Annotated in this window: 32 protein-coding genes and 1 pseudogene; 17 read left to right on the forward strand and 16 right to left on the reverse strand. The window is 42.1% G+C overall.

Features of this window, described 5'->3' with window-relative positions; translation table 11 throughout:
* Positions 1 to 482: 482 nt before the first annotated feature.
* The 3 genes from IEW93_RS18500 to IEW93_RS18510 form a co-directional block, all read right to left on the reverse strand.
* Complete coding sequence (locus IEW93_RS18500; RefSeq protein ID WP_011496716.1) at positions 483 to 692, reverse strand: cold-shock protein; 210 nt, start codon at positions 690 to 692, stop codon at positions 483 to 485.
* Between the two features lie 248 nt (positions 693 to 940).
* Entirely contained in the window at positions 941 to 1774 is an 834-nt protein-coding gene (rlmA, locus tag IEW93_RS18505; protein WP_188740719.1) for a 23S rRNA (guanine(745)-N(1))-methyltransferase, read from the reverse strand.
* A gap of 25 nt (positions 1775 to 1799) precedes the next feature.
* On the reverse strand, positions 1800 to 2606 hold the full coding sequence (locus tag IEW93_RS18510) for a hypothetical protein (protein ID WP_188740720.1): 807 nt from the start codon (positions 2604 to 2606) through the stop codon (positions 1800 to 1802).
* A gap of 190 nt (positions 2607 to 2796) precedes the next feature.
* Here IEW93_RS18510 and sbcB point away from each other — a divergent pair, with 190 nt between their 5' ends.
* The 5 genes from sbcB (at position 2797) to IEW93_RS18535 (ending at position 9027) form a co-directional block, all read left to right on the forward strand.
* Positions 2797 to 4212: an exodeoxyribonuclease I gene (gene sbcB, locus IEW93_RS18515; protein WP_188740721.1), complete on the forward strand. Its 1416-nt coding sequence runs from the start codon at positions 2797 to 2799 to the stop codon at positions 4210 to 4212.
* A gap of 45 nt (positions 4213 to 4257) precedes the next feature.
* Complete coding sequence (cdd, locus tag IEW93_RS18520; protein WP_188740722.1) at positions 4258 to 5154, forward strand: cytidine deaminase; 897 nt, start codon at positions 4258 to 4260, stop codon at positions 5152 to 5154.
* A 207-nt stretch (positions 5155 to 5361) separates the two neighbouring features.
* Positions 5362 to 8442: an intermembrane phospholipid transport YdbH family protein gene (locus IEW93_RS18525; RefSeq protein ID WP_444544631.1), complete on the forward strand. Its 3081-nt coding sequence runs from the start codon at positions 5362 to 5364 to the stop codon at positions 8440 to 8442.
* A 77-nt stretch (positions 8443 to 8519) separates the two neighbouring features.
* Entirely contained in the window at positions 8520 to 8684 is a 165-nt protein-coding gene (locus tag IEW93_RS18530; protein WP_188740747.1) for a YnbE family lipoprotein, read from the forward strand.
* A gap of 10 nt (positions 8685 to 8694) precedes the next feature.
* On the forward strand, positions 8695 to 9027 hold the full coding sequence (locus tag IEW93_RS18535; RefSeq protein ID WP_308419234.1) for a YdbL family probable chaperone protein: 333 nt from the start codon (positions 8695 to 8697) through the stop codon (positions 9025 to 9027).
* A 92-nt stretch (positions 9028 to 9119) separates the two neighbouring features.
* Here the strand turns inward: IEW93_RS18535 and IEW93_RS18540 are convergent, their stop codons facing one another.
* The 4 genes and pseudogenes from IEW93_RS18540 to IEW93_RS18555 all read right to left on the reverse strand — a co-directional run bounded on the left by IEW93_RS18540 (position 9120) and on the right by IEW93_RS18555 (position 14553).
* Positions 9120 to 9524 carry a hypothetical protein gene (locus tag IEW93_RS18540; RefSeq protein WP_188740724.1) on the reverse strand — a complete coding sequence of 135 codons (405 nt, stop codon included), beginning with the start codon at positions 9522 to 9524 and terminating at the stop codon, positions 9120 to 9122.
* 352 nt (positions 9525 to 9876) lie between these two features.
* Positions 9877 to 10500 carry a 2OG-Fe(II) oxygenase gene (locus tag IEW93_RS18545; protein WP_188740725.1) on the reverse strand — a complete coding sequence of 208 codons (624 nt, stop codon included), beginning with the start codon at positions 10498 to 10500 and terminating at the stop codon, positions 9877 to 9879.
* Between the two features lie 202 nt (positions 10501 to 10702).
* Complete coding sequence (locus IEW93_RS18550; protein WP_188740749.1) at positions 10703 to 12442, reverse strand: SulP family inorganic anion transporter; 1740 nt, start codon at positions 12440 to 12442, stop codon at positions 10703 to 10705.
* A 185-nt stretch (positions 12443 to 12627) separates the two neighbouring features.
* Positions 12628 to 14553, reverse strand: a pseudogene (locus IEW93_RS18555) (choice-of-anchor I family protein).
* A gap of 281 nt (positions 14554 to 14834) precedes the next feature.
* On the opposite strand from IEW93_RS18555, the gene IEW93_RS18560 reads away from it, so the two are divergent.
* The 3 genes from IEW93_RS18560 to ilvN all read left to right on the forward strand — a co-directional run bounded on the left by IEW93_RS18560 (position 14835) and on the right by ilvN (position 18664).
* A complete protein-coding gene (locus IEW93_RS18560) occupies positions 14835 to 16010 on the forward strand; it encodes a multidrug effflux MFS transporter (protein ID WP_373284945.1) in 1176 nt (391 codons plus the stop codon).
* A 441-nt stretch (positions 16011 to 16451) separates the two neighbouring features.
* Entirely contained in the window at positions 16452 to 18170 is a 1719-nt protein-coding gene (locus tag IEW93_RS18565) for an acetolactate synthase 3 large subunit (RefSeq protein ID WP_188740727.1), read from the forward strand.
* A complete protein-coding gene (ilvN, locus tag IEW93_RS18570; protein ID WP_188740728.1) occupies positions 18170 to 18664 on the forward strand; it encodes an acetolactate synthase small subunit in 495 nt (164 codons plus the stop codon). The genes IEW93_RS18565 and ilvN overlap by 1 nt, the downstream gene beginning before the upstream one ends.
* 68 nt (positions 18665 to 18732) lie before the next feature.
* On the opposite strand, the gene IEW93_RS18575 is transcribed toward ilvN, so the two are convergent.
* The 5 genes from IEW93_RS18575 to IEW93_RS18595 all read right to left on the reverse strand — a co-directional run bounded on the left by IEW93_RS18575 (position 18733) and on the right by IEW93_RS18595 (position 23308).
* Positions 18733 to 20586, reverse strand: coding sequence for a monovalent cation:proton antiporter-2 (CPA2) family protein (locus tag IEW93_RS18575; RefSeq protein WP_188740729.1), 1854 nt, complete (start codon positions 20584 to 20586; stop codon positions 18733 to 18735).
* Between the two features lie 3 nt (positions 20587 to 20589).
* A complete protein-coding gene (locus tag IEW93_RS18580; RefSeq protein ID WP_188740730.1) occupies positions 20590 to 21198 on the reverse strand; it encodes an NAD(P)H-dependent oxidoreductase in 609 nt (202 codons plus the stop codon).
* A 115-nt stretch (positions 21199 to 21313) separates the two neighbouring features.
* On the reverse strand, positions 21314 to 21556 hold the full coding sequence (locus tag IEW93_RS18585; protein ID WP_188740731.1) for an HP1242/YdcH family protein: 243 nt from the start codon (positions 21554 to 21556) through the stop codon (positions 21314 to 21316).
* A gap of 10 nt (positions 21557 to 21566) precedes the next feature.
* Complete coding sequence (locus tag IEW93_RS18590; protein ID WP_188740732.1) at positions 21567 to 22382, reverse strand: SDR family NAD(P)-dependent oxidoreductase; 816 nt, start codon at positions 22380 to 22382, stop codon at positions 21567 to 21569.
* Positions 22383 to 22462: 80 nt separating this feature from the next.
* A complete protein-coding gene (locus IEW93_RS18595) occupies positions 22463 to 23308 on the reverse strand; it encodes an enoyl-CoA hydratase/isomerase family protein (RefSeq protein WP_188740733.1) in 846 nt (281 codons plus the stop codon).
* A gap of 335 nt (positions 23309 to 23643) precedes the next feature.
* Between IEW93_RS18595 and IEW93_RS18600 the strand changes: the two genes are divergently transcribed.
* The 3 genes from IEW93_RS18600 to IEW93_RS18610 all read left to right on the forward strand — a co-directional run bounded on the left by IEW93_RS18600 (position 23644) and on the right by IEW93_RS18610 (position 27059).
* Positions 23644 to 24633 carry a zinc-dependent alcohol dehydrogenase family protein gene (locus IEW93_RS18600; protein WP_188740734.1) on the forward strand — a complete coding sequence of 330 codons (990 nt, stop codon included), beginning with the start codon at positions 23644 to 23646 and terminating at the stop codon, positions 24631 to 24633.
* 140 nt (positions 24634 to 24773) lie between these two features.
* Positions 24774 to 26129: an MATE family efflux transporter gene (locus IEW93_RS18605; RefSeq protein WP_188740735.1), complete on the forward strand. Its 1356-nt coding sequence runs from the start codon at positions 24774 to 24776 to the stop codon at positions 26127 to 26129.
* Positions 26130 to 26165: 36 nt separating this feature from the next.
* Entirely contained in the window at positions 26166 to 27059 is an 894-nt protein-coding gene (locus IEW93_RS18610; protein WP_188740736.1) for a LysR family transcriptional regulator, read from the forward strand.
* A 52-nt stretch (positions 27060 to 27111) separates the two neighbouring features.
* On the opposite strand, the gene IEW93_RS18615 is transcribed toward IEW93_RS18610, so the two are convergent.
* Positions 27112 to 30033, reverse strand: coding sequence for a TonB-dependent receptor domain-containing protein (locus IEW93_RS18615; RefSeq protein ID WP_188740737.1), 2922 nt, complete (start codon positions 30031 to 30033; stop codon positions 27112 to 27114).
* A gap of 402 nt (positions 30034 to 30435) precedes the next feature.
* On the opposite strand from IEW93_RS18615, the gene IEW93_RS18620 reads away from it, so the two are divergent.
* Entirely contained in the window at positions 30436 to 32625 is a 2190-nt protein-coding gene (locus IEW93_RS18620; protein WP_188740738.1) for a winged helix-turn-helix domain-containing protein, read from the forward strand.
* 54 nt (positions 32626 to 32679) lie between these two features.
* Here IEW93_RS18620 and IEW93_RS18625 read toward each other — a convergent pair whose 3' ends face one another.
* From IEW93_RS18625 to pdsO, 3 genes are all read right to left on the reverse strand, one after another.
* Complete coding sequence (locus tag IEW93_RS18625; protein WP_188740739.1) at positions 32680 to 33288, reverse strand: class GN sortase; 609 nt, start codon at positions 33286 to 33288, stop codon at positions 32680 to 32682.
* 11 nt (positions 33289 to 33299) lie between these two features.
* On the reverse strand, positions 33300 to 35459 hold the full coding sequence (locus IEW93_RS18630) for a marine proteobacterial sortase target protein (RefSeq protein WP_188740740.1): 2160 nt from the start codon (positions 35457 to 35459) through the stop codon (positions 33300 to 33302).
* Between the two features lie 83 nt (positions 35460 to 35542).
* The gene (gene pdsO, locus IEW93_RS18635; protein ID WP_188740741.1) at positions 35543 to 36304 is read right to left on the reverse strand and encodes a sortase-associated OmpA-like protein PdsO; all 762 of its coding nucleotides are present in this window, start codon (positions 36302 to 36304) and stop codon (positions 35543 to 35545) included.
* Between the two features lie 237 nt (positions 36305 to 36541).
* Here pdsO and pdsR point away from each other — a divergent pair, with 237 nt between their 5' ends.
* From pdsR to IEW93_RS18660, 5 genes are all read left to right on the forward strand, one after another.
* Entirely contained in the window at positions 36542 to 37231 is a 690-nt protein-coding gene (pdsR, locus tag IEW93_RS18640; RefSeq protein ID WP_188740742.1) for a proteobacterial dedicated sortase system response regulator, read from the forward strand.
* A gap of 3 nt (positions 37232 to 37234) precedes the next feature.
* Complete coding sequence (pdsS, locus tag IEW93_RS18645; RefSeq protein ID WP_188740743.1) at positions 37235 to 39406, forward strand: proteobacterial dedicated sortase system histidine kinase; 2172 nt, start codon at positions 37235 to 37237, stop codon at positions 39404 to 39406.
* A 153-nt stretch (positions 39407 to 39559) separates the two neighbouring features.
* The gene (locus IEW93_RS18650) at positions 39560 to 40756 is read left to right on the forward strand and encodes a cystathionine beta-lyase (RefSeq protein ID WP_188740744.1); all 1197 of its coding nucleotides are present in this window, start codon (positions 39560 to 39562) and stop codon (positions 40754 to 40756) included.
* A gap of 107 nt (positions 40757 to 40863) precedes the next feature.
* Positions 40864 to 41595 (forward strand): SIMPL domain-containing protein, encoded by a 732-nt coding sequence (locus IEW93_RS18655; RefSeq protein ID WP_188740745.1) that lies wholly within the window; start codon positions 40864 to 40866, stop codon positions 41593 to 41595.
* Positions 41596 to 41639: 44 nt separating this feature from the next.
* Complete coding sequence (locus IEW93_RS18660; RefSeq protein WP_188740746.1) at positions 41640 to 42065, forward strand: hypothetical protein; 426 nt, start codon at positions 41640 to 41642, stop codon at positions 42063 to 42065.
* Positions 42066 to 42187: the final 122 nt, after the last annotated feature.

Below are 42187 nucleotides of genomic sequence, written 5' to 3' on the forward strand. Positions count from 1 at the left end.
AACGCATTCGGGCATCTGCTGTTTGCTTGGATAGCCTGATTAATTCGAAACTGGTGTGTTGTTTCATTGCTAAAAAAGATGAGTAACGGATATAGCAATTAGATCACATTTTTTCGCGGAATGGTATAACCATTATTTCAACAATGCGCCTCAAACTGAACAGTCTGAGCGACTCTGATTGGTCACATAATTAATGGAAATGGTATTAAATGGAATGTCGAAGTGAAGTACTTTGCCAAATAGAGCATTAAAGTACCTGTGCTGGAATATATCTCTAGGAAAATAAGACCGCTGAATAGTAACAATGTCGACGAGGAAGAAATCGAAACATAAGTAGAAGCTGGAGTATAAGCTGTTTAACTCGTTTAGACGTTGGCATTAAACATAGCGTTCGTATTAGGTCTGTTAAATTTGCAAAAAAAAACTGCAGCATAAATGCTACAGTCTTATTATTAATATCTAGTCGAAACTAGATAGAAATATTAGCCAACTACTGAAACGTTTTCAGCTTGAGGACCTTTCTGACCTTGAGTCACAGTGAAAGATACTTTTTGGCCTTCGTCTAGAGTTTTGAAACCGTCAGAGTTGATAGCACGGAAGTGAACGAATACGTCTGGACCAGACTCTTGCTCGATAAATCCGAAACCTTTGTCAGAGTTGAACCACTTAACAACACCAGTAACTTGAGACATGATATAAATCCTGTAAAATATATAATTAAAGCCTTAACGGCGGTAAAGCTGGAAAATGCCGGTATTACTTATGTTCACAGGACGAAACTGGTCGTATTGAAACACATAAATATAAGCCCAACCTTCAAGCTAAGTAGACTATAAACCATTCTCAGAATAAGTCAACAAACATCAAGCAAAGGTCAATATTTTTTTGATGTTTAAACCGAACGGTTTATCTTTGAGCATCAACTAGTTATTTGTCTGATTTAATCAACACTTGATTGTTCGCGCTGGTGAATTTCGATTTTAAAATCGATCTCACATTCGAGTCCTTGCTCTATTATTTGCCGTTTTTGCATATCACTTAACTTCCATGCATAAGGTGTCATATTCAGGAAGTGTTCAATATCATTGGCTTGGGTTAACGTTAACTGATAAGTAAGCGATTCATGGGCAAGATAGTTAAACCCCTCAAGCATGAGCGAGTCTTGTGGATGCAATCTAGGTTGGCTATAAATCTTTTGTTTCAGTGCAAAATGATGCATTGGGCCGGGCGAAACAGTAATCAATGTACTGCCTGGTTTCATTACTCGCTGTAATTCTTCCACTTTAGATGGCGCATATATTCGAATTGCCAAATCGATACTCTTGTCTGCAAATGGCATTTCAAACACACTTGCAACACAAAATTGTAATTCAGGGTAGCGTTTCGCAGCTGAACGTATCGCTGATTTAGAAATATCTAAACCATAAAGTTTGCATTGCTCACCTGAAGATTGTTGTATTGTTTCAAATAAACGATGGCTGTAATAACCTTCCCCACAACCGATATCCAAAAGAGTTTCAGCGTTTGGATGATATTGCGCTGCAAGTAAATTCACCTGGTCGCTTAAGGGTTGATAAAAGCCTCGACTAAGAAACTCTCTTCTTGCGATCATCATGTCTTTATTGTCGCCAGGATCTTTGGTTTTTTTCTTTTGAACTGGCAATAAATTAACGTAACCTTCTTTTGCACAATCAAATTGGTGCCGCTGAACACATGCCCAACTTTTATCGCTTAACGTTAATGGCGCAGAACATATAGGACAAATATACGGCATGGGTAGGCTCTAGAATGGTAAAAAATTAATTTTCGTCATCAGACAGCTTTTTAACCATGTCTGACACATCTTTTGGGGCTAATAGCTCAAAACAGTCTAGCTTACGCTGTAATTGTTCAATATTGCACAGCTGCTCATTTGATGAACGACCAAAATTTGGACGTTCTAAAGATTGATGATAGGTTCTCAATAGCCACTGGTGCTTATTTTGCAACAAATGATCAAGCTTTAACAGCTCAGTTGACACGCCCGGATGAATTTTGCCCGATTCACCTTTAAGGTATTCTCGTAAATCACGTCTAACTTGCTCAAGCTCACTGATGTGCACCGCCAAAACAGAAGAAGGCTCACTGTGATCGAATTTGCGTCCTAAAATGGCTTTTGCCATCACCAAAGCTTGAGGCTCACTTAAAATACGCAAGTCTTGCTCAAGAGAAATTAACTCAAAACGCGCCAGAGGCGCCAAACTAAAATACACATTATCATCGGCTTGGATATCGACAACAACACCGGCCCTCAATTGTTCAATACATACCCTTGGTGCAGTCCCCATTTTGGAATATAAACGAGCCCCTTGTCCAAGCGTTCTGATTTGATCATATTGACTCACCACCTGTTGAGTATGATGATAAATCAATTCAACAAAAGGTTGATGACGCACAATCAATGTCGCATTGGTTCCATTTACTTGACTGACCACGAATTCAGCTATCGGATTTGTCATCGCAGATAACACCAACAAATCACTCACCGATTCAGACAAGCGAAGCGTTAACAGCGTAGGCTGTTTAATTTCGCTGACAATTGGTTGAGTAAAAATATGTTGATGCATTCAATATCCTTTTTAAATTGAGATCACCTACATTCGGTGTATCGCATATTATATAATTTATCTTACTTATTGATTAGAAACTAGCAAACCTATGCTGATGCGGTATAAATTTGCAATATTAACGCTATTATCAATTTAAGGCTCATCAATGTTAATATGCCTGTAATCGAGAAAGGACCTTATTTTTATTATGGCTAATGCAATTCAACCCACCCTATTTTGGCACGATTATGAAACGTTTGGTGCTAACCCAGCCAAAGATCGTCCGTCGCAATTTGCAGGGATTAGAACCGATCTCGAGTTAAACATTATTAGTGAGCCAGAAACTTTTTACTGTAAACAATCACCAGATTACTTACCGTCACCAGAAGCAATCCTCATTACAGGTATCACCCCACAACTGGCAAATTTAAAAGGCATTCCTGAAGCTGAGTTTATGCGCCGTATCAATAGCTTATTTAGTCAACCTAATACCTGTGTTGTAGGTTACAACTCATTGCGCTTTGATGATGAGGTCAGCCGTTATGGTTTTTACCGGAACTTTATCGACCCCTACGGTCGTGAATGGCAAAATGGTAACTCTCGCTGGGATATTATCGATTTAGTCAGAGCCTGTTACGCATTTAGGCCCGATGGAATTAATTGGCCGTTAAAAGAAGATGGAACTCCTAGTTTTAAGTTAGAGTTGTTAACGCAAGCAAATGGGTTAAGCCATGAAAAAGCCCATGATGCAATGAGTGATGTTTACGCCACCATAGCCATGGCAAAACTTATCAAAGAAAAACAGCCTAAATTATACGACTATTATTTTAATTTACGTCGTAAACAAGCCGTTGCTGAGCATATCGATGTATTAAAAATGCAGCCTTTAGTGCATGTCAGTTCAAAAATCAGTTCGCTGCATGGTTGTACAACATTAATCGCTCCCGTGGCATACCATCCAACCAATAAAAACGCGGTGATCTGTGTCAATTTAGCCATGGATATTTCACCATTGCTCGAGTTATCTGCACAAGAAATTAGCGACAGAATGTACACTTCGCGACATGATCTAAGTGAAACAGAGCTGCCAATACCGATAAAACAAATTCATTTAAACAAGTGCCCATTTATTGGATCGCCAAAATTACTTGACGATGAGGTAGCTGCAAAACTACAGTTTGACAAAGCTTTTGCTCGTGAACAGTATAAGCGTTTAAAAAATAACCCTGAAATCCGAGAAAAACTCAACCAGGTGTTTGATTTAGAGTCTGATCGTCAACCAATTACCGACCCAGACCTGATGTTATATAGCGGTGGTTTTTTCAGCCATGCAGATAAAACTAAAATGGAGATCATTTGCCATACCGAGCCGCATAATTTAGCCGCTTTGGAATTGCAATTTGATGATCCACGCATAAATGAAATGTTATTTCGTTTTAGGGCGCGCAATTACCCTGAAACGTTATCCGACAATGAAGCTCGCCGGTGGCGTGATTTTTGCCAGCAGCGCTTATCGGATGCAGATTATGTGATTAAACTCGAAAACCTGGTCGAAGAAACCAGCGAAAATGAACACAAACAAAAGTTACTTAAAGCCCTATATCAATACTTACAGTCATTATAGTGAATTATCACTTAGCCCGATTTATTTCATTTAAGGATTAAGGGAATGCAAAATCGATTTTTAGACAGCATTACTCAGTTAGACAAACCATTAGCAACCGCATTGGCACCATTATTACATGATCAATTTTGTGGCCACATTGATGCAAACCAGTTTGCCATGCTTGTTAAAGCAAGCGGTAAAAAAGAGCAACAAGTATTAATGGACTTATTACCCATTGCAGCAGCACTTGCCAACCCACCTATAAGTGAGTTTTATGTTGGAGCGATTGCCAAGGGTGCCAGTGGCGATTTGTACATGGGCGCAAACTTAGAGTTGCCAGGTGAAGCATTGTTTCACAGCGTTCACGCTGAACAAAGCGCCATTAGCCACGCATGGTTAAGCGGCGAAACTGAAATTGTTGATATTATCGTCAACTTTAGCCCTTGCGGCCATTGTCGTCAGTTTATCAATGAGTTAGTTAACAGTAGTAAAATTAACATTCATTTACCTGAGCAAGAAACTAAGCCTTTATCTCATTACCTTCCTTATGCATTTGGTCCAGCTGATTTAAATGTAACTCAGCCATTACTGTGTAAACGTGAAAAAGAATTTAGCTTAAATTCAGACGACCCAATGATAATTGAAGCACTTGACCAAGCAGGTTTAAGTTACGCCCCTTATACAAACAGTAACGCTGCTGTAGTGCTTGAAACCACCGACGGGGCGACTTTCTGTGGTCGATATGCCGAAAACGCAGCATTTAACCCCTCAATGCAACCGATGCAAATGGCATTGTCTAACCTCATTAGGCATAACCGTCAATACTCTGAAATTAAACGAGCGGTATTGGTAGAATCGTCAGAAGGCAAAATCAGTTTAGTAGGCGCCGCGATGGATGCGTTACATGCTATCGCAGCTGTTGAACTAGAGCACATTGTTGTTGAACCTGTTCCAGCTTAATAGGTTAATCGAATCTGCAAAAGGCGCTTAAATGCGCCTTTTTTATTGCCATATTGGCGCACTAAAGGGATTAATTATCTTTTATAGGCTAATTCAATCAAACTGTTAACATGCTAATCTTAAGTTAAATCGAAATTGATTTAACGACATGATTGAGCTGTAACAACGCTAAAGCACAGCAAAACAGAAGCAACGAGTGAGTCACTATTGCGCATATTCACCATAAAACGGATTTTAATTTTTATACTGTTATGTACAGTAGGATTTGTGTGGGCAATTATCGAACACGCTAAACCCCTTACAGTCAAACTTGTTAACAACTTGCTGGCCGATTATCACATTGAAGTACTCAACTTTGATGCCGAATACGTTTCATTAAATCATCTTTATATTCCTAGACTTATCCTCAAAATAGAAGACAGCCATATTGCAATTCAAGAGTTTAACCTTGAGCTGCGCGACAGTATTCAAATACTGAAAAACCAGCAACTGAATGCAGATGACATCGTCAGTATTGACACCCAAAGCGTGTATGTTGACCTTGGTGAACGCTTTTTTATTAGGCAATCTCAACAAACTGAAGACTCGCCCGCCACATTACAATTAAACCTCACTCAACTGCCTACCATTAACCTGGGCAATATCACAATCACATTACCCGAATTAGAGCCCACACAGGTAAAACAACACAGTTTTGCCATGGATAATCTCACCTTATCAAAAACCGGGCAGTTAAAAACCCTGTGGCGATTTGATGATTTCCCGCTTTTTGAAGTTGATGCCACCTTAGGAAAACGCCATTGGGAATTTAACACACAGGTCGATTTAGGTTTAAGTTATCATGGGCTTGAGTCATTACAGCAATACTTAGATTTGTTACACGAAAAACAATTTACGACCCATGCTAATAATAACCTTTTGAGTAACCTACAAAAGCAACTCAAACGTGTTCTAGACCCAATTGAAGAACACCAAGTCGCGATTAAAGGCCAATGGACTAGCCACAACCAATTAAATTTACTGACAGGAGAGCTTGTAAGCCAACAATCTTTAAGTGAGTTTTCGCTATCCTCTGCACGTTGGCCAAGTGTTTTTTTTACCCCTGAACAACCGATACACTTTACTATGGGGTTAGGTGTTTACCCTGTAATCGATGCATTTACATCAGCAAAGGCAAGCAAACCACTTGAAACATATGCAGTAAAACTCAATGTCGCACCAATAAATTATCAGATTAGTCCCAGCGTTTCGGACACCGAACAACTACTGAATTTACTGATCACCGATACAGAAACCAGAAAACGGATACAGCAGCAGCTCCAACAGCTGACTGCGCCAGGTGAGCAAGCCCATTTGGCTATCCAAATGACAAAGCCCATCGACGCTTTCATTCCACTGCAAGACAGCACCTTAGCCGCTCAAATAGCAATACCCGACCTTACATTACGTCTTATGGGACTAGGATTAAATACTGAATTGTCAATGAATCACATCAAGGCAAATAGCCAACAACAATGGCACAGTGAATTTGATTGGAATATTCAATTACCCCATCACGAAACAACAGCTGAAAATAAACAACGTATTAATTTAAAAACAGTATTACCCAATCTCGACATTGAACAATTAACCTTTGAAAGCGCAGCAATCAATCTTTCAGGTGAAGTCAGCTCTCACCAAAAAAACGATATCAAACTCAGTTTGCTCCCAAGCTCTAGTATCACGCTTAACCAGTTGGATTTTGCACAGCAAGAAGGAGATACCACAACCCATGCCATTCAAAAAAACACCACGGCAAACATTGCAAAGGTACTAGTGAGTGTTAAGCAATCCTCAACCTTTCATTACAATAAAAATCTCGACATTACGCTGTCCCCTTTCAGCATTGCAGTAAACAAATTAAGTGGCCAACATGTCGTTCGTCAAAAAGGCAGTAAAACGATCACCTCCTTTGCATCGGCAAATTTGGCGAGTATGGACGTTGAGCAAAAAATCTCTTTGGCCATTAATGCTGATGAATCAATAGAACAAGCCATTGAGCGTTGGATACAAACGCCTATGGCAAACCAAATAGTCTGGAATATTAAGCAGCTCGATGCGACAAAGCAGACAGGGAAAAGTCGTCGCCAACCACTATTAGCTCTCGATAACGTTAACTTACGCCAACAACTTAACTTATCTAAAGGGTTATTAGTGGGCAGCGAGCAATGGCAACTCGATTCACTGACATTGAGTAGTTACCATTTGCTAAAATTTGCCGATCCAAAGAGCCCATTATCATTAGCAGGACAATGGACTTTTGATACCGATATAAACACCGCACTTAATATGCTAAAAAAAGTTCAACCATTACCCAGTAACGTTTCCCTGCACGGCCATAGTCGTTTAGTTGCTGGGTTTGCTTTAAGTGAACTCAATAATAGCAGCCAATTTGAAATGAAAATTCAGCAGAAACTGTCGTCATTATCTGGCAATGTTGCTGGCAATGCCTTTGTGGGTGGCGATGTATTTGCCCAATGTCAATTTAACTGGCAACAGCAACACGACAAACCAAATACTCCATTGGAGGCTCAGCATTTTGCCCAAAGTCAATTGGTGTGCCCCCAAACTGCTATTAGCATAGAAAAAGCCAACATCGGCTTATTGATGACTAACCTCAACATCAATGCCAATATCGAACTAACAAAAGATGGCAACAAGCAGCCAGAAAACTGGTTACAGCAAATCACTGGCTTAAGTGAAACTAATGTCAGTTTAACCGCCAGTGGTGACATGCTTGACGGGCGCTTTTTACTGCCAGAATTTGTGCTAAAACTGCATGAAAAATCTCATGGCTACCTTTTACTGCAGGGATTAAGTTTGGCCCATTTTTTAGAAGAACAGCCTCAAGTAGGTGTAAAAGCCAGTGGCATATTTGATGGTGTGTTACCCGCAGAATTGGTTGACGGTAAAGTGACCATAGCAGGCGGTAAACTCGCAGCTCGTTCACCTGGCGGTTTAATTGAAGTTGCGGGAAATCCTGCAATGGATCAACTTGAATTATCTCAACCTTATTTAGAAATAGTATTTACAGCACTTGAGCACCTTAACTACACTGAATTAGCCAGCACCTTTGATATGAACCCTAATGGCGATGCATTTATTCATGTCGCAGTAAAAGGGAAAAGCCGTGATATTGAGCGTCCAGTACACCTAAATTACGATCACCAAGAAAATCTTATTCAATTATACAAAAGCACACAAATTGGCAATCAACTGCAAAACAAAATAGAAACCAAAGTTCAATAACAAAAGCAACTGAAGATCATTGGTCTAAAAAGGAAATCCACGTGAAATATTGGTCGATATACAAGAGTAGCCTCAGCATGCTAATTGCTGCATTCGCCTTGTCTGCGTGCACACCAACCGTAAAGATTGATCCGCCAGACAAACCCATAGTCATTAATCTCAATGTTAAAATAGAACATGAAATTAAAATCAAAGTCGATAAAGAATTAGACTCTTTGATTGAAAATGATGAATTATTTTAGGCCCAGAAACATGATGAAATCTTCATTGGTTATCGTGACCCTGCTTGCCACCAGTATTCTGTGGTGCTCAAATGCTTGGGCAGTGACATTACAACAAGCCAAATCGTCTGGCTGGGTTGGGGAACAAACAAACGGCTATTTAGGTGTAATAGTTGATAATGCTGAAGTACAGCAGCTGGTATTAACAATCAATGCCAAACGCAAACAATATTATCAAGTTATTGCGACGCGTAATCATATTTCTCTTGATACTGTAGCTAAACTTGCAGCGCAAAAGGCCATACAAGCCGCTGAGTCTGGTCATAAAATACAAACGCCGCAAGGAGAATGGTTAACTAAATGAGCGTTAATTAACTGTTCCGCTTACGACGCTATCGACATTGATCGCGATACCATCAACATTTGAGGCAAAATCAACACTATATTGGTGCAATATTACATTGTCGCCATAATCCAATAGTCTAAGCGCTTTTGAGGCTCTGCAACTAAGCTCTTACAAGAGTCTTTATATTGCGTCATTAACGCGCCTAAGTTGTTCGAACCTGCCAGCTTTTCAATTTGCTTCTGTTTTGCCGTAACCACATCCTTATCGACCTGCTCAGGGCTACGATACTTACCAGCAAGAGTTATTGCATCAGTTGCAGAAGTCTTTAAACGCTCGCCTACCGCCATCATTTGCGGCGCATTCATCGCGCTTATCGCTTCAGAGCTAATTTGATAATAGGCAGCGCATTCCACTAATTCATCGGTAAAGGCTTTTTCAGCTGCATCTTCTGCAAATGAAGCCGTACTGAAACACACAAATGATGCAGCCAAAATCCACTTTGCTGGTTTGAACATTCTATTGTCTTCCTTATGTAAAATAATTTGATTTTCTAGTCGCCAGACCCTAAACAATCACACTCGTTAGGTCTTTGCTACGGTTAATAAAATTTGAACTCCCGCAGCACAAACCTATGATAAACACGACACATATCACATTATCGTATATCAATAACGTGTGAATTGAAAAGCCTCACTGAAGATAGGTTAGATCATTTATTGTAAGCGAACATACCAAGCAATACGCTTTACACACTGATGTGGGAGTAATTGAAATTAAAAAAGGTGTGATAAAACACAGATAACCGTTAGCTAAAACATTACCTGTGTTGAATATCATAATTATTTATTGTAAATCATGGGTTTAAGGTTAAAAACCGTGGTTGGAGTTACTCACTCTAAACCAACCTGCAATACTCTTACGGGTTTTAAACGTTGGACGCACTTCGTGAGGAAAACGCTCACTTAAAAACAGCACCAGAGTACCAATTTTAGGGCTGACCACATCTAAAGCTTGGTCAAGTTCGTCATAAATAACCAGCTCGCCACCATCACATTCTTGCCAATCTGGATTTAAGAAAAACACTGTCGATAAAATTCGGTTTTGGCTTCCATGCAGAGCATCAACGTGTTTTTTATAAAACGCGCCAGGTTCATACACAGCGTAATGGCTTTCAAAATCAAACAAGCCCATAAATAGTCGACGATTTAAACCATCTTTTAACTGGTTCATAATAGAGAGATATTCGCGATCGGTATGATCTTGATTGTCTAACCAACTAATTTTATCCGAGCGGATCTCAGTATTGACCTGTTGCTCAATACCTCTACCAATGGCTGCTTTTTTAAAATCAATATCTTGCTCAGCTTGCATTTTTTCAAGCAAGGCTAAGCTTACATAATCAGGAATGATGTCAGATAAAAGAATGTATCCTTTATCGACTAACGCATCTGCGATCACATCCAGCATTGCTTCACTTACTTGCGAAACCATACATGCTACATCCAACAGAAAGACTACGCTTTTTACTTTACTTAAGGACTCTAAAAAGAAGTTAAGAGCCTGATTTTCGAGGGGGCGTCGATACAAGGTATGATTGCCATACCTCAGTTATTTTGTGCGATTTTATAGAATAAAATCGCACATAACAACAGTTATTAAAACACCATAAAATCAGTAGCTTAAAGCAGATTCATTAAATTTGACTGTGTGATAGTATCGATTGATTAGCTGCAGTCGTTTCTGCACTTTCTGACGTTGGCTCAGTCGTTGCTGCTAAATGGCTTTGATGTAACTTGAGCGCTAAATATAAATCTGAGCGAATGATAATCCCCTCTTCGCCTACCACCATATCCGTTTGCTCAAACCAACTGATTAGCTGACGTTTTCTGCCAGCTAACACTAGGCTTACACCGCGTTTACGCAGCAATGCCTCTATGTCGATTAACATCGCCATCACACTCAAATCTAAATGTGTAAAACATGGCACGGCGTCAATCATGACACAATCAACAGGTTCAAGCTGATTTTGCCTAGCAAACCGTTCAAGTAACCTGCGTTTAAAGTAGGTTGAATTAAAGTAAGTTAACGGTGAATTAAAGCGGTAAATAAATACTCCCGGAACCGCCACAGCCTTGTCACTGCCGTCAATACTGCGAATAATCCCTTTAGCGTCAAGCCCTAACACTTGATCGGTTGGACGCATCACCGTTCGTAAAAATTGAAATAAACCAAGCAATACCGCGAGCGTAATACCAGGGATCACCCCAATAAATAGCACCGCAAATAAGGTTGTCAGGGCTAAATAAAATGCTTGGCGATCTCGAAGGCGTAGCACCCAAATTGCTTTAAAATCGATAAGGTGAACTGAAGCAATCACCAATACCACACCTAAAGCGGCACTGGGAATGTATTCAAGTGGCGCGGTTAAAAACACCGCCACTATGGCTATCAATACCGCAGCAATAATAGACACTAACTGGGTTTTACCGCCATTAGCATCGTTAACCGCGGTGCGAGAATCGGCGCCACTCACGGCAAAGCCTTGCGATAACGCCGAGGCGATATTGGCTAATCCTAACGCTTTAAACTCTTTATCGGCATCGATATCATAACCGTTTTTTGCAGCAAAACTGCGGGCAGTCAACATCATACTCACAAAGCTGACCATGGCTAAGTTAAGGGCAGGCATCACGAGCTCACGCGCAATACCAATATTAAACACAGGTGTTTGAAACGAAGGTAAACCGCCAGCAACAGAGCCAATGACTGCAATATCGTATTGATTGAGATTGAATAACCACACCAATAAGGCGCCCACGGCAATGGCAAACATTGACGCTGGCCAAGTAGGTTTAAGCCGTTTCATCACAAAGTAAATAATCACAGTAAGTACTGCCATTAAAAATGTAGGTACGTGGGTTTGCGATAAATAACTCGGGGCGCCACTTAAGCGCTCAAGAAGGTATTTTTCATCAAAGGTAAAACCAAATATTTTGGAGAATTGCCCTACAATAATGGTAATCGCAACCCCGTTTAACAGCCCCATTAAAATGGGTTTAGACAAAAAATCAGCCAGTACGCCTAATTTAAATCGACTGGCAATTAAGCACCAAAAACCCGTCATCACCGTCATGGTCATCACTAACTGCCAATGCATTAAGCTATCACCAGCAGCTAATGGCGTAACAACCGCAGCAATCACCGCACAGGTGGCAGCATCTGGGCCAACAATAAGTTGTCTTGAGGTGCCAAACAAGGCGTAAACCAACATGGGGAGCACACAAGAGTACAAGCCAACAGCGGCGTTTACGCCGGTGAGCTGCGCATAAGCAATCGCAACAGGTAATGCCACTGCCGCAACAGATAACGCTGCGGTCACATCATCTTTAAGCCAACTTTTTTCATATCGAGCAAAGGTCTCTAAACCAGGCATAAACTCAAACAATCGATTTAAAATCACAACAACTCCAATGTAATCCCCTTGGTAGCTATCATAGTTTTATTTCAATTTGATTACGACACATTCAATTGTGACCTTTAAAAAAATTTTCTACCCAACATAAAAACGCCAAGGAAGTGAACCTTGGCGCTGTGTAAACTATGCTTTTGCGGCATCAATTACTTAAACGATAATTGATACACCGCCGTTGTACCGCTAACTTCATTACCAATAATCAATAAAGGCAATCCAGTTGGGCTATTGTTTGCGGCAATAAACTTCATCCCTTCTGGCCCTAAGTCGCCAGCCTGGGTCACCTGTCCCTCAATGTCGCCACCATCAATAGCAAAGTCGGCAGTAAAGTCACGGTTATGTACGTAATCTACAAACGATACTGCAAAAGGATTACTAATATCATAAATCATAAAGCCTGAAGTGCGCTCTAAACCGATAAATGCATAAGTACTGTCACCAAGTTGCCCAATGGCTAACGCCTCAGGCTCTGGCCCTTTGTCATCGCTGCGACTATCACCCTTGTTTTCATCGTTATTGTTATTAAAATTCATCCCTAATAACGCACTGGTGATCTGCTCAAAATCACTGCCACTGTCATATACTTGTTGGCCTTGTGCGGTCCAAATCGAAAATGAACGTCCACCGTAGGCCATAATGCGATCAACTCAGCCATCGTTATTGTCATCACCTATGCTTGTTGTCACTTTTAAACGCGCCAGTTGAGTATCATCTTGAATAGATGCAAATTGCGGATGGTTTGTATCAAGGGTTAAGTCTTCGGCACGCGCTTCTTCAGAAAAACCATCATAATCACGAGCATCACCTTCATTGGCACTCACAATAAAGTCAGTGTTATTCCAACGGTAACTCACGATAGTGTCGGGTTGATACATTCCATAAACACCAGCGTAAGATTTCAGGTTTACCATATCGTCTTTATCACTGGCATCGATTTTGTTGTCTGCCAATCCAAAGTCTTTAGCCCCCAAGGCATTAATACGAGTGACCGTTTTTGCTTGTATATCTATGACGGCAATGGCGTTATTTTCTTGCAGGCTGACATAAGCAAACTGGCTGTCTGGTGACACCGCTATGTATTCGGGCTCTAAATCTTGGGCGACTGTAGCACCGGGGCCAGTAATGTTAATGTCGGCACTTAACTCACTAGCTCGCGCCGCCCCGACGTTAAAATCACTAAACCCCACCAGCGTTGCAACGTTTGCTGGCGAATTATTGATGATATCGATAATGGCAACAGAACCTTCTGGATCAACTGAATAATCGCTATTAGGCTCTCCCTCATTAGCCACTAACAACACGCTGCCATCTGGGCTAAATGTGACATTATCGGGTAGCGCTCCCACATCTACAGATAATAAATACTGTGGCAAAGACGATGCAGATAAACGATAAAATGCCACAATGCCATTACCTTGCGTAGCATTACCATTCGCATCTGCACGCTCAACCGCTGCCGCGAGTAAATCACCCGACACACTAACACTATTAACTGCGCCAAGCAGGGCAAGTCCGGTGTCGGCATTAAGGTCAAGTTCGGCTAATTTGGTGATATTGTTTAACGTGTAACCCGCCTCCCCCACAACAGGTGTTTGAGAGAGTGTTGATAAGTCGAGCAAATCCACTTTGCCACTTTGGGCATTAACCACAAATGCAGTTTGGCTAGCCGCATGATAATCGACAATTTCAGCAGCACTTAATCCATACACATCTGACTGATAGCGCCCAACAAGTTCAACACTCAATTGCCGCTGTGACACATTACAAATCACCTGCGTTTGCGAAGCATCGACTTCTGCAACATCGAGCACATTGTTATTGTTAGCGTCTAATCCCGTCTCAATTTGCTGACCGCCAAATGGACATTGTGCATTACCAGCCAACAGTTCAGTAATATTAACTAATGCAGAAACACCATTAGATCCATCCGTGCCATTTGTTCCATCTATCCCATTTGTACCATCAATGCCATTGATGCCGTCGTGACCATCATCGCCATCACAACCAGAAAGTAACGCAGTAGAAAGGAGTGCTGAAATTAATAGCGGGGCTTTACATTTTGCAAACTTCATCATTTTGAATGGTCCATTTCATCAGATTTAAAACCCATAAACTAATGTGCGAGTGTTAATATTTGATGATAAAAATGTTGCATAAAATATGAACGAGTTTGCGTTGCTTATTGTTGTAAAATCCGCTGTCAATTTTGACAATCTTTCCATTAATGCATGCTAAACTATGCCCTCTTTTAGGCAAATAGCCGCTCAGGTCTAATGACGCAGTCGAGGTTTATGTGGGATCGCCAGTAAAATCAACTCCACCCCAAGCTATATCCAGCATACCTAATTTGGCCATGCTCATTCCCATGTTAGCTGCCATTGTGGCCATTACACCTTTAGCTATCGATATGTATTTACCGGCAATGTCGGTACTGGCACTGGGTTTTGACGCCGACATTACCACTGTGCAGCAATCATTAAGTATTTATTTGGCAGGTTATGCCGTTGGCATGCTGACGTTTGGGCCGTTAGCCGACAAAATTGGCCGCCGGCCCTTAGTCATTTTTGGACTTTCAGGTTTTACTCTCATCAGTTTACTTATTGCTTTAAGTGGCAGTATTGAACAGTTTTTGCTATTACGATTTGCCCAAGCCTTTATCGGCGCAGCGGCAACAGTTGTTGTGCCTGGCTATATCAAAGAAGTCTATGGTGATAACACTGCCAAAGGTATGTCTTATGTCAGCTTAATTATGATGCTAGCCCCATTGCTTGCCCCCACTTTAGGCAGCTTAATTATGGAGCTAGGCGACTGGCACTTGATCTTTTTAAGCCAAAGTTGCTACGCCATCACCTTATTAGTTTTAGTGCTGTTTAAATTAAAAATGCCAAGCGATAAAAACCCCGACAATCGCAGCCAAAAGTCATTTTTACGTGCCTATTACACCGTATTTTCACGCAGTGGAGTCAAACTCAACCTCACAAGTGGGGTGTTAACCTCTTTCGCTTTTTTCTGTTATTTAACTGCTTCGCCGTTTATTTATATGGAAGTGTTTAACTTAGACAAATCATTATTTGCCATTTTATTTAGTACCAATGTGGGTGCGCTGATGCTGGCCAATATCGTGAACTCACGAATTGTTAGTCGTTACGGCTCAAAGCGCATGCTGCATGTGTCGACACTGTTTGGCGTGTTGTCAGCTATCGCGTTATTGATGGTAAATCTCCTAGATTTTAGTTATCACTACACTGTGCTCACATTAATCCCATTAATGGGATCACTTGGGGTTATGTCGGTTAATGCTGATGCCATAGTATTGCTGAAATTCAAACAAGAAACCGGTACAGCCACCGCAGTAATTGGTACGCTCCGCTTTGGTTTCGGCGCCACAGCAGGGCCATTTCTCGCCTATTTTTATGATGGCAGTGCAGTGCCTTTTTCAGCACTCATGCTAAGTGCTATCGTGCTTGTGGGCATTTGTCAGATTTTACAAAGCCGCCTGCCTAAAAACCAACTGCAAGCACCAATTTGACATACTGTGGTAATCCGCAAAGTACACAGTTAACACATGTAAATTGAAATCCTTTGACACGCAACAATGATTGAACAATAAGGCCATCACATCGATGGCCTTTATTGTTTCTTGAGGCGAACCTTGCCAAACTCAATTCAACAATGACAATTTAAACGCTCACGTACCTCGCCATAATCAACTAGCCTTAGCTCACAACCATGAAATAAATTCAAGCTTTAAAAAATATTAAACAAAAGGCTTGCAGTAAAATTAAATTTACATACTATGGAGTTCAGTGATTCAGTAGAGTCACTAAATGAACCAAGTCATTGAATTTAGCTACTGTTAAATTCAATCGTCGAGTTTGAATTACCATTCAGACTTATTTTTTAAAGCGATTACCGTCGTTGTATAACAAGATACTGTTTACCATACGGTAACTTAAAAAGGACTCATTTCATGGAAAAGCTTTCTGGCGCGAGTATGATCGTGCGCTCTTTAATCGATGAAGGCGTAAGCCATATTTTCGGTTACCCCGGTGGTTCTGTTTTAGACATCTATGATTCTCTTCATAAAATAGCTGGCGTAGAGCACATTCTTGTTCGCCATGAGCAAGCTGCCGTTCATATGGCCGACGGTTATGCTCGAGCAACGGGTAAAGTTGGTGTTGTGCTTGTTACCTCTGGACCTGGCGCAACTAACGCCATTACTGGTATTGCCACCGCTTACATGGATTCAATCCCGCTAGTTGTTTTATCAGGTCAGGTACCGAGTAATCTTATTGGTAATGACGCATTTCAAGAATGCGATATGATTGGTATTTCTCGTCCTGTTGTTAAACACAGCTTTTTAGTGAAAGATGCCAAAGACATTCCTGAAATTGTCAAAAAAGCCTTTTTCATCGCGTCAACTGGCCGCCCAGGCCCTGTGGTAATCGACATTCCAAAAGATTGTTTAAGCCCAGACATACTCCATGATTATGTGTACCCAGAAAGCGTAAAATTGCGCTCGTATAACCCAACCACTACGGGCCATAAAGGCCAAATTCGTCGTGGGTTACAAGCCCTTCTTGCAGCCAAAAAGCCCGTACTATATGTTGGTGGAGGTGCGGTAATATCGGGTTGTGATGCACAAATCCTTAAACTTGCAGAACGATTAAACATTCCTGTTATTAGCACTCTCATGGGATTAGGCGCATTTCCTGGTACCCATAAGCAAAGTTTAGGCATGCTAGGTATGCACGGTTGTTACGAAGCCAACATGGCAATGCATAACACCGACTTAATTTTTGGTATTGGGGTACGTTTTGACGACCGTACAACCAACAATGTTGAAAAATACTGCCCTAATGCAACCATTTTACACATTGATATTGATCCATCATCTATCTCAAAAACAGTGCGCGTTGACATACCCATTGTTGGCTCAGCAGACAATATTTTAGACAGCATGTTAGAACTGCTAGCAGAAACTAACGAGATAAATGATGCCGATGCGTTATCGACCTGGTGGCGTGAAATTGACATTTGGCGTTCACGTAAAAGCCTCGAGTTTTATCGCACTAGCGACCGCATAAAACCACAGCAAGTTATTGAAACATTACACAAATTGACTAATGGCGATGCCTATGTTGCCTCCGATGTGGGTCAACACCAAATGTTTGCCGCCTTGTACTATCCATTTGATAAGCCACGCCGCTGGATTAACTCGGGTGGTCTAGGCACCATGGGCTTTGGTTTACCAGCAGCCATGGGCGTTAAGATGGCGTTTCCTGATGCAACCGTGGTCTGCGTAACGGGTGACGGTTCGATTCAGATGAATATTCAAGAGCTATCAACTGCACTGCAATACGATACTCCGGTAAAAATCATTAACTTAAACAACCGTTTCCTTGGCATGGTTAAACAATGGCAAGACATGATTTACTCGGGTCGCCATTCACAATCTTATATGGATTCGGTGCCTAACTTTGCCAAAATTGCTGAAGCATACGGCCATGTAGGCATGAACATCACTCACCCAGATGAGCTAGAGTCTAAATTGGCAGAAGCGTTAGCCATGAAAGACAAACTGGTATTTGTGGATATTAGCGTAGATGAAACCGAACACGTTTACCCTATGCTTATCCGCGGCGGTGCAATGAACGAAATGTGGTTAAGCAAAACGGAGAAAAGCTAATGCGTCGTATTATTTCTGTATTACTTGAAAACCAACCCGGCGCATTGTCACGAGTTGTTGGACTATTTTCACAGCGCGGTTATAACATTGAAAGTTTAACGGTTGCCCCAACCGAAGACACCACGCTTTCAAGGCTTAACATTACGGTTATCGCAGACGAGTCGGTCTTAGAGCAAATTGAAAAACAGTTGCACAAACTCATCGACATTTTAAAAGTAGCCAACATTACTGAGTCGGCTCACATTGAACGAGAAATTGCGTTGGTTAAAGTCAAGGCACAAGGTGATCAACGTGAGGAAGTAAAGCGTACTGCGGATATTTTTAGAGGGCAAATTGTCGATGTAACGGCGAATCTTTACACCATTCAAATGGTCGGCACGAGTGACAAAATTGACGCCTTTATTCACTCGCTAGGTGACAGTACTAAGGTTATAGAGATCTCTCGCTCTGGCGTAGTTGGACTAGCACGCGGTGAAAAATCAATGCGCGCATAAACGCTAAACTCAAACCATTAAAAACCGCTAGGTCACTTAATACTAGCGGTTTTTTATGGCATTTCCCTTTATAATTCAGGGTTTTTAGCCGTCCAGGCTTTGTCTAGCTCATCATCATCGGCATGTAAATCGCGCGTCATTAAGGCTTCTAACTCAGCATGCTTTTGTTGATAGTGAGAAATATAATGCTCTTCTTCACAATGCCACTTGTAGAGTTCTGGCATCATTTCTTCATCTTTCTTACGGAAAATACGCGCTAAACGGTAAGCCTCATACGGGTCGATACCTAATTGCTGCAAAGCATCTTGGCCTAATGCCAGTGCACTGCCAAAGGTTTCACGGCGTATATGCTCAATATTTAATTCCATCAATTTAAAGCTTGCCTGACGGTCATCGGCATTCACCACAATGTTGAGGTGTGGATAATGCTTTCTTACCAGCTCAATTAAGGTCGTTGATTTTTCAATGTCACCAATGGTTATCACTAATAATTTCGCTTCTTTAGCGCCAGCAGCTTCAAGCAAATCTAAGCGGGTAATGTCGCCATAATACACCTCATAACCCAGTTTACGCAGTACATCAACGTTAGTTGAGTCATGGTCAATAATCACTGGCTTAACCCCTGCAGAGATTAAAAAACGCCCTAAATCTGTACCTAAACGGCCAAAGCCAGCTAAAATCACCTCATGACCACTGTGCTCTATGTTGTCATCTTCTCGAGTATTTAATTGAGTATCGTCTTTTGATATCGCGAGTTTTTCATAGGCCATAAACATCAATGGGGTTAAAAACATTGAAATTGCTACCGCAGAGATTAACGGCTCTACTGTCTCAGCGCCCAGCACGCCATTGACCTTGGCAAATTGAAATAACACAAACGCAAATTCGCCGCCTTGTGCTAATGCAACAGCAAATAACACTCTGTCTTTTTTTGCCACCTTAAAGACCTTGCCTGTAATGACTAATATTAGCCACTTAATCACAATTAAGCCCGCGGTTAAGCCTGCAATAAGCGCCACATTATCGCCAATTAAACTGAAGTTAAGGCTGGCACCAATTGAAATAAAGAACACCCCAAGTAATAAGCCTTTAAAGGGTTCAATATCACTTTCAAGTTCATGGCGGTATTCACTGTCTGCTAACACCACACCGGCTAAAAATGTCCCTAACGCAGGCGACAGGCCCACTACGGTCATTAATAATGAAATTCCCACCACCAGCGCTAATGCCGCCGCGACAAAAATTTCTCGAACGCCTGTGGCTGCAATAGCTCTAAATATGGGGCGACTAGCATAACGGCCTAAGACTAAAATCCCCACAACCGCAAGCAGGGTCGCAATCACTTGTAAATACGTTGGTAAGGTATTGATATCAAATAACACCGAACCATGATGTCCATCATCGCCTAAAGTTAACGTGGCCAGTAGTGGCATAAACGCTAACATGGGGATCACGGCTAAATCTTGAAATAACAACACTGAAAACACCGAGCGACCAAGCGCAGTATTCATTAAAGCTTTTTCTTTGAGGGTTTGTAGCACAATCGCCGTTGAGGATAATGACAAAATTAACCCGACCGCCAACGCTTGTTGCCAAGGCAAAGCCCATAGCGCAATAGCCGCCATGACAAGACTCGATAACACCACTTGCATACCGCCCATGCCTAAAATGGGGGTACGCATTTGCCATAACATAGAAGGCCTTAACTCTAAGCCCACTAAAAATAGCATCATCACAACGCCAAACTCAGTCAAATGCATCACGACTTCAACATCGCCAATCAGTGAAATCCCAAACGGACCAATGATCATCCCGGCAATCAGGTAACCGAGCACCGAACCTAGGCCTAAACGTTTGGCTATCGGCACGGCAATGGCTGACGCGGCTAAGAAAATAAATAACTGCAGTAAAAAATATTCCATTGTTTATGCCCTTAACATGATGTCGTCAAGATTTGCGTTTAAAAACTCAGCTTGTTGGGCTTTGTCTTTATCTAATACGCCATCACGAATAGCGATAATAAGGCGTCGATACGCTTGTGCGTGGCCTGTAACTTGCGCTAACGGCAAGCCACGGTGCACGCCCATCACCGCAAATGGCGGTAGCCACTCCATTAAGCATAAATTGGCGGTGGCACGCATTGGCGAGGTTAATTCGGCAATGGTAAATTGATTGGCGCCATCAAGTCGGTAAGTTGTCGCATCGCCCCCCGCGCTAATAGCTTGAAAGCACCATTTATCTTTTAACGCCGAGCCCGTTTTACCATAAGCCCAGCCGTGCTCTAGCACTAAATCTAGCCATTCTTTAACAATTGCAGGCGTTGAATACCAGTAAAATGGATGCTGAAATATAATCACATCGTGGCTTTCACACAGCTGTTGCTCGCGAGCGACATCAATTAAAAAGTCAGGGTAATTGGCGTACAAATCATTAATAGTCACGCCTTCAATGTTTTCTACCGCGGCCCTCAACTGGGCATTAATGTTCGATCGCCCTTTCGCTGGATGGGCAAAATTTATCAATATTTTTTTCATTGCGATCCCTAACGAAATCAATAATGGCTGTTTAACGCAGACAGTACAGCTCTACTTTAGGCTGGAGTAATAACTGCTCATTGCCTGAACACAATAAGCAGTAAACATAGTGATGTTATTGGCTCTGATGAAGACGCTGATATAAAGAATCTTTTAATAATGAACGACGATGCTTTAACTGGTGCATATCTTCATCATTAATTGGCGAACCACCTAACTCTAGGGTGCGAATTTCTAGATCAAGTTCATGATACTGATTGGCATCTGCAGCAAATTGACTGTCGGCTGCATTTAGCTCAGTAATACGCTGGGTAAATTCTGGGAAATCAAGAACTAAAAAATGGTTTTCACCTAACATAATAACCTCTTTATCCTACATTGACTTGGGCAATAATTGATTCAATCGCTGCCACTAACTGTTGATTTTTAACTGTGTTTAACGCATCTGCATGTGGCGAGGTAAATCGGCGCTGATCGTTATCGTAATAACGCCCACTTGCTTGAGCAAACTCATCAGACAATGCCGCGCGGCAAAGAATATCTGCACCAATATTTAAATCAGCACCGGCCATTCCGTAGGCTTCTTTAACTAATTTACTGCCCAAAAATGACGCTGGATTAACGGCAATAAAAGCCGGTCCACTATGTTGTAATGTCGTGGCTAAATGCACTGACCACATAGTGATTGCCAGTTTACTTTGCGCATATACCGCTCCATCAGCAGGCCCTGCATTGGCGCTGGCTAATGCAGCTAAATTAACACTAGCTTGAGCCGCAGAAGATAAGTTAACCACGCGGCCAGTGCTGTCTAGCAAGGGCAATAAGCGCTGCGTTAATAAATAAGGCGCAATAGTATTAACCACAAAACGTACATCTAAATTATCTACACTGGTAATTTGAGGCACTTTGTACACACCGGCATTATTAATGATCACATCAAGCTTATTGTGCTGAGCACTAATGGCATCAGCCAATGCAGCAACATCACCTAGGCTCGATAAATCAGCGCGGTAGCTTTGTATTTCGCCGGCACCCGGTATGGCTTTGAGCTCGGCCTCAACCTGGCTTAGCTTTTGTGCATTACGCCCGTGAATAAGGACTTGATGCCCTTGTGCAACCAACATTTTGGCTGTGGCTAAACCAATACCGTCGGTAGCACCTGTGACTAAAATAATTTTTTTCATAATAATATTGTCTCGTTTAATTGAGTGGGTCATTCACGCTGACAAACTGCATCAGCGTTGATGATGGCACGCGATTAAGGTTAGTTGATTTCTTGTACCTTCATCACTAACTCATTCCAGTTTCGTTGATTAACGATGTCGTGCTCAAGCCCTTGCTCATCGGCAATGGTAAAACGTTTAATGGCTGGGGTTTTGCTGGTTGCTTGATATAACCAATAGGCTTCTGCTTTTAATGCTTCTTCAATCGGTTTGTCGATCGACTCATAAACGGCTTGTTTACAGGCATTAATTGATTCAGCAGGAAATTGAGCAATGCGCTGTGCTAATGCATCGACATAAGGGCCAATTTCGTCAGGATCTAATGCTTTATTGATGGTGCCGTACGCTTCTGCTTCATCGGCGCTAAAGTCACGAGCACTTAAAATAATTTCTAATGCACGGCCTAAACCGGTTTGACGTGCCATTCGTGAAGCTCCGCCACCACAAGGTAAGATGCCCATGCCCACTTCCATTTGCATAAACTTATATTTACCGCGAGCAGCAAAACGCATGTCGCACGCTAAAGCAAACTCATGCCCACCGCCACGCGCAAAACCTTCTAATTTAGCGATGGTCGCTTGCGGTAACTTGCTAATTCGTTCAAGGATAACTTGTAAATCAAGTAGCTTTACATCATCACGAGACACGGCTTCTGTTGACATGTCTTTTAACAGGTTTGTGTCGTAGTGCGATACCCAAATTTCTGGATTGGCAGATTGAAACACCACCACTTTAACGTCGCGGTCACGCTCAAGTCGCATTGCTAGACCATTTAAATCCGCTAACATCTCTTGGCCTTGTACATTCACTGTACCAAAATCGAATGTGACCGTTAAAATCGCGCCATCTTGGCTTGCTTTAAATGTTGTATAACCTTGATATTTCATTGGATTGTCCTTGTTATTCGTATTTCGTTATTCGTATTTTTTTGTGGATTGCTATTAACATAATGTGTCAATTTCGATAAACAGATTAACAAGCAAGCCTACCTTTGATAATTGCCGGTACAATATAAATAGTTTTAATTAATCATTAATAATTACCGTTAAAATTAATTATTATCGATTTTATATTAATAGTTGCATTGGTTTTTGGATGCTTTTTACACAACAAAAACGTGATTATTAATGAAAACTTAAAACACATTGTTGTTTACTGGCCATTATCATTAACACTCAAGCGCCTATACTAGCTTCACACAAACACAACGAGGTTTTACACAATGAAAGCTATGATAATTCGCGAATTTGGTGCAGCTGATGTTTTCGAGTCGGCAGACATTCTTAAACCAACAGTAAGTGCGGGTAATGTATTAGTCCGTTTAGCAGCAACAAGTGTTAATACCATTGACATGATGATCCGTGAAATGGGCGAAGCATTGCCTTTCTCACCTAAAGCCCCTGCAGTATTAGGAATGGACTTTGCCGGTACCATTGAAGCTGTCGGTGAAGGCGTCACTGAATTTAACGTTGGCGATGAAATTTATGGCTGCGCTGGCGGTTTAGGTGACTTACCAGGCACGCTTGCTCAATACATATTGGCTGACGCTAAGCTTATTGCTCGTAAACCTAAAAACCTTTCTATGCGTGAAGCGGCTGCATTGCCTTTGGTGGGGATTACCGCATACGAAGGCTTAACACGTGCAGGTATTGCAGCAGGTAAAAGTGTACTGGTCCATGGTGGCGCAGGTGGTGTGGGGCACGTTGCTGTACAACTTGCAAAACATTTTGGAGCCAACGTTTTTGCAACTGGCGCTGAAGGCACTCAAGCTGAGCTCATTGAAAAGTTAGGCGCTAAAGCCATTAACTTTAAGACAGAAACAGTTGCCGATTACGTTGCTAAACACACTGACGGTGCTGGCTTTGATGTTATTTTAGATACGGTTGGCGGTGCAAACCTCACCAACTCGATTGAAGCCGCTAAATTAAACGGACAAATTGCCACAACCTTATCGTTCATTGAATTAGATTTATCAATGGTACATATGAAAGGGTTGTCATTGCATGTGGTCTTTATGTTAATCCCTATGATGCACAACATAGGTCGTGAAGTTCATGGCAATATTCTAGCTGAACTGGCTAACATTGTTGAAGCTGGCGCATTAGTACCTGTTGTTGATGAACAACGCTTTAGCCTAGAGCAAGTGACTGCTGCACATCAGCATTTAGCTAGCGGCAAAGCCATTGGTAAAGTGGTGATTGATATTAACTAAATCACTTTAGGGTTCACATTGGTTATGTGAGCCCTAACCTTTCACCATGATGTTGTCACATTAATCCAATTGCTCTGACAACATCATGCATTTTGCTTTGGCTTAATTATCGCCCCGCCCTCATATAGTTCGGAAAGATTATGTTGACTGTATCTTCAACCCTTCGCATCCTTATTAATAAAACATTGCCATTATGCATTGGTTTGTTGGCCATTATGTCGGTGCAATTAGTTGACTCGGTATTTATCGGCTTATTAGGCGTTAATGAACTTGCCGCACATGGTATGACGCTACCATTTCAAACGCTGTTAATTGGCATTCAGGTGGGTATTGGCGTTGGCGCCACGGCAATTATCTCTCAAGCAATTGGTGAAAAACAACACTATAAAGCGGGTGCTATTGCCACGTTATCTGTCTGTGGTGGCATTATATTTATGTCATTAATTTGCTTACTTTTATGGCAATTAGACACGCTTGTATTACGTGTATTTATCAGCCTCAACACCTATAACCCGCAATCTATTATTTTGGTTAATTTATTTACCCCTTATTGGCCTTACTGGTTATTTAGCGCCCTAAGTGTGGCAGTGCTGTACTTGCTTACTAGTGTTTACCGCGCCCATGGCAATACCAAAACCACTGGTGCGATGTTTGTTACTGCCAGCATTATCAACCTCATTTTAGATCCATTGTTGATGTTCTATTTTGATCTCGGCATCATAGGTGCCGCTATTGCTTCAAGTTTAGGGTATGCTTTTGCCACTTTGTATGTACTGTTTGATGTAATACCAAGACCATGGTTTATTGTGCTACAGCCCCACATCGGCACCTTTAAATATTGCATTGAGCTGGCAAAAGTCACCTCAGCGACGATTACCAATCAATTTTTGCCTGCCGCCAGTGCGTTTGTCGCCATGATACTTATTGCCAAACTAGGAACCGACGCCATTGCTTTTTGGAGCCTGTTAGCGCGTATTGAAAGTTTTTTACTGGTATTTACTTTAGCGTTAACTATGTCTATTCCACCTATGGTTGGCCATTATGCCGGGGCGCGTCAACACCAAGCTATAGACAAGTTATTAACCGCCACGGCAAAATTATTGCTTGGCTTTACCGCCTTTATCGCTGTGTTATTAGTGCTAAGCATTGACATAATGTTGCCACTTATCCCCCAAGACCCGACATTAAATACTTGGATAAAAGCGGCCCTGTGGATCATGCCCATCAGTTACGGGCCATTAGGAATATGCATGGTGGTAGTGTCGGTATTTAATGCATTGGGTACGCCAAAAACAGCATTAATGGTGTCGTTTGCCAGACTGTTTATCTTATATATTCCTGCCATTGCCATTGGCACAGCAACCGGTGATATGATAAATACCCTCATTGCAGCCACAATCGCGAATATGTTGGCAGGCACCTTTGCATGGTTTAAGCTTAAAAATCACCTAAAAAGCACCCTAGCTCATACGCAACCTTGTGTTGCAAACGCCTAGATATTTTATGACGTTAACTTAATACAGGCTAAAAAGATGAATTTTGAACACCTAAAACTGTTTGTCCGAGTCGCGTCAACCCACAACATCAGCCAGGCTGGCCAGGAATTGGGCTTATCGCCTCCGGTTGCCAGTATGCATATCAACCGTTTAGAAGAAAGCCTAGGTGCGCGCTTAATTCACAGAACCACACGTAAAGTCTCATTAACCGAAGAAGGCATGGCTTTTTTACCCCATGCAGAAGAAATCATTCAAAGTGTGGTAGCTGCCCGTGCAGCGGTAGGTAGTGGCGATGCTCAGCCTCAGGGAACATTGCGGATCACCGCACCAGCCTCTTTTGGCCGTATGCATTTAATGCCTGCCTTTAAAGCATTTATAGCTCAATACCCGTCGCTGTATATTGATATACGTTTAACCGATTCGATTGTCGACTTAGTTGAAGGCGGGTTTGATGTGGCTATTCGTAACGCACAATTACAAGACTCGAGTTTAATTGCTAAAAAGTTAGCCGTAGATAAACGCATTATGTGCGCCTCTGCTGATTATGTCGCCCAATATGGTAAACCCGAAACACCGCAAGATTTACATCATCATCAATGCATTAATCAAGCAGGACTTGAAAACTGGGTATTTAACACGCCAGATGGCCCATTGAGTATGAAAATAAAAGGCTCAATTCGTATCGACCATGGAGAAGCGGTTCGCGATGCTTGTGCCAATGGAATGGGCATTGCAAAATGCGCCACTTGGATTGCTTATGAGCATTTAAAACTGGGCGAAATGGTGCAAGTGCTGGAGGATTACCCATTAATTGACGAAGCCGCCATTTGGGCGGTTTACCCAAGCTCGCGCTTGTTAGCCCCCAAAGTCAGGGCTTTTATCGATTACTTTTCCAATTATTATGGCAACCCGCCCTATTGGGATAAGTAATGCTGATAAAAAAGACCCTAAGAAGGGTCTTTTTTGTACAGATTATTAAGGGTTAGAAGCGTTGCTTAAATGACGCATAGAAGTAACGACCTGGAATACGGTACGAAGGATCATAACTGTTAGCAAATGCTGAATAAGCAATAGGTGGCTCTTTATCAAACAAGTTACGAATACCAACTGATACCGTACTATCCCAATTAGTATTCCAACCTGCTTGCGCATCAAAATACATTGTTGGAGACAGTTTGTTTTCAGGTGCTGAAACCTCTGTAGCTACCACCTCTGTAGTACCTGGCACAAAGGCATAACTCGTTGCCATATTGTCAGGATCGCTACATAAATCACGAAGTTCTGGTTGACCAACACCTGTGGCCACAGTAATAACGTTAGAGCAACTTTCAATTTGCTTAGATAAGAACTGAGCCGTGACAGATGCGAAGAAATCATCATTACTCCAACCCACAGTTAAGTTTGATTTCAATCTAAACTCACTACCACCGCCTGACGCACCTGCGGTAAGTTTTCCTACACTGTTACCGCCAGAAATATTACCGTCAACGTTCACATCACCACGATCTGGCTGGCCTATGTCACCTGCGTAATCAACATATGTTGAATCCCAGTTAACCTGCCAATCGCCCACCGATGTGGTGAAATTATAAGTCACATTCAAGTCATATCCTTCGGTCTCATAACCACCAACAAAGTTTTGTGACAATGCCAGTAAGTTAGAAATCTCGCCAGGGTTACTGTTAAGTGCGCCCGTCATATCACGAGTAATCAAATTACAATATTGAGAGATCCCTTGAATATAACAACGGTTTGCAATCGTTTGTGCGGTATTGGTACCAATTAAGTTTTCAATTTGTACATTAAACCAGTCTAGTGTTAACCCTAATCCTTCGATTTGGCTAGGGTTGTAAACTACACCAACAATTTTTGATGTTGATGTTTCTGGCTGTAAATCTGGATTACCACCAATTTTTGCACGGAACTGTGGATCTTTTTGTTCAAACGTTGTGCTCACACCCGCAGCTAAACAGTTAGCACGCGTTTGTGCTGAACTGGTATATGCAACCGATTTAATATCACATGGGTCAGTCGCCGCTGGGCGAGAATCATTTTGTCCGCTATATAGCTCAGTTAATGATGGAGCACGGAACCCATCACTGATACTGGCGCGAAACATCACGTCATCAACTGGAGCATAAGTTAGTTTAAAGCTAGGGTTAGTTGTATTACCAAAATTTGAATAGTCAGACACGCGCACCGCTGCGTTAAGTTCAACTTTTTTAACGTAAGGTAAATCAGCGAGTAATGGGATTACCGTTTCAGCAAATGCTTCAGAAACAGAGAAACTACCTTCGGTTGGTTGTGATGCGTTATCACCTAATACTTGCCCAGCAACGGTTAATGGATCTGGAGAGTCATAACCTGCATGGCGTTGATATTCAACACCTGCTACAAAAGCTAACATCCCTGCGGGTAACTCAACAACATCACCTCCAATACTCGCACCGTAGTTGTGTAATGTTTGTGACGCTAAATTACGTGGCGATACTGAAATGTAATCTAACATTTCTTGAGTAACGCCATCTGGTCCACCAAAAATGTTCAATGGTACGCAAGCTGCGTTGCCATCACAGGTTGCCACGCCATTGGTAATGCTAGACGCACCTAAAGCTGCTTTTACCTTGTTAGAATCAAAAAAACCATTTTTTAAGAAAACCGAATTTGTTTCAGAGAATGCAGCAAACGCATCCCAGTAAAATGAACGGTCAGCCAATTCAAAATCACCTTCAAGGCTACCACTGACACGCCATGTATCAACATCTGCGGCAAAAGAGCGAGGAGCAACAATAGGACGGAACGATCCACCAGTGATATCCTCACCAAATGGGTTATAAACCGAATCTTTAGAAATGGCCAACCCACCCATAGGTTGAGCGGCTAATTGCGCTTCTGAGGTTCTTTGTGAATACATGACATCTGATTTCGCCGTGATAGCATCGTTTAGCTGATGTGCAGCTTGCAGATATAAACTCGTCGTTTCAGAAGGTTGCTGAATGTAGTTTACTGGCGCAAAGTTATAACCGTCAGTTAAACGGTCATACAATTTAAAATCACCAACACTTGTACATTCTTGATTTGCTACACAACCCGTTTTAGATTGATCTAATGTATATGAGCCTCTCACACCATCAACCGTGGCTGTGTATTGACCATATGGCGTTGTTGGACTAGCACGACCACCAGAACCAGAAATATTGGCTGGAAGATTATAAATAGGCACTGATGAAATATCGCGATCACCGCCTAAAATTGATTCTTGTTTAGTATAAGCAACGTTCATCAATAAAGAGGTTTTCTCTCCTGCACCACCAAAAGTAATCGATGCAGTTTCTTGCTCACCATCACCTTGCTCGTATCCACCCATTGAACCTGAAAATTCAGCACCATCAAAATCATTGCGGGTGATAACGTTTACAACACCACAAATTGCATCAGTACCATAAATAGTTGAGGCACCATCTTTAAGTACTTCAATACGTTCAACCGCGGCTAAAGGAATCGTTGAAACGTCAACGTTACCACCGAGCTGAGGGATCCAACGGCGACCATTAATTAACACCAATGTTCTGGCAGAACCACAGTTACGTAAGCTAACCGTAGCAGCACCACCGGTATTGCCGTTGTTAGTTTGTAAGCCAAGTGAAGCACCATTTGTGGCGATTTCTTTTAATAAGTTAGATAAACTGCTTAAACCTGAACGGTCAATATCATCACGGCTAATGTTTAATAGCGGTTGAGCGGTTTCTAAATCAGTACGTTTAATGCGAGACCCGGTCACAGCTATACGTTCTACTTTATTTGCACCGTCTTCTGCTTCTGCGGCAAAAACCATTCCTGAAGATGCAAAGGTCATCCCCAGTAATGCAGTATTTATCGCTATTACCATTTGTGTTTTTTTCATCTAGTCACTACTCCCTGAAACCATTTTATTTTAATTGTTTTATTCCAATCGACTGCGATTGGTGAGTTCAGAGCATCTGTTAATGACATGTAACAAACAACAATCAACAAATGATTTGTTGATGATTTGTTGGTGATTTGGTTGTGATATTAGGTGATTTTAGTTACAAATTTGGTATTATCGCGCCACGTTTTTAGATTGAAAAAAAAGCGAGCACAAGGCTCGCTTAAAAAATCCAGGTACAACAATAAAGATGGAACAGTTCGATTATTTTGTTTATCCATTGTTGATGTAACAAGATTAACAACATTTTCGAGTGATGAAATGAGCAAAAAGTGATTTATTGCTGATATTGTTCCATTTCTCAACGGACTGATACTAAAAAATAACAACGGATTGGATATGCCACTCACACATAAAAACTATAAAATAAGCGCATTAACATTAGATTTTGCAACACAAACCTTAGCATTAAAAACTGAACAAGTTGTTCAACTAAAGCCTCAATCATTCCAGCTTCTGTACTATTTTTGTACAAACCAGCACAGAATTGTAAACAGAGAAGAGCTAATTACGCATGTTTGGCAAAATAGAATTGTCAGTGACAATGCCATCAATCGTGCGGTATCTCAGTTACGCGCAGTAATTGCACAATTAGATCCCGAGAAGGAATATATCCAAACATTACCCCGGGCAGGCTATCGTTTAGCTGTATCCGTGATGGCTCAAGACACCTTAAATGCAGTACCGGCAACACATCTTCTAGATGCGACCAGCTTAGAGCAAACACTCATCCCCCCTACGACTTCGTTAAATCCCGAGGTTAATCAAGCTGCAGATAACCATGTCGATGATACACCTAATTTACAACCAAAAAATCAGGGCAAGGATGAAGAATCAAGGCCGATAATAGTAAATAAACATCAATCTAGAGCATTACAACTTACACTATTACTTTTGTCTGTCATCACTTTTGGATTATTCATATTTCAATCGTCTCCATTATTATCAAAGGCAGAGCCACGATTAAAAAGGGTTGAAAGTGAAACTGTCTCCTATGATCAAGGAGCTGAGTTTGATGCAAGCTCAACGCGCGATTGGTTAGTGTACATCAATAAAAAGGAATCTGTATTTAATGTTGTTGCGCGGCACCTAGACAGTGATAAGCAGCGTAATATTTATCATACGTCCGATACAATAAGGCACCCTAAATTATCACCAAACGTTGATAAAATGAGTGTTTTCTTACGTAAAAATGAAGCTTTAGGGCTGCGTAAATGTCAATTAAATGTCTATCGGCTACAGACTTCTGAACAGCTTAAACAATACTCTTGCGGCATCGCAAATGTAGTGAATCAACGCTGGAAAACAAATACGAAAATACACATTGTCACGGCCACTGAAGGGCGAGGATTAACAACCTTTGAGCTCGATTTGCACAAACAACACCCTTTACCGGCTATGAGTGTCGCTTTTACAGATGAACGATTACGCTTTATTAGTGTTCAGTTTTCCCCTAATGGACAGCAGATTGCATTATTAAGTCGCAACACTCTCAATAATCAGACTCATTTACACTTTTTTGATACATTATCTTTAGTCACACAACACACAATAATAATGCCGGGCATCAACATTTCTGCAGTGCAGTACCTCGACAACGGTGATTTGATGTGGCTATCTGCAGGTAAATTATTTATAACCGACAACGCGGGCAATAAACATACAGAACTCATGTCTGATTTAAATAATATTACCCAGTTAACCAGTATCAATAGTGGCAATGTATTTGTTAGCCATGGATTAACTCGGGAAAATTTAGTTAATATCAATTCTAAAGGTAAAGAGACGCTTATCGCGCCTTCTTCAAAAGATGAATACATGCCTACTTATTCTCATCATTCAGAGCAGTTTGTGTTTTTTAGCAACCGAACCGGTCGTGACGAAATTTGGCACAACCATGCTAATGGTGATGTAAAAAGAATTCCATTGCCAAAACAAGATTTACAAATTAAACCATTACAATGGTCGCCAGACGACTCTAAACTAGTCATCTCGACCCTAAACGCTATTTGGGTTTATTCCTTTGCAAATGATAATGTGCACACGATTAATCTTAATCAGATCCACCAAATACGTTGGTTAAATAATCATGAACTAGCCATATTAAGTCACTCTAATACTGACGAACTACTCATTATTGACGTAATAAGTGGGGCTCAAAGCAAAATAAATCTGCCATTAGCCGTCACCAGTTTTGATGTCGTAGATGAATTAATCTATTTAACCCAAAACAACAGTCAAGACTTTGCACGTTATAATTTGCGTACCCAGCAGCTAGACTTTTTAGGCGTCGAAGCCAATACCAATATTGGTATGTGGCAAGTTAAACAGGGAGTACTGTATTACGTACCGATAAGCCAAGAAACACTGCACATTGAGAAACTGGACCTGCTTACAGGTGAGTCGCAACCTATTTATTATTTTAAAATTACTGACGCCCCTGTATTTAGTGTTTCATCTTCTGCACATATATTACTGCAACGCCAAGTTCATGATGAAACCGACATAAGTAACATTAATATTCACTAATAATTAAACAGCCCAAACTTACCTAGTTTGGGCTGTTTCTTTTAGCAGCAAAGGCTACACCATAGGCTTGGCCTGAACGATATAGCGGTATTGGGCATTACCGCTAAGCTGATCAAATGGATAGCAGGTAATTAAGGTTAATTGGCTGTTTTCGGTTTGATTAAGCACCTCTGTGGCGGTTTCGTGTACCACTTGCGTGGTGGTAATTTGGTATACCTGTAACTTTCCCGTGGCACTGTAAAGCTCAATCATGTCGCCGACATTAACATACTGTAAACGCATAAAATGGCTATCGCGGTGACCGGCAATAATCGTATTGCCCTGCTCACCAACGCCAGCGCCGCCGAGCATTAAACTCGGGCCAAAAGCAAGATTACGACCCGATGCCCCAGCCAGCACATATAAATCTGGGCCTAATGCTTGTGTGCCTTGCGCATGGGTTTGCAATAAGCGCATTTTGGCAACCGGGTGCGTGTCGGCCCATGACCAAGGCTTATGAGGCTGATTGTCCACCAGCGTTTGTTCAAACGCACGCTCAATTAAAAACTGGGCAAAATGGGCTTTAGCTTGCATATATCCTCCTTGAACAATGAGCCCAAGGCCCAACAATATTATCAGCGCCATAATCCATAAATGGGTTGTGGTATATACAGATGGCTTCATCTCTTAACTCCTTAGGCATCGGCTTTAAGCACCAATACCTGCCCAGGTAAACGTTGACGTAACCACAAATAGTGCAAAATGCCCAAGCCAAGTAGGCTAAATCCAATCAATAACCATAAGCGGCTTGAGGTGGCTGTTTGTGGTAAAACGTGTGCCTGATTACCTACCTGCAAGCCGTGAGGTAAATGCGATTGCACATTGGCATCAATGGTTTTATCACTCATTGGGTTTACGGGCGTCACATCGACCGCCACTAAACTGGTTTGGCTGGTAACCAGGTGATACTGCATGCCTAAGGCTTCAACCTGCTTATTGACTCTTGGACCACTGGCGGCATTTTTATATAACTCAAGTGCAGTAATTTGCGCATTCGCCCACAACAAATCAATGCCTCTAGCGGGTTGGTTATCGGTAAAATCAAGTTGTTGCTGCCAGTATTGGCCATTAATATTGCCGGACACTATGATAGGTTGTAACAACTGGCTTGGAGATTTAATACTGACCCACAATGGCTCGTTTTGATATAAATCGCTAATGGTTGATGGCCAGTAATCAGGCACACTGCCATCAAGATAATACAAGCCAATATTGGTCAGTACCGGTTGTTCTATTTTAGTCAGCAGTTGCTCAACCTTATCTTTTACCTCAGATTGTTTGCCAATGTAGGTAAAAGTGCCACGGCCCATAGTGGCTGCACGGCGCATAAAGTCTGAATTGGGCGCCGAACCAATGCCCACAGTAAATAAACGGCTATCACCGAGTTGATCGCTAATTAACTGATACAATTGTTGCTCATTGCCTACCGCGCCATCGGTCATAAAAATCACCTGGCGTAACATAGATTCACCACGCACATTAACCGCATCAGGTTGAAGCGTATCAACCAATGCAGCGGTAATCGCTGGCGCCATTTCAGTGCCGCCATTAGCCTCAAGTGAAGCAATAAAACGGTTCGCTACGCCCAGATTACGGCTAGTGGCAGTTAATGGCACGGGCGATAACATGCTTATTTGTTGGTTAAATTCAATAATATTAAAGGTGTCGATATCACGCAGCCCAGCAATGGCAAATTGTAATGCCTGCTTGGCTTGCACAATCGATTGGCCCGACATAGAGCCTGAGGTATCAATCACTAAAATCAATTCACGGCCAATTAAATGCTGCTCGCTCACTTCAACACTGGGCGGCATTAACATCACCAATGAATACACACTGTGATCAATCGTAGGCGAACTTATATTGTCAGTTGAATTATCCGCAGCGCGATGGGTTTTACCGGTTTGATAAAAAGTCGCCGCTTGCGGCAATGCGCCTACATCTGCCTGCCATTGCAATACAAAGTCGCGGTCTGCAATTTGTTTACCGTTAAAGCTTACTGTGTAGCGCTGGCCGTTCACACTTTGTTTAATGGGGTGGTATAAACTGTCAAGTGAATTGAGGGCAAAGCCCGCATCAATATTGACGTGCATGCTGACATTAATCCCCTGAGCACTGCTGATTTCACTCAGTTGATTGGGAGTAATCGTTGGGTCGATATACGCTATCGTTAACGCCTGTTTATCTTTGTCGCTGCTTTGATCTGGGTGATAACGCGGCGTAATGGCCATGGGAAAGCGCAGACTAAACAGACCATCTTTAAACCCAACCGTTTGTTGGTAACTTAACTCCACCACGAGCTGATCATGTGGCCCTAAGTTGGCTACTTCTGAGGTAAAAATATTGCGACGTTGTTGCTGCAATAAACTCGCCTGTTTACCTTGTTTTTTCGCTGTTTCAAATGTCTGCAGCGCTTGTTTTTTAGGCTGAATTTGCCCCGCAATAATCTTGTCACCTATACGCAGCTGCATACTATCTACTGCGGCATTTTCAGGTAACGGAAAAACATAACGGCCATTAAGCCACTGGTCTGAATCATTAATAAATATCTGCTTAACCGTGACACGATTAAGTAAGCCAGACACGTCCATACTCACCTGGGTATCCATAGCCAAAGCTTGTATCACTTGATCTTGAGCAAAATACACCAATGTACCTTGAGTAATGTCATCGCCTGTCATAGCTGATGGTGACGCTTGTGCAGTAGCAGTGAATATCACTAACAACACTGTGATAAACCACTTTCGATAACTCAACAGTTCAGCTAAACCCGACACGTATAAAATAATCCACATAGCAACCCCCTGTCTTGTTACGCCAATACACTGGGGCTTGGCGTAACAAGGAAACCATTAATAATAAAATGAATACCAATCGATTAGTTTGCTGCCAGTTGCGCCGCTGGGGACATTAACGTCAGGGTGACTCGACGGTCGAAAAAGTCATTCTCAATGTTTTGCTCTGTGTGTAATGGTGAGGTCGCACCATAAGCTCTACCTTGAAGGCGTTGGCGGTCAATCCCCTGTAAAACTAAGTACTGAATAACTTCGGCCAATCGCTGCTCAGATAACGCCTGGTTATATTGGTCATCACCACGGCGGTCAGCATAGCCCGTTAAATCAATGGTTAATTCTGGCGATAAGGTCATCATGTACGCCACATTGTCTAACTGCTGCTTAAATAAAGGCTCTATTTGGCTTGAGCCTGTTTTAAATTGCACGTTCATGCCAATGGTGAGTTCGTTGAGGGTTCGTTGCTGGTTTGCGTTAAGCTCCGCGAGGTTAGTTTGTAATTCATAATACTTCTCAGATACTTGCACCAACTCTTGTTGTTGCAGATCCATCGCTATAAGTTGCTGTTGTTGCGCTACCAATGTGTGTTTTTGTTTCACAAGCTGCTGATTTTTATCGGCAATTTCAGCTTCATCGCCCACGGTTTTACCAATAATGGTACCAGTGAACGCCCCAATGATTGCGCCAACAGGGCCAGCAATAACGGCACCAAGTAATATTCCAGAGCTTAAACCCACTAATTCTTCTGTGTGTTCTCGCGCCTTTTGAGGCTCTGCCACAACAGCCCACGAGGTGTGTGAAAATAAAATAGCGCTAATAACAGTGGCGGCAATAAGTTGCTTTTTCATAATGAGTCCCTTTTCGCAATGATGTGTAAAATGAAAGTCATTGAGTTAACGTGCAACCTCATAACTTTATGCCGCTATTAAACAAAATATAAATGGCTTTATTGGGGAGCAAAAATGGCAATGTGACGATCAAATGTGGCAACAAAATGGCAATTGAGTTTCATGGCTTTTTTGGACGATAAAATCCTGTATAGTCAGCAATGTATCTATTTATGTCTTACTAAATGAAGTCACGCCATGAAACGAATTGCCATAGTTGAAGACGAAGCGGCTATCCGCGAAAACTACAAAGATGTGCTGCAACAACAAGGTTACAGTGTACAAGCCTATGCTAATCGCCCCACTGCAATGTTGGCGTTTAATGCGCGCCTGCCCGATTTAGCCATTATTGATATTGGCCTTGAGCATGAAATTGATGGTGGGTTTACCTTGTGCCAGGCTCTGCGTGCCATGTCGAGCAGTTTGCCAATAATCTTTTTAACCGCTCGTGACAGTGATTTTGACACAGTGTGTGGCTTGCGTTTAGGCGCCGATGATTATTTAACCAAAGATGTGAGTTTTCCGCATTTACTTGCCCGGATTGCCGCATTGTTTCGCCGCTCAGAGCTAATTGGCTCAAGCCCCATTGAAGATAACCTACTCGAGCGCGGCCATTTAACCATCGATGGCAACCGTATACAGGTGTATTGGAAAACCCAGCCTATTGAACTCACCGTCACCGAGTTTTGGATGGTCCACGCCATGGCCAAACACCCAGGGCATGTGCGCAGCCGTCAAGATTTAATGCAAGAGGCTAAAATCTACGTCGACGACAGTACCATTACTTCCCACGTAAAACGCATTCGTAAAAAGTTTATTGCTATCGATAACGAATTTGATTGCATCGACACTGTGTACGGTATGGGCTATCGCTGGGACAATATATAATTTATGTATCTACCGCTAGGGCTTCGCGCCAAAGTCGTTATCTTGTCACTCTTTTTACTCTGCCTGCCCTGGCTTGGGTATGAATACGTCTGGGAGATGGAAAAATACCTGCGTCACGGTCAAGAAAAAACCCTAGAAGGCACCACACAAGCACTTGCAACCGCGCTGCACGAACGGCCAAAACTGTTTGATAATCAGGCCAGCTTTTTAAATCAGGTTGAAAAAGGTCGCGACTTATACGCCTACCCCATAGCTGGCCCAATTCAGTTAGACGGTAAGTTAGCAGACTGGGATTTATACCAACACCGCGCATTAAATTATGCAGATGGCCACCTTATTTATAACCACAATGAGTCAGAACCCACCAACATCAGTTTTACTCACATGGTGGGAAAATACGGCGGCTATTTGTATGGCTATTTTCAAGTAAACGATCCACACGTGGTCTTTCGGAGCCGTAAAAGTCTGCGCGTCGACAGAAACGATCATTTAGTGATGGCCACCCAGTCGCCAGATGGTCAATTTAGACGCTACATTATTGCCAATACCAAAAGCGGTTGGTTAAGTGCATTTGAATTGCCTGCCGATCCCACGCAATCAACCCCAGTAGAGCCAGAATCGCGCATTCAGGGGCAATGGCTGCAAACAGAGCAAGGCTATAATATTGAATTTAGGTTGCCGCTGACCATGGTAGGCAGCAAGCTCGGTTTTGCTATTCATAACATCAATGATGTCAATAACCGCCAACTGGTTAACGTGATAGGCACTTCTGCAACTGACTCTGTCGCCAGTTTAGGCACGGTATTAGTGCCCTCGCCTGAAATCGAAAGCATTATCAAAGGCATGAGCCACAACAGCTCACGTATTTGGGTGGTCGATAATCACGGTCGTGTATTAGCAAAATCGGGCGATATTCGCACCTCATCTAACACCTGGGCAGATGATTTAGACGTGAACCAGCCCAATACCTTTTGGCAAGGCGTGAAGCAAAACTACATATTGCCCTTGTACTACAAAATACTCACCCGGCCACCGCAAGATTTTATCGATTCACTGCAAGACTCAACCGAGCTGACCGGTAGCCACATTGAAAAAGCCTTAGAAGGTAAACAAGGCTCAACATGGCGCTTAACCCCAGACAACAAAGCGGTAGTTTTAGCCGCAGCCAGCCCCATTTGGATTGACGATAAAGTGATGGGGGTAGTGATTGCCGAAGAAACCACTCATGGCATTCGCAGTTTACGAAACCGCGCGCTTGAAAAACTCTTCAACGTAATTTTAACCATTATGAGTATGGGCACACTGGCGCTGTTTATCTTTGCCTCGAGCATCTCGAGCCGTATACGCAGTTTACGCGATCAGGCAGAGCTAGCCATCGACAGCCAGGGCCGTGTGCGCCAGCAAATTGTGGCCTCTAAAAACCGCGATGAAATTGGCGACTTATCACGAAGTTTTTCAAGTATTGTCAGTCGCTTAGGTCAATATACCCATTACCTTGAAAACATGTCGTCGCGCTTGTCGCACGAGTTACGTACCCCTGTCGCAGTGGTGCGTAGTTCGCTTGAACATTTAGGTTTACAACAACTTGACGAACCATCACAAAAATACGTGAATCGCGCCCAGGAAGGGGTGAATCGCCTCCACTTAATCTTAAACAATTTAAGCGAGGCAACACGATTAGAAGCCAGTTTAACCCAGGCAGAAAGCTGCCGTTTCTCGCTTAAAAAAGTGATTAGCGGCTGCATGCAAGGTTATCAAATTACCTTCCCCGAACAGGCTTTTAACGTGCATATAGAAGACAAAGCCATGCAATGCCAGGGCGTACCGGAATACATAGCACAGTTAATGGATAAACTGATCAACAACGCCATTGAGTTTAGTGAAAAAGACACCGCTGTTACCGTCAGCCTGACGCAGTTTAACAAACAAGCAATACTTAAAGTCAGCAATATTGGGCCCTTATTGCCTAAAGACATGGACAGCCACATTTTTGAATCTATGGTGTCTATTCGCCCACAAGGGGTTAATGGAAAACCCCATTTAGGCCTGGGGTTATATATTGCTCGCTTAGTCACAGACTTTCACCACGGCAGCATAAAAGCCAGTAACATCACCGAAAACAACATGAGCGGCGTTGAAATCTGCTTGAGCTTACCGTTAAGTGATGAAAAATAGTCAAGCTTGTCAATTAGGCGCTTTTATTTAAACCACTTGGTGCTAGGATGGCACAACAACGAACATTACTGATCATTGCAGCGCATTTCGTCATAGTGTTAGTAAGCGCTTATATTAATAGTATGAACACTGCCCCTAACTGGAAAAATCAACATGAGCAAAAACGACAAATTAGCCACTCAAATTGTCAGTGTCGGTCGCGAGAAAAAATTCACCAAAGGCATTATTAACCCACCCGTATTTAGAGCCTCAACCGTGGTGTTTGACACCATGGACGATATGCGTTTTGCCACTAAAAACAAAACCAATGGTGAGATGTTTTATGGCCGCCGTGGCACCCCAACTCACTTTTCATTTCAACAAGCCATTAGCGAATTAGAAGGTGGCGTGGGCACCGCATTATACCCATCAGGAGCTGGCGCGATTAGCAGTGCATTATTATCGTTTTTAAAAAGTGGCGATCATTTGCTCATGGTCGACACGGCCTATGAACCCACGCGCGATCTATGCAATAAAATGCTTGCAGGATTTGGCATCGAAACCACCTACTACGACCCAATGATTGGCGAAGGCATTCGAGAACTGATTCGCCCCAATACCAAGGTGCTGTTTTTAGAATCCCCTGGGTCCATCACCATGGAAGTGCAAGATGTACCAACATTAAGCCGTATCGCACACGAACACGACATGATAGTTATGCTCGATAATACCTGGGCATCACCGATTAACTCGCGCCCATTTGATATGGGAGTCGATGTATCGATTCAGGCGGCCACCAAGTACATTGTCGGCCATTCAGATGTGATGATGGGCACCGCAACCGCCAATGAAAAATGTTGGGAGCAACTGCGCGAAAACAGCTATTTAATGGGGCAAACCACCTCACCAGACGATGTGTATTTAGCTGCCCGAGGTTTACGCACTTTAGGTGTGCGTATGGCGCAACATAATAAAAATGCCCTTAAAGTGGCAAACTGGTTAGCAAGCCGCCCAGAAGTCGACCATGTGCGCCATCCTGCGTTTGAAACCTGCCCAGGCCACGAGTTCTTTAAACGCGACTTTAGCAGTGGTAATGGCCTGTTTTCATTTGTATTAAAGCAAGGTGACTTAGCATCTGTTACTGCATTTGTTGAAAACATGGCACACTTTAGAATGGGTTTTTCATGGGGCGGCTTTGAAAGCTTGATCTTAGGCGTATTTGGTATTAATAATATCCGCACCGCCACCCAATGGGATAGCAGTAAACCACTGATTAGATTGCACATCGGCTTAGAAGATACCAATGACTTAATTGCCGATCTTGACGCGGCTTTTGAACGTTACAATGCTGTACTAACGAGTAAATATTAAGTTAACTAACAACCTACAAACAGGATTGTTTGCCAAAAGTCTGGTTCGTTTGTAATTACAAATGAACCTTATACATATCCAATAAAAACACCAAACAAGGAAGTTCTATGAAAATATTCATGGGGATGTTTCTAATTGCTTTTTCACTGTCCTGTTTAGCTAACTCGAGTTTACCTCCCAATCGACATGTCGCAGTTCAGGGTAAAGCTAAACTAACAGCAATACCAGATATTGCAACATTGAAATTTGAAGTCAGAAATATCGATAAAAATGCATTAAATGCAAAACAAAAAGTCGACGAAATTGTCAACGGCCTGCTAAATGGCTTGCATAAATTTAGTATCAAAGAGCAAGCTGTTACGGCTTCAAACTTGTTGACGGAGCCTCATATTCGTTATGGCGATAATGATGAAGAAGTCATTGATGGCTTTGTCGCGACAAGAACAATTAATCTAACCGTATCTGATTTAAATCTATTAAATGATGTCATTAATTTTGCATTGAGTGTTGGGATTAATGAAATAGAAGATATTCAAATGAGCTCTTCTCAAATAGAGCAATTAATGGAAAAAGCTAATCAACTAGCTGTTCAAAATGCAAAAGAAAAAGGTGCATCGTTAGCTAAAGCTTTTAGGGCCACGCTAGGTGACATTTATAGTATTAACTCTAATAATAACAGCGCTGGCTACAACTACGTTTCCCATTACGGTTTAGAGAGAATTACTGTTACAGGCTCAAGAGTTGATCCAGATGACTTAACCCCAGGACGTTATTTACAAGCCAGTATGAGTGTGGCTGCCGATATAGACGTTGTGTTTGATTTGATAGTAGAAAAGTAATATTTAAAACAAACGCTTATATAATATAAATATTAAGGACACAAATGAACTTTATCAGATTAATCATACTCAGCTTATGTATTGGGGTGACTTATTTTGCGTTAAGCATCGCAGCGATAGGACAGTCTGCTGCGGGTAATGTATTTTGGTGGTTTAACCTAAGTGGTTATCCTACCATCACCCATTTAGCTCAACACTTTGTCGGGATTGGTTTAGTGGCGTTTATTCCGGCATTTGTGATTAAAAGCTATGAGCCAGGCAAACAATGGTTAGCAATAACAGTGGTTGTTTTAGCAACCATGTTATTACACGGTAATCTGCATTACATGCCGTGGGATCCGATGGGCATTGTCAGGTTTATTTTTAGCACTTTATTGTCGGGCGATATCGGCGCTACTGTGATGTTTTTCTATATCACCGTACTACCCGTATTGTGGTTATTGATATTAAAAAGAGCGTCACGCATTTAATACCATTTCCATTAATTATGTGACCAATCAGAGTCGCTCAGACTGTTCAGTTTGAGGCGCATTGTTGAAATAATGGTTATTCCCTTCTAAGGCAATGCAACAAAGAAATGGACTGTCTGAGC

The sequence above is a fragment of the Shewanella inventionis genome, assembly GCF_014641855.1.
Taxonomy (GTDB): Bacteria; Pseudomonadota; Gammaproteobacteria; order Enterobacterales; family Shewanellaceae; genus Shewanella; species Shewanella inventionis.

Coding starts and splice junctions, on each gene's coding strand:
- IEW93_RS18500 (WP_011496716.1), bottom strand. CDS start 692: ATGTCTCAAGTTACTGGTGTTGTTAAGTGGTTCAACTCTGACAAAGGT.
- rlmA (WP_188740719.1), bottom strand. CDS start 1,774: ATGCCGTATATTTGTCCTATATGTTCTGCGCCATTAACGTTAAGCGAT.
- IEW93_RS18510 (WP_188740720.1), bottom strand. CDS start 2,606: ATGCATCAACATATTTTTACTCAACCAATTGTCAGCGAAATTAAACAG.
- sbcB (WP_188740721.1), top strand. CDS start 2,797: ATGGCTAATGCAATTCAACCCACCCTATTTTGGCACGATTATGAAACG.
- cdd (WP_188740722.1), top strand. CDS start 4,258: ATGCAAAATCGATTTTTAGACAGCATTACTCAGTTAGACAAACCATTA.
- IEW93_RS18530 (WP_188740747.1), top strand. CDS start 8,520: ATGCTAATTGCTGCATTCGCCTTGTCTGCGTGCACACCAACCGTAAAG.
- IEW93_RS18535 (WP_308419234.1), top strand. CDS start 8,695: ATGATGAAATCTTCATTGGTTATCGTGACCCTGCTTGCCACCAGTATT.
- IEW93_RS18540 (WP_188740724.1), bottom strand. CDS start 9,524: ATGTTCAAACCAGCAAAGTGGATTTTGGCTGCATCATTTGTGTGTTTC.
- IEW93_RS18545 (WP_188740725.1), bottom strand. CDS start 10,500: ATGGTTTCGCAAGTAAGTGAAGCAATGCTGGATGTGATCGCAGATGCG.
- IEW93_RS18550 (WP_188740749.1), bottom strand. CDS start 12,442: ATGCCTGGTTTAGAGACCTTTGCTCGATATGAAAAAAGTTGGCTTAAA.
- IEW93_RS18560 (WP_373284945.1), top strand. CDS start 14,835: ATGCTCATTCCCATGTTAGCTGCCATTGTGGCCATTACACCTTTAGCT.
- IEW93_RS18565 (WP_188740727.1), top strand. CDS start 16,452: ATGGAAAAGCTTTCTGGCGCGAGTATGATCGTGCGCTCTTTAATCGAT.
- ilvN (WP_188740728.1), top strand. CDS start 18,170: ATGCGTCGTATTATTTCTGTATTACTTGAAAACCAACCCGGCGCATTG.
- IEW93_RS18575 (WP_188740729.1), bottom strand. CDS start 20,586: ATGGAATATTTTTTACTGCAGTTATTTATTTTCTTAGCCGCGTCAGCC.
- IEW93_RS18580 (WP_188740730.1), bottom strand. CDS start 21,198: ATGAAAAAAATATTGATAAATTTTGCCCATCCAGCGAAAGGGCGATCG.
- IEW93_RS18585 (WP_188740731.1), bottom strand. CDS start 21,556: ATGTTAGGTGAAAACCATTTTTTAGTTCTTGATTTCCCAGAATTTACC.
- IEW93_RS18590 (WP_188740732.1), bottom strand. CDS start 22,382: ATGAAAAAAATTATTTTAGTCACAGGTGCTACCGACGGTATTGGTTTA.
- IEW93_RS18595 (WP_188740733.1), bottom strand. CDS start 23,308: ATGAAATATCAAGGTTATACAACATTTAAAGCAAGCCAAGATGGCGCG.
- IEW93_RS18600 (WP_188740734.1), top strand. CDS start 23,644: ATGAAAGCTATGATAATTCGCGAATTTGGTGCAGCTGATGTTTTCGAG.
- IEW93_RS18605 (WP_188740735.1), top strand. CDS start 24,774: ATGTTGACTGTATCTTCAACCCTTCGCATCCTTATTAATAAAACATTG.
- IEW93_RS18610 (WP_188740736.1), top strand. CDS start 26,166: ATGAATTTTGAACACCTAAAACTGTTTGTCCGAGTCGCGTCAACCCAC.
- IEW93_RS18615 (WP_188740737.1), bottom strand. CDS start 30,033: ATGAAAAAAACACAAATGGTAATAGCGATAAATACTGCATTACTGGGG.
- IEW93_RS18620 (WP_188740738.1), top strand. CDS start 30,436: ATGCCACTCACACATAAAAACTATAAAATAAGCGCATTAACATTAGAT.
- IEW93_RS18625 (WP_188740739.1), bottom strand. CDS start 33,288: ATGAAGCCATCTGTATATACCACAACCCATTTATGGATTATGGCGCTG.
- IEW93_RS18630 (WP_188740740.1), bottom strand. CDS start 35,459: ATGTGGATTATTTTATACGTGTCGGGTTTAGCTGAACTGTTGAGTTAT.
- pdsO (WP_188740741.1), bottom strand. CDS start 36,304: ATGAAAAAGCAACTTATTGCCGCCACTGTTATTAGCGCTATTTTATTT.
- pdsR (WP_188740742.1), top strand. CDS start 36,542: ATGAAACGAATTGCCATAGTTGAAGACGAAGCGGCTATCCGCGAAAAC.
- pdsS (WP_188740743.1), top strand. CDS start 37,235: ATGTATCTACCGCTAGGGCTTCGCGCCAAAGTCGTTATCTTGTCACTC.
- IEW93_RS18650 (WP_188740744.1), top strand. CDS start 39,560: ATGAGCAAAAACGACAAATTAGCCACTCAAATTGTCAGTGTCGGTCGC.
- IEW93_RS18655 (WP_188740745.1), top strand. CDS start 40,864: ATGAAAATATTCATGGGGATGTTTCTAATTGCTTTTTCACTGTCCTGT.
- IEW93_RS18660 (WP_188740746.1), top strand. CDS start 41,640: ATGAACTTTATCAGATTAATCATACTCAGCTTATGTATTGGGGTGACT.